This is a genomic window from Agrobacterium sp. 22-221-1, from assembly GCF_053522445.1.
In genome coordinates this window covers 1-56,349 of record NZ_JBNWCL010000002.1, presented here as the reverse complement: position 1 = coordinate 56,349, position 56,349 = coordinate 1, and the positions used below count along the sequence as shown (strand labels likewise).

Below are 56,349 nucleotides of genomic sequence, written 5' to 3'. Positions count from 1 at the left end.
AAGCTCCTGCGCCGCCCCGAGCGCCCCGAGCGCAATCGCGTCATTCATGCAGAAAATGCCGGTGAGTTCAGGGTTTTGGGCCAATAGCTGGCGAACCGCATCGCCCGCCTGTCCGAAGCCGCTATCCGCCGTCGAAAGCAGAAACTCCTCATAGGTCGTTCCCTCTTCCTCAAGGATCGTATGGCGAAAGCCGCGCATACGCTCCCTTATGGTGTGGCGATGATGCGGGCCGATATAGGCGACCTTGCGGTGACCGAGTTCCAGCAGCCGCCGCGCCGCCAGCGCGCCGCCGTAAAAATTGGAGGGCGAGACGCAATCCAACATCATCGAAGGATCGGCGCTGTTGACCAGAACCGGTTGCAGCACACCCTGCGTGATGCGGTGGATGATTTCATCCTCCGGGTCGAGGCCGATGGCGAGAAGGCCGTCCACCTCGCAGACCCGCTGGGTCAGCGCATCATCCACCTGTTTCTGGTGCAGCAGCCGGATGTCGAGTTCGAAACCGTCCGTCTGGGCAAGGCTGCGCAGCATGTCGAAAATATCGTGATAAAAAGCGCCGATATCGCCGGTCGCCCTTTCGGCGGACATGAGTGCGAGGATTTTCTTGCCCTCCAGCGGCACGCCGCCGGTCTGGTTCGCGACCGGTCGCAACGGATAACCAAGCTCCGCCGCCACCCCCAGAACCTTGGTCTGGATCGACGCGCTGATACCTTTCTCTCCCGCAAGAACGCGCGAGACGGTGCTGATGGAAACGCCGGCGCGCTGGGCGATATCCGACTGGCGCGGGCGGCTGATGTCGGGCGTATCGTTCATATCGTCTCCTGCGCTTGCAAAAAAATCTGATATGATGCAAATATTGCAAACAAAGAAAATTTGCAAGAATTTAAGTAGTCAGTGAAAAATTTGCAAAACGCGGGAGGAGCAGATGCAAACTATCGACAGACGTAGATTTTTGGTGACGGCGGCGCTGGCCGGTCTCGGTGTGGCGGCAGGAGGTTTTCGCGCGGCCGCGGCTGAGACCCGGCTTCGCTGCGTATGGTGGGGATCGGCCGACCGCAGCAAGCGCACCAACGACGTGATCGCCCTTTACCAGAAGGCTAACCCGCAAACGGAAATCAGCGGAGAAATGATCGCCGGTTCCGATTACTGGACCAAGCTTGCGACATCGATGGCGGGGCGCAACGTCGCCGACATCTTCCAGCTCGAACCTTCCACCATCGCCGATTATTCCGGCCGTGGCGCCTGCATGGAGCTGGACCAGTTCGTCGGCAAGTCGCTCGATCTTTCCACCTTCGGCAAAAGCGAGGTCGATCTCTGCCGCATCGATGGCAAGCTTTACGGCGTCGGCCTTGGGCTGAATTCCTTCTGCATGATGTATGACGCCGACACGCTGAAGGAAGCCGGCGTTTCCGTGCCGCAGGACCAGATCACCTGGAAGGCGCTCTCGGAACTGGCGCGCGATTTCAAGAAGAACGGCCCGGCAAAACGGAATTATTGGGCGGTGCCCTATGGCGCACGTTATCATTATGTTTTCGATGTCTGGTTGCGCCAGCGCGGCAAGCTGCTGTTTCAGGACGGCACCATCGGCTTCAACAAGGAAGATGCGAAGGAATGGTTCGCCTATTGGGAGGATCTGCGCGAGAACAAGCTCTGCGTTTCCGCCGATATCCAGACGCGTGACGACAATACCATCGAATCCAACGCCCTGACGCTCGGCAATTCGGCCATCGGTTTTGCCTATTCCAACCAGCTTGTCGGTTATCAGAAGCTCAATAAACAAACGCTGTCCATCGGCATGCTGCCGGGTGAGGGGCCGGGCAAGCCGACCGGGCATTATTACCGGCCGGGCCTCATCTGGTCCATTTCGTCCACCTCGACCAATGCGGAAGCGGCGGCGAAATTCATCAACTTCTTCGTCAACGATCTGGAAGCCGGCAAGGTGCTCGGCGTCGAGCGTGGCGTGCCGCCGGCCAAGGTCGTGCGGGAAGCATTGCTGCCGAGCCTCAACGAGACCGAGCGCAAGACGGTGGATTATATCGAAAGCCTGTCGGGCAAGCTCGATACCTATCCGGAACCCGCGCCGATCGGCGCCAATGAGTTCGACCGTGGCGTGATGCGCCCCATTGCCGATTCGCTCGCCTTCGGCCGCGCCAGCGTGGATGAAGCGGCGCAAAACCTCGTCGACACCGGCACGCGGACCCTGCGCAAGCGCGGCTGACGACGAAACGGGCACCGCCACGCGGTATCGAGACCGTGTGGCGGTGCTTTTTTGTGAAGTGCCAAGGGTGAATGGCGCTTCACGCCTTTCAAAAGCACCAGCATGACAAACAGCACTGGACAAGTGCATGGCATTTAAGCCAGAAATTCTGATCTGGATCGATAAATCTGAAGATTAGAATATGGCGCCCAATTTCCTCCTCGTTGATGCTGAAAAAGAATTCGATGTCCTGAAAGCGGCGGCATCGCTGATCCGCGTGCAGATATTGAAGCTGCTGCATGAGGCGAGCGGCCTCAACGTCAACGAAATTGCGCAGAGGCTGGAGCTCCCCCAGTCCACCGTTTCCGCCGGCGTGGCCGTTCTCGAGGAGGCGGGACTGCTGCGAACCGAAACGCGCAAGGCGCGCAAGGGCAACCAGAAAATATGCTTCGCCACCTGCGACGAACTCATTGTTTCGTTCCGAAAACCCGAGGCGCCGGTCGCATCAAATTACATCGCGGTCGCCATGCCGCTCGGTCTTTACACCCAAAGTTCTGTAACCGCGCCCTGTGGCATCTGCTCGCCGGAGGGCATCATCGGCCTGCTCGATGTGCCCGATACATTTATGGATCCGGACCGCATGAAGGCGGCGCTGCTGTGGTTGACCTCCGGCTTCGTGGAATATCAATTTCCCAATAATGCCAAGATTCAGGGGCGAGAAGTCGAGGAAATCGAGTTTTCGATGGAGGTCAGCTCCGAAGTACCCGGAACGCACAGCAACTGGCCGTCCGATATTACGCTATCCGTCAACGGCCGGGAAATCGGGGTCTGGACCTCACCCGGCGACTTCGGCGACAAGCGCGGTGCGTTTACGCCGGACTGGTGGAAGCTCTCCGGTTCCCAATATGGCATGCTCAAGACCTGGCGCATCACCGCGCAGGGAACCTATGTCGACGGAACCCGGATTTCGGATGTGACGCTGGCGGATATCGATCTGACCAGCCACCGCTCCATCCGCTTGCGCATCGAGGTCAAGGCCGATGCAAAACATCCGGGTGGGCTGAATATCTTTGGCCGCGGCTTCGGGAATTACGATCAGGACATCGTTCTGCGCCTGCGCACCGCAGGCTGATCCAGCCAATTTTCAAAAGTATGATTTTCGCGGTTGACAGGCGCGGATTCCCTCGGCAACTATATTATCAAATATGGTTTATATCATATTTTGAGATATAAATGCGCAGGGGAGGAGAGCCTTATGAGAGCGCGGGTTTCAGTCCACCGGGACTTCCGGATTGGGCGTATCGACGATCGTCTTTATTCCGCCTTCATCGAACATATGGGGCGTGCCATCTATGGCGGCATCTATGAGCCGGGCCATCCGCAGGCGGACGCGAACGGCTTCCGCAGGGACGTTCTGAAACTCGTGCAGGACCTGAAAATTCCGGCCATCCGTTATCCCGGCGGCAACTTCGTTTCGGCCTATCGCTGGGAAGACGGCATTGGGCCGCGCGACCAGCGCCCCATCCGTCTCGATCTCGCATGGCGCTCCAAGGAAACCAACCAGATCGGCATCAACGAATTCGCCGACTGGGCGCAGATGGCCGGCATCGAGATGATGCTTGCCGTCAATCTCGGTTCCCGTGGTCTGGATGATGCCCGTAATTTCCTCGAATATGTGAATTTTCCGGGCGGCACCACGCTCAGCGATCTGCGCCGCAGCCACGGCGCGGAAAAGCCCCACGGTGTGAAAATGTGGTGCCTCGGCAACGAGATGGACGGTCCCTGGCAGATCGGTCACAAGACGGCGGTGGAATATGGCCGTCTGGCCAATGAAACCGCCAAGGCCTTCAAGGGTTTCGATCCGACGATTGAAGCGATCGTCTGCGGCAGTTCCAATGACGGCATGCCGACCTATCCCGAATGGGAGCGCGAGGTGCTGGAGGAATGCTACGAGAACGTCGACCATATCTCGCTGCACAAATATTTCGGCAATAACAGCCGCGACACGCTGAATTATTTCGGCAAGATCGAGGAAACCGGGCGCTATATCCAGACGATTGCCGGGGTCATCGACTACGTGAAGGCTAAGAAGCGCGCCAAAAACGAGGTCTCCATCTGCTTCGACGAATGGAACGTCTGGTATCATATCCGCGAAGAAGACGGCAAACGCATCAAGAGCTGGGACTGGCCGGAAGCGCCCGCACTTCTGGAAGAGACTTATAATTTCGAGGATGCGCTTTTTGTCGCCGGTCTGCTCAACGAGTTCATCCGCCGTTCGGACCGCGTGCGCATTGCCTGCATCGCCCAGCTCGTCAATGTCATCGCCCCCATCCGGGCGGAAAAGAATGGACCGGCCTGGCGGCAGACGATCTATTATCCCTATCAGTTCGCTTCGCTTTATGGCCGTGGCGTCGCGCTGAACGTCGCCGTCGATTGCCCGACTTACGATTGCAACGCGGCCGACGACGTCAAATATCTCGATGTTGCCGGTGTTTATGACGAAGCGGAAGGCGTCGTGACGCTGTTCGTGCTCAATCGCCATCTGACAGAAGCGGCGGAGATCGATGTCAGCCTCACCGGCTATTCATCCGCCACTCTCAGCCTGCATCTTGCCATGGCGGGATATGATCTGCGCCTCGGCAACGGCCCGGATCAGCCGGATCGCGTCGTGCCGGTGCCCGGCAGCGGCGTCGCCGTGGAGGACGGGGCGCTGAAGGGTTCGGTGCCTGCGCTGTCCTATCATGTGCTGCGGCTGAAGGTTCAGTGAGGCGGCCATGGGTGTCCGTCTCAACAATGTCGCCAAGTCCTTCGGATCCTTCGCGGCGATCCGGGATGTTTCGATGGAAATTCCAGCCGGCAGCTTCGCGGTCTTCGTGGGGCCTTCCGGCTGCGGAAAATCCACCCTGTTGCGCATGATCGCCGGCCTTGAGGAAACCAGCGGCGGGCGCATCGCCATCGATGAGCGTGATGTCACCGCGGTCGAACCGGCGGATCGCGGCGTTGCGATGGTGTTCCAGAACTATGCGCTCTATCCGCATCTGACGGTGTTCGAGAACATGGCGTTCAGCCTGCGTCTTGCCCGCCGGCCGAAGGCGGAGGTGACGGAGAGGGTGGGCGAGGCCGCGCGCATCCTCCAGCTTGAGGAGCATCTGCACAAACGGCCATCGCAGCTTTCCGGCGGCCAGAGGCAACGCGTGGCCATCGGCCGCGCCATCGTGCGGCAGCCGAAGGTATTCCTGTTCGATGAGCCACTGTCCAATCTGGACGCCGAACTGCGCGTGCAGATGCGGCTGGAACTGACCCGGCTTCACCGCAAGCTGGGCGCGACGATGATCTATGTCACGCATGACCAGGTGGAGGCCATGACGCTTGCGGACAGGATTTTCGTGCTGAAGGGCGGCATCGTGCAGCAGGCGGGGGCGCCGCTTACCCTTTACGACGATCCGGACAATCGTTTCGTGGCCGGTTTTATCGGATCGCCCGCGATGAACTTCCTGCGGGCCGATATCGTCTCCCAGGCGGATGGCATCGTGACGCTCGCGCCCGAGGGCGGGGCAGGGCATCTCAGGGCCCGGCTTGCCCAGTCCGTTTCCCCGGGCCAGCGGGTCGAGATCGGAATTCGACCGGAGCATCTGACGATTACGGAACAGGGCGCGCTGCCGGTTGTCGTCGAGGTCGCGGAAGAGCTTGGCGATCTTTCCTACCTCTATACCCGCACCGCATCCGGGAAGGAAATCATCGTGCAGCGGCAGGGCACGCGGGAAAGGCTGGATGGCCGGTCGGTATCGCTTACCGCCTCGCCCGACCATGTCCTTGTCTTCGACGATGACGGCAGACGGTTGCGATAGGCGCGAGGAGGCGTCTTTCGAAACAGCAAACCATCCCTCAACGGGATGTTCTATCAAACGGGAGGAGTGAACGATGCGACTGATCAAGACATTGCTTGTTGGTGCGGCTCTGGGTCTCAGCGCCCTGCCGGTTCTCGCGAAGCAGGATATCATCTGGTGGGACTTTCTGTCGGGCGGTGACGGCGTGCGCATGAAGGCGTTGATCGATGCCTTCAACAAGGAACACCCCGACATCCAGATCAAGGGAACGACGCTCGAATGGGGCGTGCCCTTTTATACCAAGGTGCGCACGGCCTCCGCAGTGGGTGAGGGGCCGGATATCATGACCTATCACCTGTCACGCGCGCCGCTCGGCCTTGAAGAAAAAGTGCTGAGCGAAATCACCGAAAAGGATCTCGAGGATGCGGGGCTGAAGACCGGAGACTTCTTCAGCGCACCCGTGGATGCGGCCACCCAGAACGGCAAACTCTACGCCGTGCCGTTCGATATCCATGCGCTTGTCCTTTATTACAATGCCGATCTTCTGAAAGGCTCGCCCTATCTCGATGCCGAGGGCAAGCTAACCGGCATCGAGACGATCGAGGATTTCGAGAAGGCGCTGGCCTGGGCGAAGGACAATGGCGTCCAGACGCCGATCACCTATCAATCGGGTGGCGAAGGCGGAGTGTGGCGCGTCTTTTATACGCTGCTGTCGCAACAGGGCGGCGAACTCGTCACCGAGAAGGAGGTTCTCGCCGGCGACAATGCCGAAAAGGCGGCAAAGGCCATCGAGACCCTGTCCAGATGGCGGGAAAACGGCTGGGCCCCGGAACAGGCGGAATATGAAGCCTCGGTAGCGCTGTTTTCCGCCGGCAAATCCGCGTTCCAGCTGAACGGCGTCTGGGAAGTTCCGACCTACAAGGATCTGGAAAAGAACGGCAAGCTCGGCTTCAAATGGAGTGCGGTGGAAGTGCCACCCCTGATGGGCAAGCGCGCCACCTGGGCGGATTCCCATGCTTTCGCCATTCCGAATGAAGGTGACAAAACAGTCTCCGGCGAAAAACGCGCTGCGGTGATGAAGGTGATCGGCTGGATGGAGAAACACGCCATCAGCTGGGCCGATGCCGGGCATATTCCGGCTTACAAATCCATCACCGAAAGCAGCGAATACAAGGCGATGCAGCCGAATGCCACCTATGCCTCCCTGGCGGAAGCGGCGGTGTTCGATCCGAAGACCACCATAACCGGGGTCGCTTCGCCCGCCTATGACGCCGCTCTCAACGTCATCGCCCCTGCCATTCAGGGCTTCATGAGCAGCACCGACGCCGTGGAGCAGATCAAGGATGAGCTGCAGGGCAAGCTCAGGTAATCGGCAGCCTGCCCTCCGGTTTGAGGCCGGAGGGCAGAGTGCAATGCGCAAGCTCCCGGAGACATTCCATGGCTATGATTGAAAACCGGCGCAAGAAATCGCTGATCGCGCTGTCGATGGTGACGCCGTTCGTTCTGGTCTTCACCACCTTCTTTCTTTATCCGCTGATAGAGATGGTGCGCATCAGCTTCACTGACGCGCCGCTGATCGGTGAGGGAAACTGGGTCGGCCTGGAGAATTACGCGAAGCTGCTGGGCGACCGCCTGTTCGTCACCTCACTCAAGAACAACGGCTATTTCGTGCTTCTGACCGTCGTGCCCACGACCGTCATCGCCCTGATGATCGCGCTCGCCGTCAGCCGCCTCTCGGGCGTGAAGCAGACGATTGCGATGAGCCTGTTTTTCCTGCCCTATGTGCTGCCGGTTTCGGTCGTCACGGAAATCTGGGCGTGGATGCTCGATCTGCAGTTCGGCATTCTCCAGCCGGTCATATCGCTGCTGGCGGGCAAACCCGTCGCCGTTTTCAAGAACCCCTATTGGGTCATGCCGATGGTCGCCGTCGTCACCATCTGGTGGACGAACGGCTTCAATGTGCTGCTCTTCATCGCCGGATTGCGGAATATACCGGCCGAGCTTTATGAGGCTGCGGCTCTGGATGGCGCGACGACCTGGCAGCGCTTCCGCCGCGTCACCTGGCCGCTTCTGTGGCCGGTCACGGCGCTGGTGCTGACGCTGCAACTGATCCTGCAACTGAAGATATTCGATCAGATCTATCTCTTAAGCGGCGGCGGGCCGTTCAATTCAAGCTTCGTGCTGCTCCTCAAGGTCTACCGCGAGGCCTTCCAGATGAACAATGGCGGCTATGCGTCTGCCGTGGCGACGGTGCTTTTCCTGCTGATCGTCATCGTTTCCGTTTTCCAGTTCCAGCTGCTGCGCATCCGGAGGAATTCATGAGCCCGATGAGAAAACTCGAGAACCTCGTTCTGACGCTGCTGACTTTCTCGGCGGCCCTCGTCTGGATTTTTCCGCTCTACTGGAGCTTCGTCACCTCGCTTCGCGCCGATGAGAACGTTGCGGGCAACATGTCGCTTTTGCCGGACGAGTTCCGCCTCGGCGCTTATTTCAATGCGATATTCAATACCCGGCTGATGACTTGGTATGTGAACTCCATCGGCACGGCGGTCATCGTCACGATCTCGGTGCTGTTCATTTCCATGCTCTGCGCCTATGCGCTGTCGCAGATACGCTTTCCGGGCAGGCGGCTGCTTTATGGCATCGTGCTGGCGAGCTTCATGGTGCCGGCGCAAACGCTGGTCGTCACCCAGTTCATCCTGATGAAGAACCTCAACCTCATCAACACCTGGGCGGGTATCATCCTGCCGCAGTTGATCACGCCCATCGTCATCATCGTCTACAAGCAGTTTTTCGACAGCGTGCCGAAGGAGATGCGCGAAGCCGTGGTGCTGGATGGCGGCGGCGAATACACGATCCTGTTCCGGGTCTATCTGCCGCTCAACTGGGGCATCACGACCGCCATGGCGATCGTGACCTTCATTACGGTATGGAACGCCTTCTTCTGGCCCTTCCTCGTGGTCACCTCCGAAAACATGATGACGATCCCGGTCGGTATCACCCAGGTCAACGATGCTTTCGGTGTCGCCTATGCGCGGCTGATGGCTGTCGCCATGCTGGCGGCCCTGCCGGTCATCGTCGCCTATGTCATCTTCCAGCGGCGTGTGACGGAGGCGATCATGATTTCGTCGGGTGTTAAGGGGTGAGATGTTCCTCAGATGACGTGGGCATTGTGCAGGGCGGTCAGCACCTCGTTCTTGAGGTTTGCGAGCTGCGGAGACCGCCGGTCGCGCGGGCGCTGTACGTCCACCTCTATCCGCTGCTGGATACGGCCGTCATGGGCGCCCATCATGTAAATCCTGTCGCCGAGATAGAGCGCTTCGTCGATATCGTGGGTGACCAGCAGGAAGGAGATGCCGCGCTGTTCGACGAGCTTCAGCACCAGGTCCTGCAACTTCATCCGTGTGAAAGCATCGACCGCGCTGAAGGGTTCATCGAGGAGCAGAATGCGCGGCTCGGTATAGAGCGCCCTTGCGATTGCCACACGTTGCGCCATGCCGCCTGAAAGGGCCTTCGGCAGCGCCCCGCCATGGCCGCTCAAACCGACATCGTCGATCAGCCTTTCCACGCGCCCGACATCATATTTCCTCCCCGCCGCATAACCGATATTTTCGGCAACCGTCAGCCAGGGCATCAGGCGTGGTTCCTGAAAGACGAAGGCGATGGGCGGTGAGTTGGATGCCTGCTCCTCGTCCTGCTGAACCCTGACCGCGCCTGAAAAACGCCGGTCGAGGCCGGCGGCGATGCGCAGCAACGTGCTCTTGCCGCAGCCGCTGGGGCCGAGAAGAACCGCCGCCTCGCCATCCCCCAGCGTGAGCTGGATATCCTGAAGGACCACCGTGTCGCCGAAAGCCTTTTCGCGCACATCGACATTCAGCAAACTCATCGCAGGCGTCCTCCCTGCTGAAGCGGATAGGTGTCGCGCCAGCGCAGGCAGCGGTCTTCGACGATCTTGAAGAGGCTGTCGGAAATCTTGCCCAGCACCGCAAGGCAGATGATGGCGATCATGACGAGATCGGGCCGGGAAAGCTCCCGCCCGTCGGAGAGCATGTAGCCGATACCTTCCGAGGCGGCCAGAAGCTCGGCCGCAACGACGCTCAGCCAGGCGAGCGACAGCCCGTAACGCAGGCCCGTGAAGAGATGCGGCAGCGAGGCGGGAATGAAAATCCGCCACACCAGCACGGGCAGCGGCTGGCGATACATCTCGCCCACCTCCACCAGCTTGCGGTCGACATTTCGGATGCCGGAAAAGAGGTTGAGGTAGACCGGGAAAAATGCGCTTTTGGCGATCAGCACGATTTTCGAGGTTTCGCCGATGCCGAACCAGATCATCAGCAGCGGCACCCATGCAAGACTCGGAACCGCCCGCAGCGCCTGAAACGTCGGCTCGAGATAACGTTCGGCGGCAATCACCAGACCGACAAGCGAACCGACGACGATGGCGAGCAGGGAACCGATGACGAAGCCGACGAAGACGCGGGCGGTACTAGCCGCAACATTCGTCCACAGCGGACCTTCCGCAAGCCGCAGGAACGTATCGTAAAGTTCGGAAGGCGGCGGCAGCACATAGGGGCTGACCCAGCCGAGGCGAACGAAAAGCTCAAGCAGCAGCAGCGACCCGACGGGCACGATTGCGCCGCGCAGGTCGAAACGGCCAAGGAAATTCCCCACCCTTTGCACAAGCGGCAATCGGGAAGGGAATTGTCCTGCAGTCTGTTTCACGCGCTGGAATTCGCGCGGATGGGAATTCATGCGCCAAGCGCCTTTTTCGCCGGTGCCGGATCGCTCAGCGAGGACAGGACATTGTCGACATTGACGCCGGGGCGCAGGACGTCGTCACCCAGAAGCGGCGTGACGATGCGGATCGAGTTCAGCAGTTCCTCGCCCGGAACGGGATTATTCCAGTCGCGCTTCTCGATCGTCAGCCTGGTGATCTTGGGATCGTTGCCGGTGACCTGCGTGACGAAATCGATGAATTCGCTTTTGTTTTCACGAATCCATTTCTGCGTCTGCACCCAGACGCCGAGAAGTCTGTCGACCGCTTTCGGGTATTTGGCCAGAAACTCCTCGGAGACGCTGAAGACGCTGCCGTCGCGCCAACTGCGCTCGTCGAAAATCGCCCGGTCGCCGGCAAGCTCGGCCTGGGATGTGTGCGGATCGATGCCGACCCAGGCATCCACCTGACCCTGCTGAAGCGCGTTGAACCCTTCCGGATGCTGCAGGTTCACGACCTTGAGGTCGTCGATGGACAGCTTGTTCTGGTCAAGCGCGCGGACGAGGGTGAAATAGGGCGCAGTGCCCTTGGTGACCGCAATGGTCTTGCCCTTGAGATCGGCGACGGTTTTGATGGGCGAATCCGGGCGCACCTGAATGATGGACGAACCGCCCCAGCTCGCCACATAGATCACCTTCAGCGGCACGCCGTTGGCGCGCGCGAGAAAGGCGGAAAGGGCGGCCGAGCCGGCAAAATCCGTCGAACCGACCTTCAGGAATTCGAGCGAATTGTTGCTGCCGCGGGATTGTACCCAGGTGATCTTCGTGCCGACATCCTTGAAAGCCTCCTCAAGCCAGCCCTTGTTCTTTATCAGCAGCGTATGGGAGGAGTAAAATCCCCAGTCCAGCTTCAGCTCGGCAGGAAATTCCGGGGAACTCTGGGCCAGCGCCTTGCCCGTGGCAAGCGGCGCGGCAAGAGCGCCGGCAATGCCGAGTTTGAGGATCTGGCGGCGGGAATGTTCAGCCTTCATATTAATTCACCTAATTTATGTATTTTGTGTATTTAAAGGGTATGGGCGGGTGTTTTTGAGGTCAATCCGCCCTTCTGGAACCACATGCCAAACTTTGCGAGCCGCGTGGAAAATCTCCCTACCGGGAACGCAATCGGCGCGACGGCGCTTTATTCAGCTGAAAAAACGATTGGCCGGTCGTTGCAGGCCGAGATGGTCGCGCAATGTCGGCCCCTCATAGTCCTTGCGGAACAGCCCGCGCCTTTGCAGTTCCGGCACCACCTGCGTCGTGAAGTCATCGAGGCCGGCAGGCAGGAAAGGGAAGGTGACGTTGAAACCGTCCGAACCCTCCTCATGGAGCCATTGTTCCATCTCGTCGGCGATGGTCTTTGGCGTGCCGACGAAGGCAAGACCCGCATAACCGCCCAACCGCTGGGCAAGCTGGCGCACCGTCAGGCCCTCGCTTCGGGCAAGCTCGATCACCCTTTCACGGCTGGATTTGCTGGCGTTCGTTTCCGGAATATCAGGCAGGGGACCATCGGGATCGAAGCCGGAAACATCGTGGCCGAGCGCAATCGAGAGCGAGGCGATTGCGCTGTCATAATGGACGAGACTGTCGAGCCGGGCGCGTTTGGCCTTCGCCTCTTCCACGCTGTCGCCGACGAGAACGAAAGCGCCCGGCAGGATGACAATTCCGTCGCGTGAACGGCCAGCGGCGACGGTCCTGTCCTTGACGTCCTTATAAAAAGCCTTGCCCGCCGCAAGCGTGGGTGTTGCGGCAAAAACCACCTCTGCCGTCTCGGCGGCAAGCTGGCGTCCCGGCTCGGAAGCTCCGGCCTGCACGATGACGGGCCAACCCTGCACCGGGCGCGCGATGTTGAGCGGCCCGCGCACGGAAAATTCAGGTCCCTTGTGGTCCAGCACATGCATCTTTTCGGGATCGAAGAACAGCCCGCTGTCGACATCGCGGATAAAGGCGTCGTCGGAAAAGGAATCCCAGAGACCGGTGACGACATCGTAAAATTCCCGCGCGCGGCCATAGCGCTCGGCATGATCCGGCTGTTCTTCGCGGCCGAAGTTCCGGGCTGCGTCTGGATTTGACGTGGTGACGATGTTCCAGCCGGCGCGACCGTTGCTGAGGTGATCGAGCGAGGCGAAACGCCGGGCGACGTGATAAGGCTCGTCGAATGTGGTGGAGGCGGTGGCGACCAGCCCGATGCGGGAGGTGACGGCGGCGAGGGCCGAAAGCAAAGTAAAGGGCTCGAAGGAGGTGACGGTGTGGCTGCGGCGCAGCGCCTCGGTGGGCATGTTCAGCACCGCCAGATGATCGGCCATGAAGAATGCATCGAACTTCGCGGCCTCGAGCTGTTGTGCGAAGCGCGCCAGATGGGCGAAATTGAAATTCGCATCCGGGAAGGCGCCCGGATAACGCCATGCACCCGTGTGGAGACTGACGGGCCGCATGAAGGCGCCGAGATGCAGTTTGCGATCATTTGCCATTGGGCTTCACTTTCGTCGATGTTTTGGCTTGCGCGGCGCGTTGCGGAAGGCTTCAGCCGCAGGCAGGCCTTTGCTCGTCGCGACGATATCCCCGCCGGGGGATTGGCGCGGCAAAGACTATTCCGATTATGATTTCCGAACCGAAAGATTTTTGCTGAAATTCTGCATTTGGCGATGATCCCGTCACCTGCGCCGGTCTCGTTTGCATCCCGTCGCGCGCAAGAATCGGCGGGCCGAGCTTCACTCCTTGCCGCTTGCGCGAAAATTTGCCGAAAACTGCGAATGATTAGAAGATTTTTGCTTTCCGGATTTCCGCTTCTGTGTTTCTTATAATGCTTAAATAGAATTTTTAACGCTCATTAATTCAGAAATAACATGATGGAAGATCGCAAAACCGACGCAGTGTCTGTGAATGCGGGCGGCTTGCCGGCGCTGGAGGCGAGGCTTGCGCAGGAACTCGCCCTGCTTGAGCGACCGGCAAAGCCGTGGGTGCCGCGCACCTCTCGCAACGGTTCCGAGGTGCTTGACGTCGCCGTCATCGGCGCGGGGCTCTGCGGGCTGACCGCGCTTGCGGCTCTTTCATTTGCCGGGATCGACAATATCCGCGCTTTCGACAGGGCGCCGAGCGGGCGGGAAGGCCCGTGGGTGACCAGTGCGCGCATGGAGACATTGCGCACCCGCAAGGAGCTGGCCGGGCCGGCGCTCGGTGTGCCGTCCCTGACATTCCGCGCATGGTTCGAGGCGCAGTTCGGCGCACGCGCCTATGAGGAGATGGTGCTCATACCGCGTGAAGCCTGGATGGCTTACATGGTCTGGTATCGCAATGTGCTGGCGCTGCCGGTGAGCAACGATACCGAACTTACCGGTCTCGTTCTGCGCGAGGATGGCCTGCTCGCGCTCGATTTTCTGGGGCCGGAAGGTCCAGCAAAAGTTCTGGCGCGTCGGGTGATCCTGGCGACGGGGCTCGATGGCCTCGGTGCACCGCGCCTGCCGGATGTGGCGAAAACGGTTCCCGCCCGCTTCGTGCGCCATAGCGGCGACGTATTCGATGTGGCCGCATGGCGCGGCAAACGTGTCGCGGTGGTCGGCGCCGGTGCTTCGGCGATGGACAATGCAGCCGCAGCACTGGAGGCGGGGGCGGCCCGCGTCGATCTTTTCATTCGCAGGACCGATATCCCCCGGGTCGAAAAATTCGGCGGTATCGCCAGCCTCGGCATGACCCACGGTTATGTCGGCCTGCCCGATGCCGACCGCTGGGCCTTTATGGTCGAGGCGGAGCGCACACAGATCCCACCGCCGCGCCACAGCGTCCTCCGGGTCTCGCGCCATGACAATGCGTTCTTCCATCTGGGCAGTCCCGTTCTCAGCCTGACGGAAGCGGGCGACGCGGTGGAAATCGAGACCCCGAAGGGGCGCTATTCGGCCGATCTCATCATTTTCGCCACCGGCTTCGACGTCGATTTCGCCCGGCGGCCGGAATTTACCGCTTTGAGCGACCGCGTTCTGCTCTGGCGTGACGCCTATCAGCCGCCGGCCGATGAGGAGAATGACGCGCTGGGGTCCTATCCTTATCTCGGGCCGGCTTTCGAGTTTCTGCCGAAACCGGGTCTGCCGGCCGCCGAGGCGGAGGCGATTTCCCGTATCCATTGCTTCGCTTATCCGGCCGTGCCGTCCCATGGGAAAATCACCAGCGGCATTCCGGCCGTCAGCCCGGGGGCTGAGCGTCTGGCGCAGGGCATCGCCAGGTCTCTCTTCGTCGAAGACCGCGCCCGTCATTTCGAGACTTTCATGAACCACGACGCCGCTGAAATCACCGGCGAGGAATGGCGCGATGCGGACGCGCAGGACAGGATCAAGGAGCATGCCAATGGCTGAAGCGGCGCTGAAACTGGAGATATTTTACGGCATTTCTTCGCCATGGGCCTATTTCGGCGCGCCGCGGGCCGTGGAAGTCGCCCGCACACATGGCGCCGCAATCGTGCTGCGTCCCATCCGCATCATCGAGGCCAATGGCGGCATTCCGCTGCGCAGCCGCCCGGATGCCCGGCAAAGCTATCATGCCGTAGAGCTGGACCGGTGGCGGCGTTATCTCGATATGCCGCTCAACCTGACGCCGAAGTTTTACCCCTGCGCCACCATCGAAAGGGCCGCACAGCTCGTCATCGCCGCGCAGAAGGCCGGGCTCGATGCGATCAGCCTGTCCTTCGCCATCCAGCGCGCCTTGTGGAGCGAAGAACGTGACATTGCCGATCTCGAGACGCTCCGCGCCATCGCACAGGCCGTCCTCGGCTCGGAAGGTGCAGCACTCGTTCGCGATCCGCAGCCGGAAGACATCGTGGCGGAATGGCAGGGAAATCTGGCAGAGGCCGAACGTCTCGGGATTTTCGGCACGCCGACCTATGTGGTGAATGGCGAACTCTTCTGGGGGCAGGACCGTCTGGAATTCGTCAGCCGCGCCCTTGGGGCGCTCAAGCAGCAGCTTTCACAATCCGCAGTGAGGACGTCCGCATGACCGATGCCGCAAAACTCCATAATGACGCCATCGTCATCGACGGTCTGCAAACCTGCCAGTGGAGCAGGTCGATATTCGAGGACATGCGCGCCGGCGGCCTCACCGCCGTCAATGTCTCCAGCGTGATCTGGGAAAATTTCCGCGAGGGCATCGGTTATGTCAGCGAATGGAAGCGTTTCCTGCGGGAAAACGACGACCTTATCCGCCCGGTGCGGACGGTCGCCGATATTCATGCGGCCAAGGCCGAGAACAGAACCGGCATCATCATCGGCTGGCAGAACACCTCGCCGCTCGAGGACAAGCTGGACTACGTCGAAATCTTCAAGGATCTCGGCGTCGGCATCATGCAGCTGACCTACAATACCCAGAACTATTCCGGCGCCGGATATCTGGAGGAAAACGACAGCGGCCTGACCGGCTTCGGCCGCGAGGTGCTGGCGGAGATGAACCGCGTCGGCGTGCTTTGCGATTTGAGCCATGTCGGCGACAGAACGACGGCCGATGTCATCGCCCGCTCGCAAGCGCCGGTCTGCATCTCGCACGTGCTGCCGCGGGCGCTGCGCGATGTGAAGCGCAACAAGCCGGATGAACTCTTCAAGGCCTGCGCGGAAAAGGGCGGCATCGTCGGCATCAGCCTTTTTGCGCCGGGACTTGCTGCCGGAAACGACGCCACGGTGGAGGATTATCTCGACGCCATGGCCTATGTCATCGATCTCGTCGGCGAGGATCATGTCGGCATCGGTACGGATTTTTCGCAGGAGCGGCCGCGTCCCGGCCCCTGGCAGCTCTGGGCCAACCGCGACAAGGGTACGGCCCGCACGCTGACGGAATTCGCGACGGTCAAGATTTCCAAGCCGAAGGGCATCGAGCGCATTGGCGAGGTGCCCAATATCACCGCCCGCATGCTGGCGCGCGGCTGGAGCGAAACGCTCGTTCTCAAACTTCTCGGCCAGAACTGGCTGCGTGTGCTGGATGCCGCCTGGCGGCCCACAAACTGACAATATCGAAAACAAACGGAGGCAACTGAAATGAAAAATGCTCATCAGCGCCGCAAGGCCGCTCTCGTCGTCGGCATCGTTGCCGCCGGAATCGCATCGCTCTCGGGCACCGTCTTCGCACAGGATGCGACGAAGGGCACCGTCAACATCGTCGGTTTCTCCGGCGTCTTTGCGGATAACTACCAGAAATTCATCATCGACGCCTTCAAGGCCAAACATCCGGGCATCGAGGTGAATTATCAGCAGAGCAAGAATTCGGCCGAAACGCTGGCGCTCCTCACCCTTCAGCGCGCCGAGCCGAAGGTCGATGTCGCCCTGATCGACGTTTCGGTGGCGATCAAGGCGAACAAGGAGGAGCTGTTCACCAAGCTTGATGCCGCAAAGGTGCCGAACCTTGCCGAACAGCCGGAATGGGCGCGCATCGATGGCGACCGCGCCGTCGCCTTCTCGCAGGACAATCTCGCCATCCTCTACAATACCGACGCGGTGAAGGAGCCGCCGACAAGCTGGGCCGATCTCGCCGATCCGAAATACAAGGGAAAGATCGCCGCCAAGCTTTCCGATACGCGCGGCGTCATTCTCCTGCCGATCCTCACCAAGCTGAAGGGCGGCGACTACAAGACCTCCATCGATCCGGCCATCGATTTCCTGAAGGAGGTCGCGCCGAGCGTCTCGACCTTCGAACCTGCGCCGGATTGTTATGCGGTGGTGCAGAGCGGCGAAGTCGATCTCTCCATCTGCTGGAACGGCCGCGCACAATATCTGCACGACACGCAGGGCGGCAAGATCGGGATCGCCCTGCCGAAGGAAGGCTCCATCGGCCAGACGAACACGATCGGTCTGGTCGAAGGCTCCGCCAACAGGCAAGCCGCCGAACTCTTCGTCAATTATGCGCTGAGCGCCGAGGCGCAGGCGACCTTCGCCGAAAAGAGCTTCTACGGTCCGGTCAACGGCAAGGTTGCGCTCAGCGAACCCGTTGCCGCTCGCATCTATGGCAGCAAGGAAGCCCAGGCCGCGCAGTCTTCCCTCGACTGGAACTTCGTGGCGGACAAATATTCGGCGTGGATACAGCGGATCAACCGCGAGGTCATCGCGGCGAATTGAGACAGGAAGCAGAGGACGCCATGGCCGATCATCATGTCGAGATCGACAATCTCGTGAAGACCTATCCGGGCGCCCTCAAGCCCTCCGTGGATCACGTCAGCCTTTCCCTGCCACGCGGGGAAATGCTGGCGCTGCTGGGGCCTTCCGGCTGCGGCAAGACGACGATCCTGCGCATGATCGCCGGCCTCATTCCGGTAACCTCGGGCGAAATCCGGCTGGACGGTCGCGATATTTCCGCAACCCCGGTCCACAGGCGCAATATGGGCATGGTCTTTCAGGCCTATGCCCTGTTTCCGCATATGAATGTTTCCGAAAACATCGCTTTCGGGCTGGAAATGCGCGGCGTTCCAAAATCCGAGCGCAAGGAGCGGGTGGCGAAGGCGCTCGATCTGGTCAAGCTTTCCGGCTTCGGCGAAAGACGCGTCTCCCAGCTTTCCGGCGGCCAGCAGCAGCGGGCGGCGATTGCCCGCTCTCTCGTCATCGAACCCGCTCTGCTGCTGTTCGATGAGCCGCTTTCCAATCTCGATGCCAAGCTGCGCGACGAGATGCGCGATGAAATCCGCGATATCCAGAACCGCACCGGCGTCACCAGTATTTTCGTCACCCACGATCAGGATGAGGCCCTGTCCATGGCCGACCGGCTCGCGGTCATGTCCGAAGGCAGGCTGGAGCAGATCGGCACGCCGCGCGAGATTTTCGACCGGCCGAAAACCGATTTCGTCGCTTCCTTCATCGGCGCCGGATCGTTCCTTACGGGCACCGTGGTTGCGCCGGGCCGGGCTGAGATTCCCGGTCTCGGCTTCCTGCATTTCTCGGGCGCTGTCCCGGTCGGCCAGAAAGCGCGGTTTCTGGTCCGCCCGCATCGCTTTCTCCTTGGCGATGGCATCAATGCTTTCTCCGGTATTGTCGAGCACGTCACCTATCGCGGGCAGATGCTGACGCTCGGCGTGCGCGCCGGCGATCATCGCCTGCAGGCCGATCTGCCCACCCATGCCGCCGCTCTGCCGGCAAAGGGCGAGCGCGTGACGCTGTCGGTTGCGCCGGAGGATGTGACGCTGATCGGGGAGGCGGCCTGATGGCTGCGGCAAGCCATGCTTCCGGCGGCGGCACGTCGCATCGCGGCGTTTTGCTTCTTTTGCTTCTGCCGGGCCTCGTCGCACTGCTGACGACGTTTCTGTTGCCGCTCATCTGGCTGGTGCGCGCCTCCTTCGCCTCCTCATCCATGGCCGCCCTTCGCGGCGGCGACTGGACACTCGAATCCTACAGAACCGTGCTGTTCGACCCGTTTTACTGGAAGATCGCCTGGAACACGCTTTATCTCGGGGTGAATGTCGCCATTTTCGCGGTCGTTCTTTCCTGTCCAATCGCGCTTTTCCTCGCCCGCACCCAAAGCCGCTGGCGCGGCGTGCTGACAGCGCTTGCCGTCGCGCCGCTTCTCACCTCCTCGGTGGTGCGTACCTATGGCTGGATGGTCATTCTGGGGGATCGGGGCGTCATCAACACGGCGCTGCAATCCTCCGGGCTTACGGATGGTGTCATACGGCTCACCAATAATTATTTCGGCGCAACCGTCGCGCTGATCGAAATCCTGATGCCCTATGCGATCCTGGCGATGCTGAGCGGTTTCGGCCGGCTGAACACGCAGCTGGAGGAAGCCGCCGCCATGCTCGGCGCGAACCGCCTGCGCGTCTTCACCCGCATCGTGCTGCCGCTGTCTCTGCCCGGCGTTCTCACCGCGGCACTTCTCGTTTTCGTGCTGGCGATTTCCTCCTTCGTCACACCGCGCCTGATGGGCGGCGGCCGCGTCTTCGTCATCGGCACGGAGGTTTATAACGAAGCGACGGTGACGCTGAACTGGCCGCTGGCGGCTGCACTTTCGGTGCTGCTGCTCGTGCTGTTCGGCAGCGTGATCGTGATTTACCAGCGCGCCATGCGCGCGCTTGAGACGTGAGGCCGGCCATGGACGCGAAATTCGGACGCTTCGCCCACGCGCTTCTGCTGACACTGCTTTACCTGTTCCTTCTGGCGCCGATCATCGTCGTCCTGATCATTTCCTTCGATACGCGGCAATATCTGGCTTTTCCCCCGGAAAGCCTGTCCTTCGGCTCCTATGCCAAGGTGTTCGCCAATGTGAAATTCATCAGCGCCTTCTGGCGCAGCCTCGGTATCGGTCTTCTTGTCGGTTTCGTCTCGATCTTCGCGGGGCTGCTTCTGTCGCTGGCGCTCTCACGGCACGAATTTCGCGGCAAGGGCGCGATCAACTTCCTCATCCTCGCACCCTTCCTCGTGCCGCATATCGTACTCGCCGTCGGCGTGATGCTGGTGCTCGGGCCGCTTGGCCTGCTGGATAGTTATACCGGCATTTTCCTCGCGCATCTCGGCATCACCACGCCCTATACGGTGCGCACCATCACCATGAGCCTGATGGCGGTGGATCGCCGTGTCGAGGAGGCGGCGCGTGTTCATGGCGCATCGCCCGCCATGGTGCTGTGGCGCATTACGTTGCCGCTGGTCCGCCCCGGCCTCATCGCCGGTGCCGTCATCGCCTTCCTGATTTCTTTCGATGAGGCGACGATCTCGCTCTTCATCGTCTCGGTCAAATCCTCGACGCTGCCGACGGAAATCTATCATTATCTGGAATATTCCACCGATCCGCAGATTGCTGCTCTTTCCGTCATCCTCATCCTGATTTCGGTCATCGTCGTGGTGGCGGTCGAGCGGTTGATCGGGCTGCGCAAGGTGCTGTGACATGACGATGGTGAAAGTGGCAGCCGGTACATTGCAGGGCAGTCTGGAAAACGGAATTCATGCCTTTCTCGGTGTGCCCTATGCCGCGCCCGTCACGCCCGAACGCCGCTTTGAAGCGCCGCAGCCCGTGTCGCCATGGCAGGGCGCGCGGAATGCCACCCGGCTTGGCCCCGTCTGCCCGCAAATTCCCACTTACGGCCCGGTGGGCACCGCCGCGACCTCGAAACTGGCCTTCGGCGAGGATTTCCTCACCGTCAATATCCGCACGCCCGATCCGGCGGGCAGGGCGCCGGTGCTGTTCTGGATCCATGGCGGCGGTTACGCGGTCGGTTCCGCCAATGAACCGGTGCTGCAGAGCGGCGCTTTCGCGGCAAGCGGCATCGTCGAGGTCACGGTCAATTATCGCCTTGGCGCGCTCGGTTTCCTCCATCTTGAAGGCAGGCCGGACAATCGCGGTCTGCTCGATCTTGTCGCCGCGCTGGAATGGGTGCGCGACAATATTGCCGCCTTCGGTGGCGACCCGGACCGGGTGACGCTGGCCGGGCGGTCGGCGGGCGGCTTTGCTGTCGCGGCGCTGATGGCCATGCCGGGCGCGCAGGGGCTTTTCCACCGGGCCATGCCGCAGAGCGGCGCAAGCACGGGCATCGCCTCGATGGAGGATGCCGCCAAACTGACGCGCCGGTTTCTGGCGGCCGCAAATGCCGATGAGGCTTCGCTTGCAGCCCAGCCCATGCACCGGCTGCTCGAAATTCAGCGCGATCTCTGCAACCAGTCCTATGAGCAGCATGATTTTGCCCGCGACGGCGCAGCCTCGATGCTTGGCGTGCCCTTCGTTCCGGTTATCGATGGGGTAAGCCTGACGGAACATCCGGAAACTGCCGCAAGCGAAGGCCGCACTGCCCTCGTGCCGATGATGATCGGCTGCACGACGGGAGAATATGTGACCCATGCGACGGCGCAGCCGAAAATGGATTTCGCGCTTTGCGCCGAATTGCTGCATGAGCGGGTTCTGCCGCGTGGTCTCACCGGCTCCCTTATTGTCGAGCGTTATCGCAGGGCACTGCCGAGCCACAGCCCGCGCGGCATCTGGCGCGCGGTTGCCGGCGATCTTGTCTTCCAGCTTCCGGCAATCCGTTTCGCCGGGCTGCATGCCCGTTTCAATCCGGTCTATAAATATCTCTACGGCCCGCTGGAGGCCGATGAGCTGGGTGCGCCGCACGGGGCGGAGCTCGGCTCGGTCTGGTATCGCGATGGTTCGAATGGCCGCGAACTGCCCGAGCGCCAGCGGGTGGCGGATGCGGGCTTTGCAAGAGCGATCCACGATTTGTGGGCCTCCTTCATAAAGGACGAACGGCCCCGTGCCCCGAATGGTGAGTGGCCGCAATATCGTGCCGAAAAACCAATGGTTCTGCGGGCGGGTCCGGCCGGGTTTGGCGCTACTCCCGATCCTTTCGACGGGCGCGAGGCGCTCTGGCTGCCGGCTGGCCATGAGGATCGCGGGCCGGTATAGCGCTTGGTGACGATGAGGCAGAAACACAGGTCTTGAATACAGGTCTTGAATACAGGTCTTGGGGCGGAGTGGAAAATGGCGTCTGACTATCTCGATACGCGGCAGCTCGAGGCTTTCGTGGCCGTGGTGTCTATCGGCAGCATCACCGGCGCAGCCAGGGCGCTGGGCAAGTCTCAACCCGTCGTGACACGCCTCATTCAGGACCTTGAGGGCGAAATCGGCTTCGCGCTGCTGCACCGCAACGGCCCTCGCATCACGCCCACCGAAAAAGGGGTGGCCTTTTTCGCGCAGGCGGAACTGTTCCTCGGCGGTCTCAGAACGATCAGCGAAAGCGCAAGGCGCATTCACGCTGCGCGCCGCACGGCCATCGAGGTCGCCTCCATTCCGGCGATTGCCGCAAGCCTCCTGCCACGGGCGCTGGCCGCCCTGCCGGCCGACCGGTTTCCCGATCATGTGCATCTCCAGAGCATTTCTTCGGAAAATGTCGTGCAGGCGGTGATGGCGGGCACGGCGGATCTCGGCGCCGTCAGCCTTCCGCTCGACAATCCCGGCGTCGATATTCACTGGCTGGGGGAGGTGCCGTGCGTGGCCGTGGTGGCGGAAGATCATCCGCTCGCCGGGAAAACGGTCATCTCCGCCGAAGACCTTGCCGGAAACCGGCTCATCGCTTCCGCAAACCCCTTCCGCCTGCGCATGCGGATCAACGATGTGCTTTCCAGCCTCGGCGTCGACCCTTCCTCCGTTATCGACAGCAATGCGACCTATGTTTCGCTTTCGCTGGCGCGCATGGGTCTCGGTGTCGCAATCGTCGAATCGATCACCCTCTGGGGCCTGCCGGTGGAGGGTGTTCGTGTCATACCGCTCTCGTTCCACATCCCGTTCCAGTGGGGCCTCGTGACGGCGGCCGGCCGGCCGGTCATCTTCGAGGTGGAGCAGCTCGTGGCCACGGCAAGACGGCTGGTGGCGGATATTCCCCAGGCGATTGTTTACGATAAAATATCGCAAATTCAAAATTTTGATTGAATTTCCTAATGTAATTTGTGCGTTTGTTCCAGCCGCCAGCCGCCAGCCGCCAGCCGCCAGCCGCCAGCCGCCAGCCGCCAGCCGCCAGCCGCCTGCCGCCAGCCGCCAGCCGCCAGCCGCCAGCCGCCTATAGTATAATGCTCCCAAATCCGGCCGGACTCGGCCCGGCCCAATCCGATCCCGTGCGGCGGACTATATACGAGACTCCAGCGGACGCGCCTTGCGCGGCCGCTGGAGCATTTTTGAGTAAAAAGCGAAATCGCTTTCACGTCCGGACAATGTGTTAAAACAGAAGGCCAGGGCACTCCTCCGCGAACCCTCGTTCACGGGAAATGTTCTAGACCGCCAGCAGTTTCTCGTTGCCGATGCGGGTGGTTTCGACGGCGCCCTCGGTTTCGATCCGTTTTCCGGTGGCCGGATCGAAGAAATGAAGGTGGGCGGCGGGGAGATCGAGGTGGATGCGCTGGCCGGGTTTTACAGAAAGGTCCTCACCGATGGCGGCAGAGAAGGTCTCGCCGGCGATATCGGCATGGACGATGCGGCCCGAGCCCAGTTCTTCGACGAAATCCACGACTGCTGGCACGCCCGCGCCATCCGTGCTGACCACGCACTGTTCCGGGCGAATGCCGACGGTTACGTCGCGGCCGCGCAGTTCCAGCGCGGTTTCGGGGAAGAGCTTTACGGGCGTGCCATGCAGCATCACGGCGGGGGATTCCACCTCCACCCTCGTGCTGAACAGATTCATGGCAGGCGAGCCGATGAAGGAGGCCACGAAGGTGCTGGCCGGGCGGTGATAGATATCCAGCGGATGGCCCACCTGCTCGACATTACCCTTGTTCATCACCACCAGCCGGTCGGCCAGCGTCATCGCCTCCACCTGATCGTGGGTGACGAAGATGGAAGTGGCGGAGAGGCGCTGGTGCAGTTTGCGGATTTCGGCGCGCATGGTCACACGCAGCTTGGCGTCGAGGTTGGAGAGCGGCTCGTCGAACAGAAACACCGCAGGTTCGCGGATGATGGCGCGGGCCATGGCGACGCGCTGGCGCTGGCCGCCGGAAAGAGCCGCGGGCTTGCGCTCCAGATAATCGGAAAGGCCGACGATCTTTGCGGTCTCCTCGATGCGGCGCTGGCGCTCGGCCTTCGGAACGCCGGCGACCTTCAGCGCATAGCCGATATTGCCGGCCACCGACATATGCGGGTAAAGCGCGTAGTTCTGGAACACCATGGCGCAGCCGCGCTCGCGCGGCTCCAGCGTGTTGACCACCCGCCCGCCAATGGCGATCTCGCCGGAGGTGATGTCCTCCAGACCGGCGATCATGCGCAGAAGCGTGGATTTGCCGCAGCCCGATGGACCGAGGATGACGACGAATTCGCCGGAGTCGAAGGTGAGGTCCACGCCGTGCAGGGTGGGCGTCTTGCCATAGGATTTGCGGACCTGACGGATATCGATCTGAGCCATGATGGGAAACCTTGTTGTTGAAAGCCGCGCTGTTACTTGTCGGACGAGACGAGGCCGCGGACGAACCAGCGTTGCAGGAAGGCCACGACGAGAAGCGGCGGCAGGATGATGATGAGGGAACCGGCCAGCGTGACGTTCCAGTCCGGCGTGCCGTCATCGGCGGGCAGAAGCGCGCGCAGCGACATCATCACCGTCTTGTAGGACGGGTCGGTGACCATCAGCAGCGGCCACAGATACTGGTTCCAGGCATAAACGAACATGATGGTGGTGAGCGCCAGCATGTTGGTGCGCGACAGCGGCAGCAGCATGTCCACGAAGAAACGCGCGGCACCCGAGCCGTCCATGCGCGCGGCCTCCGCCAGCTCGTCCGGGATCGTCATGAAGAACTGCCGGTAGAGAAAGGTGCCGGTGGCGGTGGCGATCAGCGGCAGGGTGAGGCCGGCATAGGAGTTCAGCAGGTTCCATTCCAAGGTGACCTCGATGCCGAACAGGCCGAGGATGGAGCGGAACGGCTGGAAGAGATCGGCGGCGACAGAATAGGTCGGCACCACGCGCACTTCGAGCGGCAGCATCAGGGTGATGAACACCGTCCAGAAGAACAGGTGCCTGAGCGGCGAGCGGAAGAACACGATGGCGAAGGCGGTGAAGGCCGAAAGGGCCACCTTGCCGATGGTCACCAGCGTCGCCATGATCATGCTGTTGAGGAGGGCGTTGCCGAGATTGGCGCGTTGCCAGGCCGCTTCGGCATTGGCGAAGAATTCGCCCTGCGGCATGAAGTTGAAAGGGACGCTGTTGACCTGCTGGACCGACTGGCTGGCGCCGGAAATGACGACGATGAAGGGGCCGATGAGCAGGAAGAAGCCGGCCACCATGATCGCATAGGTCAGGGCGTCGGCATAGGGTGTGCGCTGGATCATCGCCGCCTCACTTGTAATGGACTTGCCGCTCGACGAAGCGGAACTGGATGAAGGTGAAGACCATGATGAGGCCGATGAGGACGAGGCTCTGCGCCGAGGCGCCGGAATAGTTCAGCCCCTCGAAGGCCTCGCTGACGATGCGGTACACCATCACTTCGGTGGCGTGGTTCGGGCCGCCCTCGGTGGTGGAGGCGACGATGCCGAACGTATCGGCGCCGACGAAACCCTCGGTCATCATGATGACGGTGAGGAAGAACAGGGTCGGGGCCAGCAGCGGCACCTGAATGTCGATGGCGCGGCGAATGGGCCCGGAACCGTCCATGGCGGCGGCCTCCGTCAGCGAACGCGGCACGGATTGCAGGCCGGCGAACAGGAAGATGAAGGTGTAGCCCGCCCATTTCCAGATGAAGATGACGATGACGAGGATGAGCGCGTGCTCGCCGTATTTGGCCGGGTTCCAGATATCGGGCCACCAGGAATTCAGCGATGCGGCGATGCCGCGTTCCGGCGACAGGATGAAGCGGAAGGCCATGCCGGCGGCGGGACCGGCAATCGCATAGGGTAGGATATAAAGCACCCGGAAAAAGCCGGAGCCGGGAAGCTGGCGATCGACCGCAAGGGCGAGCACGAGGCCGATGAGGATCGCGAAAAACGGACCGGCGACCGCAAAGATCAGGCTGGTGAGGATCGACTGCCAATAAAGCGGATCGCCGAAGGTTTCGATGAAATTGGCTAAACCGACGAATTCCGCCTGGCCGCCGAAGGGCGGCTCCAGGGTGAATGCCCAGTTCAGCACCGCCGCGACCGGCCAATAGAAGAACAGAAGGATAAGCAGAAACTGCGGCAGGGCGAAGAGCACAGGCAGCCATGTGCTTTTGAAGACGGTACGCTTTTCCATTGGAGTCCGGCAGGGTTCGAGATTTCGGCGGGCCTGCCCGAACGACTGTCCGGACAGGCCTTTGACGGCGATGAAAGAACGCTTAGTTCAGCTTGGCGCCTTCATAGGTCTTTTCGAAGCGGCGAAGGCCGGTGTTGGCGCGCTCGACGGCCTTGTCGAGTTCGGCCTGCACGTCGGCGTTCTGCATGAAGATGGCTTCGAGCGAGGTCGAGAGTTCCTTGCGGATCTGCGTGAAATTGCCGAGGCGGATGCCGCGGGTATATTCGGAAGGCGGCGTAAACGTCAGGCTTTCGATGGCCTTTTCACGGCCCTTGAAGGGAGCTTTGTCGTAAAAGCCCTTGGCCTTCATGGCGTCATAGCCGGTCTTGGTGACCGGGATGTAGCCGGTGACGGTGGACCACCACTCAACCATGTCAGGCTGGGCGATGAAGTTCAGGAACGCGGCAGCGCCCTTGTATTCGGCTTCCGGACGACCGGCCATGACCCACAGCGAAGCGCCGCCGACGAGCGAGTTCTGGCGTGCGGTGCCCTTCCAGACCGGCAGCATGGCGACGTCCCACTTGACGCCTTCCGGCATGCCCTTGCCGACCGAGCCGTGGCTGGCGATCGAGCCGGTGAAAATCTGGCAGGTCTGCGAGGTGAAGGCGGGCAGGAGATCCATGCCGAGCTGCTTGGTCTTGACGACGAACAGCTTCTCGTCCTGCATCTTCTTGAAGAATTTAACGTGATCGACGAATTTCGTCTTGTTGACCGTGAGTTCGGCGTCGAGGCCCTGATAGCCGTTGCCCTTGGTGGCGATGGGCTGGTTATGGATGGCCGAGAACTGCTCCATGAACATCCAGGTGTCGAAGTTGAACGCCATCGGGCATTCGAAACCGGCGGCCTTGAGCTTCCTTGCGGCTTCCTCGACCTGTTCCCAGGTGTCCGGCTTGAAGGTGATGCCGGCCTTCTCGAACGCGCTGACATTGTAATACATGACGGCGGTGGAGGAATTGTAGGGGAACGAGTTCAGCTCGCCGGCGGCCGTGGCGTAATAATTGGCGATGCCGGGGAAATAATTGTTCCAGTCGATCTTGTAGCCATTGTCGGCCATCAGCTTCTTGGCGGGAACGAAAGCCTTGGACAGCATCATGTCCAGCGTGCCGGCGTCATAAATCTGGGTGATGGCGGGCTGCTTCTTGGCGCGATAGGCGGCAATGGTGTTCTGCAGGGTGGATTCGTAGTCGTTCTGCGAGGTGCAGACGATTTCGAATTCGGCCTGGGATTCGTTGAACTTCTTGCAGGTGTCCTGCACGCGGTCGCCGAGATCGCCGGAAAGGCCATGCCATAATTCGAACTTGGTCTTTTCTGCCTGGGCGGCCGTGGCGCCGAAGGCGGCGGCGATGGCGACGCCGGCCACGAAGGAAGTCAGAGCGGAAGATTTCATGAGTTGAGCCCCGTTGCTGGAATGATGGCCTGCTCGGCAAGGACTTCACGTCCCCGGCACGAAGCCACGGAGGCTCTGCTAACAGCCGTCTTTGACGGATGGCTTACAGTTTGTTGACCGTTTTATGATGACTGGCCGCGCAGCCCATTCCGCGCGGCGAAAAAAGTGCGACAAATACGGAAAATCGGAATTTAACCTTATTTATCAGCCCCTTCCTGTTTTTGGCGCACCTCGCTACCTGCTGCTGAACAGCTTTCGCCAATCAACCGCGACGTGCAGCCTCGATGGCGGCGACATCGATTTTCTTCATGTCCATCATCGCGTCGAAGGCGCGTTTGGCCTCCGCGCCGCCGGCGGCCATGGCGTCCATCAGCACGCGTGGCGTGATCTGCCAGGAAACGCCCCATTTGTCCTTGCACCAGCCGCAGGCGCTTTCCTGCCCGCCGTTGCCGACGATGGCGTTCCAGTAACGGTCGGTTTCTTCCTGATCTTCGGTCGATATCTGGAACGAGAAAGCCTCGCTCTGCTTGAAGACCGGCCCGCCATTGAGACCGATGCAGGAAACGCCTGCCACGGTGAACTGCACCGTCAGCACATCTCCCTTCTTGCCGGAGGGATAGTCGCTCGGCGCATGGTGAACGCCGGTTACCGCGCTATCCGGAAAGGTTTCGGCATAAAATCTGGCCGCGGCCTCGGCATCCTTGTCGTACCAGATACAGATCGTGTTCTTTTCCATTTGTGTGTTCCTCCCAAATTGAAATCGTCGTGGTGCCGGCGCGGAAATTCGCCGGCCATTGCCGGTTCCCCATTCGGTATAGAATGCGACCATGCGCCGAACGTTCCCAAAAAAACGGCGGCGAGAAAAACCGGCAGGCAACACATTGCCACGGTATCTGCAACTTCAGATGACGAACATCAACTTTATCCTTAAATATTATTTAATAATGTAATCATAATATTCACGAATGATTTTGAATAGGAATCATCCCTTTCCATCGGAGAAACGCGCGTGAGTATTCTTGATCGTGGTGCCAATGCTTTTGCGGTTCTCGCCGCGCTTTCCAAATCCCAGGCCATAATCGAATTCGATCTTTCGGGAAAAATTCTCAACGCCAACGAGAATTTCTGTCGGGCACTCGGTTATGAGCTTTCGGAAATCGTCGGCAGGCACCACAGCATGTTCGTGGAACCTGCGGTCGTGTCCTCGCAGGATTACAAGGCCTTCTGGTCCAAGCTTTCGGCCGGCCAGTTCGATCAGCGGCAATATAAGCGCATCGGCAAGGGCGGTCGGGAAGTCTGGATCGAGGCGTCGTACAATCCGGTGTTTCGTCGCGGCAAGCCGGTGAAGGTGGTCAAGATCGCCACCGATATTACCGACCGCAAGCTGAAGGCGGCGGAAGATGCGGGCAAGATCGACGCCCTGTCACGGGCGCAGGCCATCATCGAATTCTCCCCGAACGGCGAGGTTTTGACGGCAAACGAGAATTTTCTGGCCGCTCTCGGTTATTCGCTGGCGGAAGTGCAGGGCAGGCACCATTCCATGTTCTGCGAACCGGCCTATACGCAGTCGCCGCAATATAAGCAGTTCTGGGAAAGGCTGGCCGGCGGCGATCTCGTGGCGGACGAGTTCATGCGGCTTGGCAAGGGCGGCCGCAAGGTCTTCATTCAGGCGTCCTATAACCCGATCTTCGATCTCAACGGCAAGGTGTTCAAGGTCGTCAAATTCGCGACCGACGTGACCGGCCGCGTCGAAAACGTCGAAAAGCTGGCGCAGTGCCTCACCGATCTGGCCGAGGGCGATCTTGCCCAGAGCATCGACAAACCCTTCATCCCTTCGCTTGAAAGATTGCGCACGGATTTCAACGCGGCTTCGGAAAAGCTGAAAAGGGCCATGACGCTGGTGTCTGAAAATGCCGGCGCCATTTCTTCCGGCTCCAACGAGATCAGGTCTGCTGCCGACGATCTCGCCAGACGCACGGAGCAGCAGGCCGCCTCCATCGAGGAAACGGCAGCCGCGCTCGAAGAAATCACCACCGCCGTCAACGATTCGAGCCGCCGCGCCGAAGAGGCCGGCAAGATCGTCGCCCGTGCCCGTGACCATGCGGAACACTCGGGCCAGGTGGTGCGCGATGCGATCGGCGCCATGGACCAGATCGAAAAATCATCGCGCGAGATTTCCAATATTATCGGCGTGATCGACGAAATCGCCTTCCAGACCAATCTTCTGGCATTGAATGCAGGCGTGGAAGCCGCCCGCGCGGGTGAGGCGGGCAAGGGTTTTGCTGTGGTTGCGCAGGAGGTTCGCGAACTCGCGCAGCGTTCCGCAACGGCCGCCAAGGAAATCAAGAGCCTGATCAATGCCTCCGGCGCGCAGGTGGAAAACGGCGTCGGCCTCGTCACCAGGGCGGGTTCGGCCCTGCAGGAAATCGCCGAGCAGGTGCGGGATATCAACACCAATGTCGTGGCGATTGTCGATGCCGCGCGCGAACAGTCCACGGCGCTTGCGGAAATCAATCAGGCGGTCAACACCGTCGATCAGGGCACCCAGCAGAATGCCGCCATGGTCGAGGAGCAGACCGCCGCAAGCCACAGCCTTGCGCGGGAAGCGGCTGCCCTGTTCGAGCTTCTCGGGCAATTCCGGTTCGAGGACGCTCCGCGCTCCTCCGCCTCCGCGCGCAGCGGCTTCGAGCAGCAATCCGCGCCGGTGAGCTCGCATCGCAGCGCATCCCGCCCGCCTGCGGCGCGCGGTTCCGCTGCGGTTGCCGTCAAGCATGAGGAGTGGCAGGACTTCTAGAGTGAGGTCTCAGCAAGTCGAGCCAATCACGCCGACGTCATCCTCGGGCCTGTCCCGAGGATCTGCAACGTATTGATTTTATTCGACGTGATTAGATCCTCGGCACAGGGCCGAGGATGACGCCGAGAGAATATTGGCCCTTCACGGCTGACTTTAAAAGGCGCTGCGGGCCGTCCGGAAATTAAACCGGACAGCAGTGGCACAGGGCCGAGGATGACGTCGAGAGAATGTTGGCCCTCCATTACTGACCTGAAAGGGGCTGCCGCCGTCCTCGCCCCATCCGATCATGCCAGTCCATTCGATGTTCGATACGTGATGACAAGCCGGAAAGCTGGGCATATCTTCCGGATTGGCCGATAATCGGCACATCGCGTCTGGAGTTTTCGGGGACTTTCGCTTGGCAGGGATATCGACAAGCCGCATGGCTCTTGCCCTGTGTCTGCTGACCGCAGCCTTCGGCGCGGCGCAAGCCGAAGAGCCCGCCGGGGAAAAAGCCGCCTGCGCCTATACCCATGATGTCGCGCCGGATTTGTGCATCAATGCCGGCAGTTACAATAACGATCTTTGCCATGCCATCGAGGTGCTCGCCGCCCGCTATGCCGTTCCGCCGGATTATTTCGCCCGGCTGATCTGGCGGGAAAGCCTGTTCCGGCCGAATGCGGTCAGCCCGAAGGGGGCGGAGGGCATTGCCCAGTTCATGCCGGGAACGGCCCGGTTGCGCGGTCTCGAAGACAGTTTCAACATCATCGCCGCGCTTGAGGCGTCTTCCCGATATCTCTCCGAATTGAACGTGCAGTTCGGCAATTTCGGCCTTGCCGCCGCAGCTTACAATGCGGGGGAGGCGGGCTTGCGGAACTTCATCGCCAACGGTCGCCTGCCCACCGAAACCCGCGATTATGTGTTCGCGATCACCGGTTATCCGGTGGAGACATGGAAGGACAATCCGCCGGAAAAGGCGGCGCCGGCGCTGGATGACAACCGTTCCTTTCTCGATGCCTGCGTGCGTCTCGCCGACACCCGCACCATGAACGATCCCGTTCTCATTGCATCGGCCGATTGGGCGCCCTGGGGCGTGCAGCTTGCGGCGCATTATAATCCGGCCGTGGCGAACCGGCTTTTCACCCGGGCGATCCTGCAGCTTTCGGAACCGTTGAATGCCGAGCGGGCTTTGATCGTGCGGCAGCGGGGCGGCAATTTCGGTTCGCGGCCGCGTTATGCCGCCCGCATCGGCCGGGAAACCAGAGTCGAAGCCAATGCGCTTTGTGGCGATATCCGGCGGGCGGGCGTTCCCTGCACCGTGTTCCGCAACAGGTAAAAAAGGCGCGCGCCGGACCGGTAAATCGTCTTCCCGTGACAGGGCTGATCATAAGAAGTTGATCGGCTTTGCGGCCGTTCCATCTTTCCGTGCAAAATGATCGTGCCTAGATTTGCCCCGGACGCTGGCCGACAACCGGGGCCGGTGACGTTTTGTAGGGAATGATCTGGAAATGAGATGGCTTGAAAGAGGATGTCTGGCGGCCGTGCTGGTCGTCGTTGCGGCGTGCACCAGCGCCGGCGAGACGGAGATTTCCCGCACTGTCGCAGGTTTCGTGGGGCAACCGCGCGAGGCCGCAATCGCCCGACTTGGCCGCCCGAACAAGGTCATCATCGAAAACGGCGAAACCGAATCCTACTGGCTGAAAGTCGATAGGGAGACCTATGCCGGCCTCAGCAACAGGCGCGAAGTCAAGACCGTCGACGGGCAGGCGCAGGTCTCGGAAACCGAGGGCATGAAGATCAAGGAGCATCGCCGCGACTGCATCATCAAGATAACCGCGGATGCCGCCTCCATCGTCAGGACGAGCGAGATCATCGGCAATCCGGCGAATTGCGAAAACCTTCTCGACAGGCAGGCCTCCTGAGGAACCGCTTTCGCGGCCGCTCCGATTGCCGAAGCCTCAAAGCTCCATCTTGATGGTCAGCATATATTCGGTGCCCTTCGCCCGGTCACGCGTGCGGGAGACTTCAAGCGTGACCTTGTCCAGCTTGTGCCCAAGGGTTTCCTTGATGGTTCCTCCCGGCGTATCCTCGCGCCGGAACGAGGTGTCGCCGTAACCGACGCCGATTTTGCGGGTAATGGCGCTTTCCGTGTAGGTTCTTCCGAACATGGCGGAAGCCTGACCGCTGCGCACCGTCGTTTCGAAGCCGCGGGATTCGATGTCGCGATAGGCCGAGGCGGCAATTGAATTATCCGAACTGCTATAGCTGCCGCCGGCGCTTATTCTGGCGAGCCGATGGCCGTCATGTTCAAGGGAAAAATTACCGTCGGCCGAAGGTCCGAAACGACCGCCGTTCATGGCGTCCTTATAGGTGAAGCGGAAGCGGCCGCTGCGTGCGTCCACCTGATAATTATAGGAGGCGTCGCCGCTGCGGATCTGGATGCCCGGCGCCGGCTCGCTGCCGAGAATCGGCGATACCTTGTCCGCGAACTGGAACAGGGGTTTGGTGACCTCTTCGAATTCCGACTTCGACAATGCCAGCGGCTTGCCATCCGGGTCGAACTTCCCGACCGCGAGGCACGGGCGCTGGTTGATGATGCTCTTCAGGGCAAAGACCGTGCAATTGTCGCTTGTCGTGCCGGCAATCGCGGCGTGGACGGAATTGCGCAGGGTGTAACTGCCGCAGCAGGAGAAGGCCTCGTTGTCGAGGCTCGCATCGCGCGTATAGCCCGTAAAGACAATGCCGCTCGCCCCGTTGGTGAGGCCTGCATTGGCGAAATGCGGCCCGCTTTGCAGCGGAAACAGTTTCAGCCGGCTCTGGTCAGCGAGCGTTTTCGGGTTGGAAGGCGATGGAAGCGGCATTCTTCTTCTCTCCTGAAACACGGGAACGGTGCGCTTTTTTTACCATCGTAAATTGAAGCCGCAACCCTTAACTGTACCCCGTGAGATATGCCGTTTCTGTGGATGAGAGCGACCGCTGTTGTTACTGTGAGCCTGTGCGCATATGTTGGAATACTCAATCTTGATTTCCGGGCAAGGCGGACAGGCGCATAATGACCTCCCAGTTGGATTTTTTTGCACCCGCGGCAGCGCGGCTTCCGCAGGCTGAAAGAGGGCGAAAAGCGAGTGGTCGCGAAACGGCCCAAAAGACCGGTACGGACGATGAGGCCCTTGCCGCACATCTTGAATCCACCGGTAATTATCGTGTCCTGCGCCGGCTGCAGCCGCGCGTGGTCGTCGATCGGCCAAGGCCGGAATTCGCCCGTCAGGGGGTGATCCTCGATACGGAAACGACGGGCCTCGACCATCGCACCGACGAGATCATCGAAATCGGCGTCATCGCTTTCACATTCGACGATAACGGCACAATCGGCGATATCACCGGCATCTATGGCGGGTTGCGACAGCCGGGTATCGCCATTCCCGAAGAAATCACCCGTCTGACCGGGATCACCGACGAGATGGTCGCGGGGCAGGCGATAGACATGGATCGGCTGACCTCACTTATTGCCCATGCCGATCTGATCATCGCCCACAATGCCGGTTTCGACCGCCCCTTTTGCGAGGCCTTCTCGCCGATCTTCAGGGACAAGGCATGGGCCTGCTCCGTTTCGGAAATAGACTGGCGCGCGCGTGGTTTCGAGGGCAACAAGCTCGGTTATCTGATCGGGCAATCCGGCTATTTCCACGATGGCCATCGCGCGGTGGACGATTGTTTCGCGCTGCTGGAGGTGCTGGAGCAGACGCGCCCCGGCCAGAGCAGCACGCCCTTTGCCGAACTTGATGAGGCGAGCCGGCGCTCAAGGGTGCGCCTCTACGCGGAAAACAGCCCGTTCGACATGAAGGATCATCTGAAAAAGCGGGGCTATCGCTGGTCGGACGGTTCCGATGGCCGGCCGAAATCCTGGTGGGTCGAACTGCCGGAGGAAAAGCTCGAAGAGGAACTGCATTTCCTGCGGACCGAAATCTACCGCTGGGACGCCGATCCCACGGTCAAATATCTCACCGCTTTCGACCGGTTCAAGGCCGGGTGACGCGCGGGACATTCCGGGTCCGCAGATTGCATACAATTTCTGCAATGAATCGAAAACAATCGATGTAAAATTGGGCAGGTCCTTGCAAGGGTCTCCAAAGCGCAGAAAAATATCGTTTTACATCAATGGCTAAGCCGATTGGCACGGCTCCTGCATGACAAAGACGTCGCAGGAGAGTGTTTATGAGCAAAGCCGCAGCAATCGACATCGCGTCCGTATCCAAGATTTACGGCAATACCACCGCCGTGCATGCGATAAGCCTCAAGATTCCGGCCGGGAGTTATTGCTGCCTGCTCGGCCCGTCGGGCTGCGGCAAGACCTCGACATTGCGGATGATTGCCGGCCACGAAAGCATCTCCAGCGGCGATGTCCGGCTAGGCAATACAGTCGTCACCGATCTGCCGCCCGCCCGGCGCGGCACGGCGATGATGTTCCAGTCCTATGCGCTGTTTCCGCATCTCGATCTCGTCGACAATGTCGCCTTCAGCCTCAAGATGAAGGGCGTGGACAAGGAAACCCGCCGGGCGAAGGCGCTCGAAATGCTGCGGCTGATGCAGCTCGAACCCTATGCCAGCCGCCGTCCGGCCCAGCTTTCCGGCGGGCAGCAGCAGCGCGTGGCGCTGGCGCGTGCGCTGATTACCGATCCCGAGGCGCTGTTGCTGGACGAGCCGCTTTCGGCGCTCGACCCGTTCCTCAAGATTCGCATGCGCGCCGAGCTGAAGAAGCTTCAGACCTCGCTCGGCATTACCTTCGTTCACGTCACCCACAGCCAGGAAGAGGCCATGGCGCTGGCCGATATCATCGTCGTCATGAATGACGGTCGCATCGAACAGGCGGCCACGCCGCGCGAGGTGTTCGAGCGTCCCGCCACCGCTTTCGTTGCCCGCTTCATGGGCGACCACAATGTCATTTCCGGGCGTTACCGGGAAAAAACGGACGATCTCGTCACGCTCGAAGTGGCGGGCGGCGGCACTTTCACGGCAAGCGGCGTCGCCCCGGATGACGGCGCGGTCGATATCGCCGTGCGCACCGACCGCGTGCGCGTCGGTGAAGCAGACCAGCCGGGCCTCGGTTTCACCGGCATCGTCTCGAATGTCGAATATCGCGGCGCAAGCGTGAAGATCGCCGTAACCGGCGCGGGCATCGAGGATTTCAACGTCATCCTCAGCGATGCCGCCTTCTTCGAAAATCCGGTCAGGACCGGCGACGCCATACCGCTTTCATGGAATGCGGCCGATGCCATCGTGCTCGGCCGGGTAGAGAAGTGACCCCAAAAATAACCAGAGGAGAACTTTGAAATGACCGATACCACCAACAGCAAAAAGGGCCTGTCCCGCCGCGGCCTCCTGAAGGCGGGCGCAGCCGCCACGGGTGCGGCGATCGGCTCCGGCCTCATCACCGGCTTCCCGACCATCTGGGCGCAGAACCCGATCACCATCCGCCAGTTCGGCACCGGTGTGTCGAACCTCAACGCCATTGCCGAAAAGTGCAAGGCCGATCTCGGCATCACGCTCGAAATGACGGCGACGGATTCGGATGCCGCCGCCCAGCGCGCCGTCACCCAGCCGAATTCCTACGACATCGCCGATATCGAATACTGGATTCTGAAGAAGGTCTATCCGGCCGGCGTCATCCAGCCGATGGAAATCAAGAAGCTGAAATATTACGACAAGATCGTGCCGCTGTTCAAAAACGGCAAGCTGAAACCGGACAGCGTCGTCGCGCAGGGCACGGCCCCGCACACCGTCGGTTTCGTCGAAAAGCCCGGCGACAAGAAGTTCGCCAAGGGCGAGACCGATTATTTCACCATGGTCCCGACCATCTACAATGCCGATACGCTCGGCATCCGCCCCGATCTCGTCGGCCGCGATATCTCCAGCTGGGCCGATATCATGGACCCGAAGTTCAAGGGCAAGACCTCCATTCTCAACATCCCCTCCATCGGCATCATGGATGCGGCGATGATCATGGAAGCCATGGGCAACATCAAATATGCCGACAAGGGCAACATGACCAAGGAGGAGATCGACAAGACCATCGACTTCCTCATCAAGGCGAAGAAGGACGGCCAGTTCCGCGCCTTCTGGAAGAGCTTCGACGAAAGCGTCAACCTCATGGCGTCGGGCGAAGTCATCATCCAGTCCATGTGGTCGCCCGCCGTCGCGGCGGTCCGTTCCAAGGGCATCGCCTGCAAATACCAGCCGCTGAAGGAAGGTTATCGCTCCTGGGGCGGCGGTCTCGGTCTTGCCAAGCACCTTTCGGGCGCGAAACTCGATGCGGCCTATGAATATATCAACTGGTACACCTCGGGCTGGGTCGGCGCTTATCTCAACCGTCAGGGCTATTATTCCGCCGCCATGGAAACGGCCAAGGAACACATGACCGCCGACGAGTGGGGTTACTGGGTCGAAGGCAAGCCGGCGCAGGGCGATATCATCGCGCCCGACGGCAAGGTCATGGAAAAGGCCGGCGCGGTGCGCGATGGCGGCTCCTTCGAGGAACGCATGGGCAAGGTCGCGTGCTGGAACTCCGTCATGGATGAAGACCGCTACATGGTCCGCCGCTGGAACGAATTCATCGCGGCCTGATGTAAAAAACGGGATCGGTGGCGGCTTGTCGTCACCGGTCCTGAAAGCGGCAGTCGCCCAAACCTCTCCCCCGTCATCCTCGGGCTTGACCCGAGGATCTAACGAACCACCACATCAGACGTGGTTAGATCCTCGGGTCAAGCCCGAGGATGACGTCGAGAGTGCGGAGGACTTGTCAACATGCTTGCTGGCGGCATCGCCGCCGGTGCTTCAGCAAATCCAGCGAAAGGCTTCATGATGGTGACGGTCAGACTCATCGGCGTCAGCGACAAAAAGGACAGGCCGCCCCGCAGCTTCGCGCTGCCGCAAAAGCTCGTGTCCTATGTTCAGGCCGCGCCGCTTTTGCTGATCCTCGGCTTTTTCCTGGCTCTGCCGATCCTCATGATCGCCGTCGTCAGCTTCTGGGATTACGATTTCGCCCAGATGTATCCCGATTTCGTGACGTTCAACTATCTGGAAACGCTCGGCTCCTGGGTCACCTGGCAGACCTATCTCAACACCCTGAAATATGCCGCCATGGTCTGGGCCATCACGCTGTTCTGCGGTTTCTGGGTCGCCTATTTCCTCGCCTTCCACATCCGCACCACCACCATGCAGATGGTGCTCTTCCTCGTCTGCACCGTGCCCTTCCTGACGTCGAACATCATCCGCATGATCTCCTGGATTCCGGTGCTTGGGCGAAACGGCCTCGTCAACAGCGCCCTGGTCGGAACCGGTATCATTCCCGAACCGATCGAATGGCTGCTTTATTCGGATTTCGCCGTGGTGCTCGCCATGGTGCATCTTTATACGCTGTTCATGGTCACGCCGATCTTCAACACGCTGATGCGCATCGATAAATCGCTGATCGAGGCGGCGCGTGATGCGGGTGCGACGGGCTGGCAGACGCTCGGCAACGTCATCATTCCGCTTGCCAAGCCCGGCATGGCGATTGGCAGCATCTTCGTCGTCACGCTGGTCATGGCCGATTTCTCCACCGTTCAGGTCATGTCCGGCGGCCAGAGCGCCTCGGTGGCGCTGATGATGAAGAACCAGATGTCGCTGCTGCAATATCCGGCCGCCGCTGCGAACGCCGTCATCCTGCTCATCCTCGTTCTTCTGATGGTCGCGGGCATTCTGCGCATCGTCGATATCCGCAAGGAGCTTTGATCCCATGCATCAGGAAAAACGCGGCCGCGAATTCTATATCCTTGCCTTCTTTTTCACCCTCTTCGTGCTGTTTCTTTACGGCCCGCTGTCGGCCATCCTCATCCTCGCCTTTCAGGGGCCGAATGGCGGCCTGACTTTCCCGCTGAACGGCGTCTCGCTGCACTGGTTCGGCAATCTCTTCGAACAGCAGGCCGTCGGCGATTTCGGCGGCTCCTTCCGCCGTTCCTTCGCTCTTGGCCTGATGGTCATGGCCGTTACCGTGCTTGTCTCGCTACTGGCGGGCCTTGCCTTCCGGCGCAAATTCATCGGTGCGACGCCGTTGTTCTATCTGTCGGTCGCAAGCCTTGTGGTGCCTTCGATCATCATTTCGCTCGGCATCGGCGTTCTGTTCCAGCAGCTCGGGCTGGAGCCGTCATGGTATACGTCCGCCTTCGGCGCGCATCTCACCTGGACGCTGCCCTTCGGCGTGCTCATCATGCTGGCCGTCTTCAACCGCTTTTCGCCGTCCTATGAGGAAGCGGCCCGCGATCTCGGCGCGTCTTCCTGGCAGACCTTCGCCCATGTGGTGCTGCCGATGATCGCGCCGAGCCTGATCGGCGTCGGTCTCTTCGGCTTCACGCTTTCTTATGACGAGTTCGCCCGCACATTGATGACGTCAGGCACCTACAACACGCTGCCGCTGGAAATCTACGGCATGACCACCAATGTCACGACGCCGGTGCTTTATGCGCTCGGTGCTGTTACAACCCTGTTTTCCTTCCTGGTGATCGCGGTCACGCTCGGCCTGATCGTCACGCTCAATCGCCGCCATTCGCGCGGATAAAGAAACGTAAAATGCGCATTCTCGTCATCAATCCCAACACCACGCAATCCATGACCGCGACCATCGCCGACGCCGCGACGCGGATAGCCGGCCGCGATACGGACATAATGGCCGTTACCTCGTCCATGGGCCCCGTTTCCATCGAAGGTTATTACGACGAGGTTTTCGCCGTGCCCGGCCTGCTGCTGGAGCTGGCAAAGGCGCCGGCGCTTGGAGCTGACGCGGCAATCATCGCCTGTTTCGACGATACCGGGCTCGATGCGGCCCGCGCCCTGGCCGATATTCCGGTTATCGGCATCTGCGAGGCGGCGGTTTCCGCCACCGCCTTCATCGCGCAGAAATTCACCATCGTCACGACGATGGAACGCTCGCGGCTGCCGCTGGAACATCTCGTCCATCGTTATGGCATGTCCGCCCGCTGCAATGTGCGCGCCGCCGATATTCCGGTTCTGTCGCTGGAAGATCCCGCCTCGAACGCCCGCGAAAGGCTGCGCGCGGAAATCTCGCTGGCCCTGAAAGAGGACAGGGCGGAGGCGATCGTGCTCGGCTGTGCCGGCATGGCGGATCTTGCCGCCGAACTGCGCGATGAGTTCGGCGTGCCGGTTGTCGATGGCGTCGCGGCGGCCGTCAAGCAGGCGGAATCGCTGGTGTCCATGGGGTTGTCCACCGCCAAGCGCGGCGCTTATGCCACGCCGCTTGCCAAGCCCTATCGCGGCTTGCTGGAGCCATTCCGGCCGGACAGGCTCTCCGGAGCATCCGCAGACGGCGGAGACGTTCTCGCCGCCTCCGCCCATAAAACGACGAAGGCGAGCTGATAGGCCAGATCCCGCTGGACATTCTGCAATGCCAGGTCGCTCAGAACTATTCTGGGTCCGTTTCTTTGCAAGATGTTCAACCGCTCGGCCCTGGCGAGTATGGCCGTGACATGGGCGCGGCTGACCCCATAGGCGCGCGCCGTCGCCTTGCGGGAGAACACGCAACCCGTCGCATCGCACGTATCTGTTTTCGCGGCGGACAGCAGGTCCAACAGGATCAGGAAACCCGGCGCATGCCCAAGGAACATCCGCATTTCCTCTGAGAGAAAAGGCAAATCCTGCGCGTGCCGCAGAAACCAGCTCACACCGTCGATAAGAACGCCCGTTCCGATGGCTTCCTCCGCAGGCTTCTCCATTGCCGGGAGGGTTTGCCACGGCGAGGCCGCGACGCGATAGGTGCTGGCAAGCGTCTCGATTGCCGAAATAATCCAGCCGTTTAGCGACCATGGCCGCTCGCGGTTATCGTCGCCGGGCGGGTGACGCTGCGCGGTATCTTCCAGTTCCAGCCAGTCGATCAATGCGCGGGTCCTGCGGCTGGATGCCCAGCCGGGTGGAACGACGACTGCCTGAACCGCCGCCAGCGTAAATAGCCCGCCATGGACCGATGCGATGCCCACTGCGCACATGACGGTGGCGAATGCGCCGAAGTCTCCGAGCGCGCGAACGAGGCGCTGCTCCTGTTTGAAGGCGGTCGATATGTGGGTGCAAAGATAGGCGACAGCATCACCAAAGGCATCGTCGTTCAGGATTCGGTTCGCAAGTAAGCCCAGCCTCTCTCGAAGCATGTCCGGCCGAGGCCGGGCGAAGTCCCTTTTCGGGTGCGTCTTTGAAGCTGGGGCGCCTGCTTTTCCGGATACCTTTCTCCCGTGGTTTTTTGCTCATCGCTACTTTATGGCGAATTCGAAAACGTGAGTTCTGTTCGCTGACGACGGCCGCGCAGGGCAGTCGTGACAGCCGAAAGGTTCCGCTCCGAAAGATGCGTGCATTTTGTTGCACTCCCCCGAGGCCCTGTTGAGCGGTATTAAAAAATACTCTCATAAATTGAATGTTAAAGGGCACGTAAAAATGTGTTCCCTTTTGAGACGGTTTGCGGGAGTAACGCTGACAATAGCGTTATATGCTGTTTTTATTGCATAATTTAATGAAGTGTCGGATGTGGAATCTTTCGTCCATTTGCCTTGAATGCAATCTTTGATGGTTGCTTTTTAGGCCTTGACGACGTTGCAGACGATGCGTCCGAAACCACCCGATATCCGAATGTTACTGCCATGTCTCTGGCACGGTCGGCAGCGATGCCGGGCGGCGCATGGAGCCCGTCATGCCTTTTATTCATCCCCAATTCTCCAGAGGAGGTTGAAATGATGCAACTTAAACATGTTGTTTTTGCTGGCCTTGCGGCCTTCGCAATGCAATTCGATATCCCGTCCATGGGCCAGCCCGCCATTGCGAACGCAGCCACCCTCACCGCCGAGCAGACGGCGGCTTTCCAGTCGAAACTGGAACAGGCGGAAGCGAGCCGCGAACTGCTCGGCCGCCGATCCGTGTGCCTGATGGAACATCTGACGGCGCAACAGCAACTCAGCGCCGACCGCGAGAAGGCGCTGGGGCAGGCCATGTACCTGCAGATCGAGCTGGAGCGGCAGGTGGTGCAGTCCGAAACCAGCGTGAAGGGCTACGAGGAGCTGGTTCAGTCCGAGAGCGAGAACGTCAGGGCGCGTCAGGCCACCTTCGAAAAAGCCCGGAGGGAAATGGACGAGCAGGCCAAGCGAGTAAAAATATGCAGCGGCGTCCTCTTCTTCCTGCCGGGAATTTGCCAGATCGGTGACGCCGCGGTCAAAGCGCTGGGCTGGATGAATGATGCGGAGCGGGAATACCGCACCGCGCAGCCGCGTCTGGACAATGCCCGGGCGGCTCTTGAAGGCGTTCGCAACCAGCTCGAAAACAATCGCCGCCAGCTTGCGGCGGCACAGCAGAGCCACGCGGAAAACCAGAAGGCGGTGAAAACTCTGGAGGAGCAGATCACCAGGCTCAAAGCGGCGATCTCCACCATCAACGTCAAGGTTCAGGACTTCAACATTCAGGTCGGCAACTTCACCAGCGCTCTGAAGGAAGCGAGCGAGGTCAATCCTGACGATGCGAAAATACGTCAGGTTACGCGGCTGTCCGCCGAGATCGACGGCCTGACCAAAGACGTGCCGCAGTTCATTTCCTCCACCGAGGCCGGACTGCCGGACGACGCGAAGAAACAATGCGGATCGTGAACGATCAACCCCATGACTCTCCGTAACCACCCATCAACAGGAGCATGAAAATGAACAATGTCGTCAATCTCGAAAGCCGTGAAACCAAACTGAACAGCGCGATCGACGCCGATGTCGAGGCAATCGTGTCGAAGCCGGAATTCAGCCTTCCCAAGGCGGATACGGCGCTTGTCCGATATTATGTCGACAAGATCCAGGGAACCTACGATGTCGAGCGCGCCAAGCGCGACACGGACAATGCGATCGACCTGCTCTACATCGCCTATAACACCACACCACAGGAGGAAGGCAAAATTCGCGGCCGCATCACCGCCATCATGGACAACTTGATAAGGGCGCAACAGGACAGTGAAATCACCATGAGACATGCGATGGGGCTTGCCAATCGCGTCCGCGTTTCAGTCGACGACCTCTTCCCGGACTGGCTGGACGTCCGCGAGGGAAATGATCAGGGCGAGATCAAGGCTTTCGTCTCCAACGACCTGATAAAGCTCGCGAAAGATATCCGCGACAAGGCGTTGAAAGTGCGGGACGATCTGCTTGAGGTCGCCGCCACCTATGATGGCATCATCAAGGCGACCGCGCAGATCACCGATGCGAGCGAAATGGTACTGAGCAAGCGTCTCGACGACAAGGCGACGATGGAACGGGAAATCCGGGAGGCCGACGCGCGGCGTCAACAGCTGGAATCGCTTGTGAACGATCTGAAGGTGCAGGTTGCGGAGTTCGAAAAGAAGGCTCGTGAATATGAAAAGCGGGCCAATACAGCGGAACAACGTGCTTTCATCATGTCGATTGTCCGGGTCGGCGCACAGATGATTTCAAGCGCTATTCCAGCAATCGCCATGGTTGCGGGCGGCCCGGCCTCCATGCTGGCCTCGTCGGTCGGCGGCGCGCTTTCGGGACAGTCCAAGGGTGGCCAGGATGCCGACGGGCAGGGGCAGGGCGGCAGCTCCCGCACACCGACAACCGGTGGCGGCAAGACGGATGCGGCCGCCACGCAAAGCAAGCTTTCCGAGCAAAAGGCCGAACTGCGCAAGAGCGAGGAAAAACGCGATAGCTTGAAGACGGATATCAAATCGTTGGAAGACAGCAGATCGGCGCTGGCGAAGGACGCCGACGGCGCCGATCCGAAATCGAGCAAGGCCGTGGAACTTGCCGAGCTCGACAAACGCCTGACCGCGCGTGCTGCCGAACTGAAAGCGCAGGAGGAAAAGATCGCAGGTCAGCAGACCCTGATTTCCAGCCTCCAGGCTTCGCTCGACGCGCTCGACAAGGGGCTCGGCAAGCTCACCGACGAGCAGCAGCAACAGGCGGCAAGCCTGCGCGACATGCAGATGAAGATGATCGACAAGGCGGAAGCCTATGAGAACGAACGCCGCACCCAGGCCGCCGAACTCATCAAGATCAACGCTCTGCTCAAGGGAAAGCAGGATGAGAGCGATAAGATCAAGCTTGCGGTCCAATCCCTCAACGTCAGCATTACGGCACTGAAACGCATGAAGGAAATCATTGAGGAAATCGCCTTTTTCTTCAAAAGCTTCGCCGATTTCATGCAGGCCGTGGCCGACGATGCCGCGCATCAGATCAAGGCAATCGACAATGTGGCCGAGCTGGAGGTCATTCGCAAGAACCGCCTCGCCCAGCTCGTTCGCTCCGTCAACGAGTTTTTCGTCAGGCAGACCGGCCAATGGTATGCGGTCGCGACCGTCAGCGAAAGGTTCAACCGCAGCTTTGCGGATGGATGGTCGAAACTCAACAAGCTGCAGGGGAAATATCTCACTGGCGCGGAACTGACGAACTATTTGGCGGAAGCCTCGGAAAAGGTCTCGGCCATTGTCGCCGAACGGGAGGCCGCGGCGGACGCAAAAATCGCGTCGTTGCAGGCCTATCGGCAGGATCTGAGCAAGACCGCCTGATCCCCTGAGAACCTGCCGGTCCTGTCCCGGCCCGGCAGGAAGCGTATCCATGGTCCCGGCCGAACACGTCCCCTCGGGCATGGGATCATGGGCAATGTCCTGCCGGCGCATGTGCCGGCAGGACGGCCGCCGAAACCTCGACATTCACCAAACAACGACAGGCATCCGGCCGCTATCGAAGCGCCCCATGCCACGTCATTTTCAGAAAGGAGAAGACCATGCCGACAGTCAACAAACCTCCCGTTTTGGTGCCTCAGGACACCCCCGCCTGGTGCTTTGCCGCCGTTGAGCAGATGGTGCGGGCCTATTACCGGCTTCCCGCCGCCACCCAATACGAGATTGCAAGGCGCAACACCGAAGCGCTTGCCACCGTCGACCCGCAGGTTCAGGAGCGCTGGGAGCTGGCGCAGGTTCTGGATCAATCCGCCAGCATCGACGAACAGGGCGGCGGCAATGCGAACAGCAATGTCGTCAAGCTGGTTTCCAGCCAGTGGAACGCTTTCGATCACACCACGACGGGCGGCCACTTTGTCAATGGCCTGACAGCCGATATCGTCAGACACGAGATCGATAACAACCGCGTCTTCGTGATCGGGACGGAGTACCACTATTACCTCGTCTACGGCTACACCGTGAACGGCAAGGATATCGAGCTACATATCCTCGATCCATGGCCGGTCGGGCGGGGCGGTGCCAGAACCCGCATCGGCCTGCAGGAATTTCTGGCAATGCCGGCCCGCGTCGCCATCACCTTCGGCTAGGTTGGCAAGCCGGCCGCGTTCCCATCGATTGCCAGAGATATCCGGCAGCCAATCAACCCACAGATCCCACCATGCGATCCCGCACGTCAACGTCCGGGAACAGGTGGTCCATGTCCAAAAAGGAGATACACATGCCACTTCTCGGCAATTTCGTCGTCAAGCATATCCGACCCTTCGGCGAAGCGGGCTATGATGCTTTCGGCAATGCGCAGACCATCGAATTCCTCTCGAGCCTCGGGCTCAGCACGGGGGATATCGCCAATATCTTCGCCGCATGGCGCCTGGCGGCCCTGGCCGATCCCGTCGGCGAGAGCAATCTTCTCGTTGCGGCAGCGAATGCGCTGGCGCAGGCGCGATGGGAAAACCTCTATGAAACGCAGATGAGCACGGTGCTTTTCCTCGACGATGTCCAGCTCGAATCCCTCAGCCATCTCGAGCCCGGGGTGAACCGCAACTTTTCGTGGCGATCCCCGACCCCCATCGCCGCCGCGGTGACTATTCATAACGGCAGCAACAGGCATCACATCATCTGGGAGGCAACGGGTTTTTCCGGCGGCACCGATGAAAATGGCTGGATTTCGCACTTCGCCGACCTGTTGCCGACCGAGAGATAGGTCCTTCGCCGGATAATCGCCAAATGGCGCCGGAACGTTATCGCAACCTTCCGGCGTCGATGCCGCCAGCCCCTTCATATCCCTGTCATAATGGTGTCTGATACCGAAACCGTTCTGAGGCTGATATGTGTTGACGACGAGCCGTTGCACGCAGGGAGTTCTTTGGTGAAATCGTCAACGCAAAGCATAGAGACCGAAGTGCACGGCCAGAGACACGGCACGCCCGGTGAGGTTTTTGCGGCCTTCCTGAAGCTCGGCGTCACCTCCTTCGGCGGCCCCATCGCCCATCTTGGTTATTTTCGCGATGAACTTGTCGTGCGGCGCAAATGGATCGATGAGGCCGGTTATGCCGATCTCGTGGCGCTCTGCCAGTTTCTTCCCGGCCCGGCCTCCAGTCAGGTGGGGTTTGCGCTCGGGCTGCTGCGGGCAGGCCCGCTCGGTGCGCTGGCGGCCTGGACGGCCTTTACCCTGCCATCCGCCATTCTCCTCTTTTTCTTCGCCATGGTCGCCGCCTCCATCGAAGGGCCGGTCGGCACCGGCCTGCTGCATGGGCTGAAAATCGTCGCCGTCGCCGTCGTGGCACAGGCGGTCTGGGGCATGGCAAAAAGCCTTGCGCCGGATCGTGAGCGGGCCAGCATCGCGCTTGCCGGCATCGTCTGCGTCGTGTTTGTCGCCGGCGCCTTCGGGCAGATCCTGGCGCTTGCCGTCGGCGCTCTCGCCGGGCTTGTCTTCTGTCGCGCCGATGCCGCGCGGCAGGCTACCCATCTCGCCTTCCGGGTGCCGAAAAGCGCCGGATACATTGCGCTCGCCACCTTTGCCCTGCTTCTTGGCCTCCTGCCGCTCCTCGCAGCGGTCGCGGCGTCACAGGGACTCTCCTTGTTCGATGCCTTTTATCGCGCCGGCGCGCTCGTCTTCGGCGGCGGCCATGTGGTGTTGCCGCTGCTGCAATCGGAAGTCGTCGCCACGGGCTGGGTCACGGAAGATGCCTTCATCGCCGGTTATGGCGCAACCCAGGCTGTGCCCGGCCCGCTCTTCACCTTCGCCGCCTATCTCGGTGCGGTGGTGGGGCCGCAGCCTAACGGCGTTGCAGGCGCGGCGATCGCCCTTGTTGCGATCTTCCTGCCCGGCATGCTGCTACTGGTCGGCGCGCTGCCTTTCTGGGAAGGGTTCCGCAAACACCTTCTGGCACAGGCCGCCATGCGCGGCGCAAATGCCGCCGTTGTCGGCATTCTGGGCGCCGCACTTTATGATCCGGTCTGGACAAGCGCCATCTTCACCCCGAAGGATTTCACCCTGGCGCTCACTGGCTTCGTCCTGTTGACGATCTGGAAAACCCCGCCATGGGCCGTGGTGGTCCTCTGCGCGGCCGGCGGCGTTCTGCTCGCCCTGGCATAAGCCTTATTCCGCAGCGCCGATGCTGTCGAACATCCAGTCGGAAAAGGCCTGCATGGCGGGTGTGGGAGGTTTCGATTGCAGCCGGGTCAGCCAATAGCTCCCGAGCGAAATGGTGACCGGAAAAGGCTGGATGATCGCGCCGGAGGCCAGATGCCGCGAAAACATCGATGGTGGCGCCAGCGCCACGCCCAGCCCCTGCAGGGCCGCCTCCATCATGCCCAGAGACGTATCGAAAACAATACCAGCATTCACCTGCGCCGCGGGCATCACGCCGGCCGCGGCAAACCAGTTGCTCCATTCATCGGCCCTGTAGCTGCGCAGCAGCGTCGCTTCCATCAGATCGGCGGGTGTTTTCAGCGTCTCCGCCAGCTTCGGCGTGCAGAGCGGGGAGAGAGGCGCCTCGAATAACCGAAAGGCATCCGTGCCATGCCAGGAGCCCTGGCCGAAACGAATGGCGAAATCCAGCCCTTCAGCCGCCATATCCACCCGGTTATTATTGGTGGAAACCCTGACATCGATGAAGGGATGCTGCTTCTGAAACGCCTTCAGCCGGGGCAGCAGCCAGCCCACGGCAAAGGTTCCCACGACACCCAGAAACAGCAATTCGCGCACCTGCCCGGCCTCGATCCGGTCGAGCGTCGTCGCCATCTGGTCGAAGGAACTCGTCACCGTCGGCAGCAGGGCCTCGCCTTCGGCGGTAATCTTCAGGCCGCGCGGAAGCCGCTGAAAAAGCGAAACGCCAAGCCGCTTTTCCAGCCCTTTCACCTGCTGGCTCACAGCCGCCTGCGTCACACACAATTCGATGGCCGCACGGGTGAAGCTCAGGTGCCGCGCCGATGCCTCAAAAGCCCGTAAGCCGTTCAGGGGAAGAAATTGCCGAACCATTCAAGACCTAGATTTTCTTGTGTCTCTTCCGAGATATCATGATTTGTTCGTGCAATGTAGGCCGGTTAAACGTCTTTCGCTGGGAACGGCCCACGGGCTGAAAATCCACCCTAGGTTTTGGAGAACGCGAAAGATGAAACTTAATCGCAGACATATCGCACTGGCCACTTTGCTTTCGACCGGCCTGTTTTCGCAGGCGCTTGCCGCCGATGATGCGAAGCTGAAAGCGATAACGGATGCCGCGATCAAACCGGTCATGGAGAAAAACGGCATTCCGGGCCTTGCCGTTGGTATCAGCGTCGATGGCGAAAGCCACATCTTCACCTATGGCGTCATGTCCAAAAGCTCGGGCCAGCCGGTGACGGCGCAGACGCTTTTCGAACTCGGCTCCATCTCCAAGACTTTCACGGTTACCCTCAGCACCTATGCCGAAATGAATGGCCAGCTTTCGCTCTCCGGCAAAGTCGAAGATTATCTTCCCTCCATGAAGGGCAAGCCCTTCGGTGATGTCACGCTGATGCAACTCGGCACCCACACCGCCGGCGGCTTTCCTCTGCAGGTGCCGGATAACGTCAAGACGGAGCAGCAGTTGATGGCCTATCTCAAGGCCTGGAAACCCTCATACAAGCCCGGAACACACAGAACCTATGCCAATCCCAGCATCGGAATGCTCGGATACATCACCGCAAAGGCCATGGGCCAAAGCTTCGATGACGCCATGAAAGATACACTCTTTCCCGCTCTGACCTTGAAGAACACCTTCACCGTGGTGCCCGACGCGAAGATGGCCGATTACGCGCAGGGCTATAAACGAACCGGCGAGCCCGCCCGCGTGACACCGGCTGTTCTCTCCTCGGAAGCCTACGGCGTCAGATCGACAGCGGAGGATATGATCCGTTTCATCAATGCGAATATGGGACTGGAAAAGCTGGGCGGAAAAATCCAGCAGGCGCTCGCCAACACCCATACGGGATATTTCGGCGTCGGCGCCATGACGCAGGACATGGTCTGGGAGCAATATGCTCATCCCGCGCAGCTGAAGACATTGCGAGAGCTGAATTCCGGCGCCCTGCTCAAGACTGTCCCGGTCTCTGAAATTTCACCACCCATGAAACCGCGCCAGGACGTCTTCATCAACAAAACCGGCTCCACCAATGGTTTCGGCGCTTATGTGGCGTTTATACCAAAGCAGAAATTGGGCATCGTCATTCTGGCCAATAAAAACTATCCCAATGAGGAGCGGGTTTCCGCGGCATATGAGATTTTGACGGCCCTAAAAATACTCGAATAGTGATCTTTCGAAACGTATTTACTTTTGTTCTGTCGGCTACAGCGCGGGGTTTATATCTTGCGCCCGATGCCGTCACTAACAACTCAAAGTTCGAGCTCTCGATCGAACGGATGCGAAGCGCGCTCGTCGTAGTCGCACCGCGACAATTCCTCTTGCAGTGCTTCCAGTGCCACGGAGGAATATCCGGGACGCCATATTAGATGCGTACAGGTCTGCGCGAATTTTGGCGGCAAGGGCAGCGCCTGCACTTGGCCCACAGCATGGACCGCCCGAAGCACCGAACGCGGCATTATCCCGATACCCGATCCGGCTGCGACGCAGGCGGTGATCGCGTGATAGGAGGTGAGTTCGAGAATTCTTTCAGGTATGATCTTCGACATTGAAAGCCAATCCTCCAGTATGCGCCGATAGGAACAACCAGTGGCGAAGGCGATCACGGTGCGTTGCGCCAGTTGCCGAGCCTCTGCAAGCGAAGTTACGTCCTTGGAGCCAATCAGCATCAATTCTTCGGTGAAGGCGGGCCGGGCTTCCAGATCGTCCGCCAAAAAGGGATCGGAAACGAAGGCTGCTTCCACATCAAAGCTGCGAACCCGCTCGATCATCGAGGTCGTGTCGCCTGTGACCAGTTCAAGCTGAACCTCTGGGTAGCGTTCATGATAGGAAGACAGTAGCGGCGGCAGACGCGCAGCGGCCGTGCTTTCTAGGGTTCCAATTCTTAGCCTTCCGCTTGGAGACCTGGAGCGCAATGCTGCTTCAGCTTCGGTCGAAAGGCGCAACAACCGCTCTGCATAGGTAAGAAGTAGGTGCCCCTCAGCCGTCAGAACGAGTTTGCCGCCCTCACGATGAAACAGTGATACCTGCAATCGCTCCTCAAGGTTTTTGACCCGCGTAGTAATGTTGGACTGCACTCTGTTCAGCCGTGCGGCGGCTTTTGTGATACCCCCGCAATCAACCACGGCCTTGAATATCTCCAGGGAATCTATGTCAATGTTTCTCAATTTAAGAACTCCTTATCTCTATTATTCATTTTTCATGATGTTGAAGGCAAGCTAGAATGTTGCGATTTTGATTGAATTCCGCGGTTGTCACCCGATGACGGCCCTAACCCCTTTTGTTGCGAGGAAATCCCGCCTTGGCTTCCGATCCCCTGCTACTCATCCAGGCGGGCTCACCTCCCGAAGAGATCCGTAACCCGCATGGTGACCTTCCCATATGGTTCCGGCGCGCTTTCGGATCGCTTGCCGAGACGGTGCGTGTCATTCGTGTGTTCGAAGGGGAGGCGTTGCCGCGGCCACAGTCCGTTCAAGGTGCGATCATCACGGGATCATGGGATATGGTGACGGACCGCCTGCCATGGAGCGAAGCGACGGCGCAATGGATACGTGAAGCCATGGCGGTCGAACTGCCGCTGTTTGGTGTCTGCTATGGTCATCAACTCATAGCTCATGCTCTTGGCGGGCATGTGGACTATCATCCTGACGGACGCGAGATCGGCACGCAGTCGATCCACCTGCTGGCAGGTGCAGAAGATGATCCGCTGCTTAAGGCTATGCCTGCCCGGTTCCCGGCGCATCTGACCCACATGCAGACCATCATCACCCTCCCGGCCGGAGCGCAGCCACTCGCTGCTTCCGATCATGATCCGCATCAGATCGTTCGCTATGGGCGCAATGCGATCTCGACGCAGTTTCACCCCGAATTCACGCCGGACATCTGCGCCGCCGTCATTCGTTTGCGCGCTCATACATTGCGCGAGGAGGGCCGAGACCCGAATACCTTACTTGCCGCAGTTGAGGATGCGCCGGAGCCGCTGGCGCTGCTTCGTCGGTTTATCGCGTTGGCATTGGAGCAGCAGCAGCCCACTGCATTGACCTAACCGCATGTCATGAAAGCGAGGACACAATATGCCGTACGTTAATATTAAGGTCACCGGTGGTGCGGAGGCCCCGACAGCCGAGCAGAAAAGCGAACTCATTCGCGAAGTCACGCAACTTTTGGCGCGAGTTTTGAACAAGAACCCGGCGACAACCGTTGTCATTATTGATGAGGTTTCCATGGATAATTGGGGGGTCGGCGGCGAAACTACGACAGTCCGTCGGCAAAAGGCCAAATCGCAGGGCGCTGCCTAAGCCAAAATCCGTCAAGGGGCGTCACATGAAGAAATTGGGTCTCATCGGCGGTATCGGGCCAGAATCCACCCTGCTATATTACCGTAAGCTGGTCTATGCGGCTCACGAGCGCGTCGGAGAGCACTTCTTTCCCAATTTGACGATCGAGAGCCTGAATGTTTTTGACGTGTTCCGCTTCTGTCAGGGAAAGGACTACGACGGGCTGGCTACCTATCTCATGACAGGCATTAACAACCTGATTGCCGCCGGGGCCGAGATTGTGGCTCTGACCGGCAATACGCCGCACATCGTTTTCGACGCTTTGCAGGCACAATCCAGCGTTCCGCTCATTAGTATTGTCGAGGCGACCCGCGACGAGGCGGTAAGCCAAAATTTCCGTCGTCTAGGGTTGCTCGGCACGCGCTTCACCATGGAGGCGGATTTTTTCAAGGAGCCGTTCCGGGCAGCCGGTCTTGACGTGGTCGTGCCAACTGCGCCGGAGATCGATTATATATCGGGCAAGATCGCAGATGAGCTGGAACGGGGCCTCGTCAAGGATGAAACCCGAGAGGGTTTCCTTGCCATCGTTCGGCGCATGAAGGATGAACATGGCATGGACGCGCTGATATTGGGGTGCACCGAACTGCCGCTTCTGTTTAAGGATGCTAGGGTACCGGTGAAGACACTGGACACGATGGATGTGCACATCGACGCGCTGCTTTTTGCGGCACTGTAGATTTGCAAGCATTTCAGGATGGGTGCTGAGATAGGCTAAGACACGGTAAAAGCCGATCTAGGCCCGCGTTAAAAAGCTAAATCCATGATGCTTATATCAGCGTGCGTTGAAATCGCCTCGTGAAAGTAATACCATCTTTGATGTTGGTACTACAGGAGCGCCAAATGACGACGACAGTAACCGCCAAAGGGCAGGTCACCATTCCGAAGGCAGTGCGGGAACTTCTTGGTATTGCTCCGGGAAGCTCTGTCGATTTTGTTCGCGCTCCAGATGGCCGGATTGTTCTCGTCAGGGCCGACAAAAAGCAGCCGCCAACGCGCTTTTCCAAACTCCGGGGCCATGCCGGGGAAGGCCTGGATACAGACGCCATCATGGCGCTTACGCGTGGTGAGAAGTGACGCTCGTTGATACAAATGTCCTGCTTGATCTGGTAACGAATGATCCGACATGGGCCGATTGGTCAATTGAACAACTCGAAATTGCAAGCGTCTCCGGTCCATTGTTCATTAACGATGTTGTTTATGCGGAGCTTGCCGTTCGGTATGAGCGCATTGAAGCTTTGGATGTCTTCGTTCACGAGGCGGGATTAAAACTGGTTCCCTTTCCCCGCGCTGCATTGTTTTTAGCGGGAAAGGTCTTTGGCCAATATCGTCGTGCTGGCGGCCCTCGTACAGGCGTTTTGCCTGATTTTTTTATCGGTGCTCACGCAGCGGTTCAAAATTTTCCGCTTTTGACACGAGATGTAGGTCGATATCGATCCTATTTTCCAACCGTGACATTGATCTCTCCTGAACGGTAAAGGAGCAGGCTTTTCTTATGCTGTTTTTCCGTTCTGTCTCAGACGGATAATGAAATGCGCTGTTGCGGGAGGGAGCCATCCTGCGTCAAGGCTTGCGCGCTCAAGCGAGCATCCAAATTTGTTAGAGCGGGTGGTGTGGGCGAACGGCGTGAGGGCTGTCGGATCGTGTCTGCACCGTCAAAGCTAAACGCAGAATACGAAGACGTCTCATACCCACGATTATCTCATTTTACTAAAAATAGTTGTATTTGTTAAACTGAGTGCGGATTGCTTGTCGCAAGCCTCATCTGGCAGATTTTGGCCGCAGATGTAGGAGATTTGCCATGACCACGATTGGATCGACAGCATACTACAACTCCACTAGTTATTACGGTGGGCATGAAAAGACGGATGCCAACGCTACGATTGGATCGACTGAAGATTATACCTCCGGCCTTCGTTACAACGGAACGGAAAAAGCAACCGCCAAGGGTCGTGAGACTCACGCTTCCTCTGCGGTATGGCAGGATAAAAGCAGCCAACGTCGGTCCCTACCGCAATAGTCTTACAACTTGACAGAATATGATGACCGCCAATCCGCCGAGAGCTGCCGTCACTGCGAGGGACGAACCTATACCGATCCCTGACATCGCCAGCGCTAGCATGAACGGCGCCAGAGCAGACAGAATCAGGCGGGCCGCCATCGTCTTTCCTTGGAGGTGGCCATAGCCCTCGCTTCCAAATAGGTATAGTGGCAGCGACCCTGTGACGATGCTGAGCAGGCCATTGCCCATACCGAAGACTACCGCAAACAGCATAGCGCCCGGCACCGAAGGGGCCGTCAACAAGAGGATGATTACACCGCTAGGGATCATCCCGGCAGCGACTAAGGCCAGATGGGGTGCTTTGACGTTCTTTCCAAACACCATGTTGATCAGGCGACTCGCAACCTGTGATGGCCCAAATAGTGTTCCGACGACTGCCGCTGTCGCTCCAAGCCCCAGTCCCGACAGTATTGGCACCATGTGGACCAGCACCGCAGAGCTGGCCAGCGACATGAGGGAGAAGCCTGAGACCATCAGCAGGAACCCAGCCCTGCGACTTGCCATTGGCAAATGCCCTTCGACCTGAGCAGAGGTTTCTCGTCCAACCGTTTGATATCTTGAGGCATCGTGCGCGAGCCAAGCGTGGATCGGCAGGCATACCAGCAGGTTGAGACCAGCGAACACCAAATAGACCTGCTGCCACGACATATATGTGTGCAGGGCCGTTGTGATTGGCCAGAACAAAGTAGATGCGAACCCGGCTATAAGCGTCAGGTATGTAATGCTACGCGATGCGGCTTGAGGCTGAAGTTGAACGAGAAGCGCAAACGCTGCGCCGTATTGGACGAGATTTGCCGCAACTTCCACGGCGATCAAGGCCACGACGAAAAACGTTCTAGCCGGTGCGTAAGCACATGCCACCAAAGCCGCAGCGGCTACCACCGAGCCAATAGTCATTACCCGCCCGGCGCCGAGCCGGTCGAATAGCTTTCCGAGCCAAGGCGCTGTCAGCCCACCGATCAACAATGCGGCCGACAATGCGCCGAATATCCACTCGGGCGATAGCGCAAAGTGGATTGCCATGTCGGGGGCAAGGATGCTGAAGCTGTAGTAGAGGGTGCCGTAGCCGATGTTTTGGGTTATCCCTAATAATAAGACCGCAACTATCGGCACTCGCTCAGACATAATGGCCTTCGAGCGCTTGAGTGATCAGACAATGCGTGAAACTTCCCATTAGATATTGTCCGTCGAGTGAGTGCAGCAGGTGGCAGCGGTTGCCGGAGCCAAAATTTGGGGGTGTCCGCTGCAACAGTCTTCCATTAGGAAGCGCACCAATCCACTCAAGGCGTCGTAGTTTGCTGTGTATATGATTGAGCGAGCTTCTCGCCGTTGATCGATGAGCCCCGCGCGGTCCAGCTCCTTGAGGTGAAACGAGATATTTGAAGGCGAGACCTCTAGGCGTTCTGCTATCGAACCCGCTGACATTCCATCAGGACCGGCCACCACCAGCATCCTGACGATTTGCAATCGTGTCTCCTGAGACAAAGCACCGAATGATGCCAGGGCTTGACGTTCTTCCATATTTCAATAATCCTTTAAATATTGAAGCAAGGAGTAACGTAGATGAGTGCGATTGACAAGGCCCTATCTTCCGACATCAATCTTGGGTTTCTATTCGACACGCTGGCGAAGACGCCTAACTTACCGCTCATCTTCCTCTATGATGGGGGTACAGTGAAGCCGGGATACCACGTTACTGAAGTTAAGGCCGGGCAGTTCTCTGCGCTGGACTGCGGTGCGAATCCTGAGGCATGGGCTGAGATATTCGTGCAGCTTTGGGATATTGAAGAAGGTGAGCGTACGCATATGCTCTCCAGTAAGTTCGTGACTATCATTCGCAAGGTTTCCGAGCATGTGCAACTCGACGGTTCGGCTCGACTTACGTTTGAAGTCAGCGATGGCGTGCGCCCATTGCAACTCTATTGCGCAGCTTCTCCGACCGTATGGGAGGGGGCGGTCTATATTTCTCTTGAACCCCGGCCTGCCAGTTGCAAACCGCGTGATCGTTGGCTTACAGAACGGTCGATTTCCACGTCATCGTCGTGCTGCGCGTCGACAGCTGGGGTGTGCTGCGGTTAAAATTCATAATCGCTTTATTCCGTCTGGTTTTTTGGAGGGCCTTATTTTCTTTTTTATCCCCACCCTATTTGCCTGAGCTATACTGCCCCTGTTCCGCGATAAAGCGGAACCGGCGCCGGCTGTGAGAGAAAGACGTCACTCTCATATCTCGGGGGCTGACAGAGAATTACCCTCTGGCAATGACCGGAGGAGAGATGGAATCTGGTTTGTGGTGGGCCTTCTATTTCTCTGAAGATCATTGGCTGAAAGACTGCCTTTGCCAGGCATAAACCGCTGATGCGGGGCACTGATAAGTGTCTTTATTTCCACAGGCGGCAATTTTCAGTGCCCCGTTGCAATGCCCATCGAGCTGAAAGGCAGATGGGAAAGAGAGATGAAGATCATAACACGGACGTAACTGCGTCGCGTGATAGGAAAGGTGTGTTCAAATGGGTCTCTATGAGATGTACGTTCTTGCAGCTCGTGCAGATACAGCCCTGATGAGGCGAAGGGTGGCGAAGATTATGAATCGTCGGCGCAAGAAGCAATATTTACACAACCAGAAGAAGAATTCGGATTTGGAAACCGAGATGACGAGGGGAGTACACCTTCGACCTGGGAGGATTCCATAAACATATATTTATATATATGCAGAAACATATAAAATATATGTTGCGTTGAATTGTATAGGAATATTTGAGGGCGGATGAAAATCCGCGGCCAGAATCTTGCTTTTACGGCCTGCAATTTGCGGATTGCGGGGCGGTAACACGCGTAAATATATGATTTTTATGTTGAAATTACTGATATGGCCGGAGAATGATTATGCGTGGAAACTATACGAGCGAGATGGAATTGATTAGAGCGGAGATCAGATTCGAGTGGCGATCGATCATAATAACAATATCATGATAT

At 59.6% G+C, this 56,349-nt stretch carries 54 protein-coding genes (1 of these 54 only partly in view); 38 read left to right on the top strand and 16 right to left on the bottom strand.

The annotated features are described in order from the left end of the window. A protein-coding gene (locus ACQZ5N_RS03795; protein ID WP_142844520.1) for a LacI family DNA-binding transcriptional regulator crosses the window boundary here: on the bottom strand, window positions 1-813 show its 5' portion. Its footprint begins 252 nt before the window's first position; the window shows 813 of its 1,065 coding nt (coding positions 1-813); its start codon is at window positions 811-813; the stop codon falls past the left edge of the window. A gap of 112 nt (window positions 814-925) precedes the next feature. On the opposite strand from ACQZ5N_RS03795, the gene ACQZ5N_RS03790 reads away from it, so the two are divergent. From ACQZ5N_RS03790 to ACQZ5N_RS03760, 7 genes are all read left to right on the top strand, one after another. Continuing rightward, window positions 926-2,218 (top strand): ABC transporter substrate-binding protein, encoded by a 1,293-nt coding sequence (locus tag ACQZ5N_RS03790; protein ID WP_448732144.1) that lies wholly within the window; start codon window positions 926-928, stop codon window positions 2,216-2,218. Window positions 2,219-2,399: 181 nt separating this feature from the next. Continuing rightward, window positions 2,400-3,329 carry an ArsR/SmtB family transcription factor gene (locus tag ACQZ5N_RS03785; RefSeq protein WP_003520170.1) on the top strand — a complete coding sequence of 310 codons (930 nt, stop codon included), beginning with the start codon at window positions 2,400-2,402 and terminating at the stop codon, window positions 3,327-3,329. Window positions 3,330-3,452: 123 nt separating this feature from the next. Beyond that, entirely contained in the window at window positions 3,453-4,964 is a 1,512-nt protein-coding gene (gene arfA / locus ACQZ5N_RS03780) for an arabinosylfuranosidase ArfA (RefSeq protein WP_448732143.1), read from the top strand. Between the two features lie 7 nt (window positions 4,965-4,971). Then, window positions 4,972-6,045: an ABC transporter ATP-binding protein gene (locus ACQZ5N_RS03775; protein WP_448732142.1), complete on the top strand. Its 1,074-nt coding sequence runs from the start codon at window positions 4,972-4,974 to the stop codon at window positions 6,043-6,045. 73 nt (window positions 6,046-6,118) lie between these two features. Beyond that, window positions 6,119-7,393: an extracellular solute-binding protein gene (locus ACQZ5N_RS03770; RefSeq protein ID WP_448732141.1), complete on the top strand. Its 1,275-nt coding sequence runs from the start codon at window positions 6,119-6,121 to the stop codon at window positions 7,391-7,393. Window positions 7,394-7,461: 68 nt separating this feature from the next. Then, window positions 7,462-8,346, top strand: coding sequence for a carbohydrate ABC transporter permease (locus tag ACQZ5N_RS03765; RefSeq protein ID WP_020811696.1), 885 nt, complete (start codon window positions 7,462-7,464; stop codon window positions 8,344-8,346). Beyond that, window positions 8,343-9,170 carry a carbohydrate ABC transporter permease gene (locus ACQZ5N_RS03760; RefSeq protein ID WP_174057625.1) on the top strand — a complete coding sequence of 276 codons (828 nt, stop codon included), beginning with the start codon at window positions 8,343-8,345 and terminating at the stop codon, window positions 9,168-9,170. Before ACQZ5N_RS03765 ends, ACQZ5N_RS03760 begins: the two co-directional genes overlap by 4 nt. Window positions 9,171-9,178: 8 nt before the next feature. Here the strand turns inward: ACQZ5N_RS03760 and ACQZ5N_RS03755 are convergent, their stop codons facing one another. The 4 genes from ACQZ5N_RS03755 to ACQZ5N_RS03740 all read right to left on the bottom strand — a co-directional run bounded on the left by ACQZ5N_RS03755 (window position 9,179) and on the right by ACQZ5N_RS03740 (window position 13,247). After that, a complete protein-coding gene (locus tag ACQZ5N_RS03755; protein WP_448732140.1) occupies window positions 9,179-9,910 on the bottom strand; it encodes an ABC transporter ATP-binding protein in 732 nt (243 codons plus the stop codon). Continuing rightward, window positions 9,907-10,776, bottom strand: coding sequence for an ABC transporter permease (locus ACQZ5N_RS03750; protein WP_020811699.1), 870 nt, complete (start codon window positions 10,774-10,776; stop codon window positions 9,907-9,909). Before ACQZ5N_RS03750 ends, ACQZ5N_RS03755 begins: the two co-directional genes overlap by 4 nt. Further along, window positions 10,773-11,768 (bottom strand): aliphatic sulfonate ABC transporter substrate-binding protein, encoded by a 996-nt coding sequence (locus ACQZ5N_RS03745; protein ID WP_196379873.1) that lies wholly within the window; start codon window positions 11,766-11,768, stop codon window positions 10,773-10,775. The genes ACQZ5N_RS03750 and ACQZ5N_RS03745 overlap by 4 nt, the downstream gene beginning before the upstream one ends. Window positions 11,769-11,921: 153 nt before the next feature. Continuing rightward, window positions 11,922-13,247: an LLM class flavin-dependent oxidoreductase gene (locus ACQZ5N_RS03740; protein WP_269829764.1), complete on the bottom strand. Its 1,326-nt coding sequence runs from the start codon at window positions 13,245-13,247 to the stop codon at window positions 11,922-11,924. A 375-nt stretch (window positions 13,248-13,622) separates the two neighbouring features. On the opposite strand from ACQZ5N_RS03740, the gene ACQZ5N_RS03735 reads away from it, so the two are divergent. The 9 genes from ACQZ5N_RS03735 to ACQZ5N_RS03695 all read left to right on the top strand — a co-directional run bounded on the left by ACQZ5N_RS03735 (window position 13,623) and on the right by ACQZ5N_RS03695 (window position 23,142). Continuing rightward, window positions 13,623-15,122, top strand: a complete 1,500-nt coding sequence (locus tag ACQZ5N_RS03735; protein WP_448732139.1) for an FAD-dependent oxidoreductase — start codon at window positions 13,623-13,625, stop codon at window positions 15,120-15,122. After that, on the top strand, window positions 15,115-15,759 hold the full coding sequence (locus tag ACQZ5N_RS03730) for a DsbA family protein (protein WP_448732138.1): 645 nt from the start codon (window positions 15,115-15,117) through the stop codon (window positions 15,757-15,759). The genes ACQZ5N_RS03735 and ACQZ5N_RS03730 overlap by 8 nt, the downstream gene beginning before the upstream one ends. Then, window positions 15,756-16,757 (top strand): dipeptidase, encoded by a 1,002-nt coding sequence (locus ACQZ5N_RS03725; protein WP_448732137.1) that lies wholly within the window; start codon window positions 15,756-15,758, stop codon window positions 16,755-16,757. Before ACQZ5N_RS03730 ends, ACQZ5N_RS03725 begins: the two co-directional genes overlap by 4 nt. Before the next feature lie 30 nt (window positions 16,758-16,787). Next, window positions 16,788-17,861, top strand: a complete 1,074-nt coding sequence (locus tag ACQZ5N_RS03720) for an ABC transporter substrate-binding protein (protein WP_448732136.1) — start codon at window positions 16,788-16,790, stop codon at window positions 17,859-17,861. Window positions 17,862-17,881: 20 nt separating this feature from the next. Beyond that, on the top strand, window positions 17,882-18,937 hold the full coding sequence (locus ACQZ5N_RS03715; protein WP_448732135.1) for an ABC transporter ATP-binding protein: 1,056 nt from the start codon (window positions 17,882-17,884) through the stop codon (window positions 18,935-18,937). Further along, entirely contained in the window at window positions 18,937-19,812 is an 876-nt protein-coding gene (locus ACQZ5N_RS03710) for an ABC transporter permease (RefSeq protein WP_448732134.1), read from the top strand. Before ACQZ5N_RS03715 ends, ACQZ5N_RS03710 begins: the two co-directional genes overlap by 1 nt. An 8-nt stretch (window positions 19,813-19,820) precedes the next feature. Continuing rightward, entirely contained in the window at window positions 19,821-20,609 is a 789-nt protein-coding gene (locus ACQZ5N_RS03705) for an ABC transporter permease (RefSeq protein WP_448732133.1), read from the top strand. A 1-nt stretch (window position 20,610) separates the two neighbouring features. Beyond that, complete coding sequence (locus ACQZ5N_RS03700; protein WP_448732132.1) at window positions 20,611-22,119, top strand: carboxylesterase/lipase family protein; 1,509 nt, start codon at window positions 20,611-20,613, stop codon at window positions 22,117-22,119. A gap of 75 nt (window positions 22,120-22,194) precedes the next feature. Then, entirely contained in the window at window positions 22,195-23,142 is a 948-nt protein-coding gene (locus ACQZ5N_RS03695; protein ID WP_448732131.1) for a LysR family transcriptional regulator, read from the top strand. 337 nt (window positions 23,143-23,479) lie between these two features. Here ACQZ5N_RS03695 and ACQZ5N_RS03690 read toward each other — a convergent pair whose 3' ends face one another. The 5 genes from ACQZ5N_RS03690 to ACQZ5N_RS03670 all read right to left on the bottom strand — a co-directional run bounded on the left by ACQZ5N_RS03690 (window position 23,480) and on the right by ACQZ5N_RS03670 (window position 28,578). Then, window positions 23,480-24,601 carry a sn-glycerol-3-phosphate import ATP-binding protein UgpC gene (locus tag ACQZ5N_RS03690; RefSeq protein WP_080854754.1) on the bottom strand — a complete coding sequence of 374 codons (1,122 nt, stop codon included), beginning with the start codon at window positions 24,599-24,601 and terminating at the stop codon, window positions 23,480-23,482. A gap of 32 nt (window positions 24,602-24,633) precedes the next feature. Beyond that, entirely contained in the window at window positions 24,634-25,518 is an 885-nt protein-coding gene (locus ACQZ5N_RS03685) for an ABC transporter permease subunit (RefSeq protein WP_448732130.1), read from the bottom strand. A 7-nt stretch (window positions 25,519-25,525) separates the two neighbouring features. After that, entirely contained in the window at window positions 25,526-26,416 is an 891-nt protein-coding gene (locus ACQZ5N_RS03680; protein ID WP_020811712.1) for a carbohydrate ABC transporter permease, read from the bottom strand. 82 nt (window positions 26,417-26,498) lie between these two features. Then, the gene (locus tag ACQZ5N_RS03675; RefSeq protein ID WP_059758726.1) at window positions 26,499-27,842 is read right to left on the bottom strand and encodes an extracellular solute-binding protein; all 1,344 of its coding nucleotides are present in this window, start codon (window positions 27,840-27,842) and stop codon (window positions 26,499-26,501) included. Between the two features lie 262 nt (window positions 27,843-28,104). Continuing rightward, entirely contained in the window at window positions 28,105-28,578 is a 474-nt protein-coding gene (locus ACQZ5N_RS03670) for a VOC family protein (protein WP_059758729.1), read from the bottom strand. Between the two features lie 273 nt (window positions 28,579-28,851). On the opposite strand from ACQZ5N_RS03670, the gene ACQZ5N_RS03665 reads away from it, so the two are divergent. The 3 genes from ACQZ5N_RS03665 (at window position 28,852) to ACQZ5N_RS03655 (ending at window position 32,537) form a co-directional block, all read left to right on the top strand. Beyond that, window positions 28,852-30,636, top strand: coding sequence for a methyl-accepting chemotaxis protein (locus ACQZ5N_RS03665; RefSeq protein WP_448732129.1), 1,785 nt, complete (start codon window positions 28,852-28,854; stop codon window positions 30,634-30,636). 421 nt (window positions 30,637-31,057) lie between these two features. Further along, window positions 31,058-31,951, top strand: coding sequence for a transglycosylase SLT domain-containing protein (locus ACQZ5N_RS03660; protein WP_448732128.1), 894 nt, complete (start codon window positions 31,058-31,060; stop codon window positions 31,949-31,951). Between the two features lie 172 nt (window positions 31,952-32,123). After that, entirely contained in the window at window positions 32,124-32,537 is a 414-nt protein-coding gene (locus tag ACQZ5N_RS03655) for a hypothetical protein (RefSeq protein WP_174057609.1), read from the top strand. 36 nt (window positions 32,538-32,573) lie between these two features. On the opposite strand, the gene ACQZ5N_RS03650 is transcribed toward ACQZ5N_RS03655, so the two are convergent. Then, window positions 32,574-33,476, bottom strand: a complete 903-nt coding sequence (locus ACQZ5N_RS03650; RefSeq protein WP_196379887.1) for a hypothetical protein — start codon at window positions 33,474-33,476, stop codon at window positions 32,574-32,576. Between the two features lie 191 nt (window positions 33,477-33,667). Between ACQZ5N_RS03650 and ACQZ5N_RS03645 the strand changes: the two genes are divergently transcribed. From ACQZ5N_RS03645 to ACQZ5N_RS03620, 6 genes are all read left to right on the top strand, one after another. Beyond that, the gene (locus tag ACQZ5N_RS03645) at window positions 33,668-34,648 is read left to right on the top strand and encodes a 3'-5' exonuclease (RefSeq protein WP_448732127.1); all 981 of its coding nucleotides are present in this window, start codon (window positions 33,668-33,670) and stop codon (window positions 34,646-34,648) included. 182 nt (window positions 34,649-34,830) lie between these two features. Then, window positions 34,831-35,916 carry an ABC transporter ATP-binding protein gene (locus ACQZ5N_RS03640; RefSeq protein ID WP_443408570.1) on the top strand — a complete coding sequence of 362 codons (1,086 nt, stop codon included), beginning with the start codon at window positions 34,831-34,833 and terminating at the stop codon, window positions 35,914-35,916. 30 nt (window positions 35,917-35,946) lie between these two features. Further along, complete coding sequence (locus ACQZ5N_RS03635) at window positions 35,947-37,236, top strand: ABC transporter substrate-binding protein (RefSeq protein WP_137004526.1); 1,290 nt, start codon at window positions 35,947-35,949, stop codon at window positions 37,234-37,236. Window positions 37,237-37,473: 237 nt separating this feature from the next. Further along, on the top strand, window positions 37,474-38,385 hold the full coding sequence (locus ACQZ5N_RS03630; RefSeq protein WP_004432889.1) for an ABC transporter permease: 912 nt from the start codon (window positions 37,474-37,476) through the stop codon (window positions 38,383-38,385). A 4-nt stretch (window positions 38,386-38,389) separates the two neighbouring features. After that, entirely contained in the window at window positions 38,390-39,208 is an 819-nt protein-coding gene (locus ACQZ5N_RS03625; protein WP_448732126.1) for an ABC transporter permease, read from the top strand. A gap of 11 nt (window positions 39,209-39,219) precedes the next feature. After that, a complete protein-coding gene (locus tag ACQZ5N_RS03620; RefSeq protein WP_448732125.1) occupies window positions 39,220-40,023 on the top strand; it encodes an aspartate/glutamate racemase family protein in 804 nt (267 codons plus the stop codon). Here the strand turns inward: ACQZ5N_RS03620 and ACQZ5N_RS03615 are convergent. Continuing rightward, window positions 39,915-40,541: a hypothetical protein gene (locus ACQZ5N_RS03615; protein WP_448732124.1), complete on the bottom strand. Its 627-nt coding sequence runs from the start codon at window positions 40,539-40,541 to the stop codon at window positions 39,915-39,917. The two genes, ACQZ5N_RS03620 and ACQZ5N_RS03615, sit on opposite strands and share 109 nt — an antisense overlap. A 78-nt stretch (window positions 40,542-40,619) precedes the next feature. Between ACQZ5N_RS03615 and ACQZ5N_RS03610 the strand changes: the two genes are divergently transcribed. The 6 genes from ACQZ5N_RS03610 to chrA all read left to right on the top strand — a co-directional run bounded on the left by ACQZ5N_RS03610 (window position 40,620) and on the right by chrA (window position 46,973). Continuing rightward, window positions 40,620-40,787, top strand: coding sequence for a hypothetical protein (locus ACQZ5N_RS03610; protein ID WP_448732123.1), 168 nt, complete (start codon window positions 40,620-40,622; stop codon window positions 40,785-40,787). Between the two features lie 594 nt (window positions 40,788-41,381). Next, entirely contained in the window at window positions 41,382-42,284 is a 903-nt protein-coding gene (locus tag ACQZ5N_RS03605) for a hypothetical protein (protein ID WP_448732122.1), read from the top strand. Between the two features lie 50 nt (window positions 42,285-42,334). Further along, complete coding sequence (locus tag ACQZ5N_RS03600) at window positions 42,335-44,203, top strand: tyrosyl-tRNA deacylase (protein WP_448732121.1); 1,869 nt, start codon at window positions 42,335-42,337, stop codon at window positions 44,201-44,203. 218 nt (window positions 44,204-44,421) lie between these two features. Beyond that, a complete protein-coding gene (locus ACQZ5N_RS03595; protein ID WP_448732120.1) occupies window positions 44,422-44,964 on the top strand; it encodes a hypothetical protein in 543 nt (180 codons plus the stop codon). Between the two features lie 131 nt (window positions 44,965-45,095). Further along, window positions 45,096-45,578, top strand: a complete 483-nt coding sequence (locus ACQZ5N_RS03590) for a hypothetical protein (protein ID WP_448732119.1) — start codon at window positions 45,096-45,098, stop codon at window positions 45,576-45,578. 165 nt (window positions 45,579-45,743) lie between these two features. Further along, on the top strand, window positions 45,744-46,973 hold the full coding sequence (gene chrA / locus ACQZ5N_RS03585; RefSeq protein WP_448732118.1) for a chromate efflux transporter: 1,230 nt from the start codon (window positions 45,744-45,746) through the stop codon (window positions 46,971-46,973). A 3-nt stretch (window positions 46,974-46,976) separates the two neighbouring features. Here the strand turns inward: chrA and ACQZ5N_RS03580 are convergent, their stop codons facing one another. Next, window positions 46,977-47,858, bottom strand: a complete 882-nt coding sequence (locus tag ACQZ5N_RS03580) for a LysR substrate-binding domain-containing protein (RefSeq protein ID WP_448732117.1) — start codon at window positions 47,856-47,858, stop codon at window positions 46,977-46,979. Between the two features lie 133 nt (window positions 47,859-47,991). On the opposite strand from ACQZ5N_RS03580, the gene ampC reads away from it, so the two are divergent. Next, a complete protein-coding gene (ampC, locus tag ACQZ5N_RS03575) occupies window positions 47,992-49,149 on the top strand; it encodes a class C beta-lactamase (protein ID WP_448732116.1) in 1,158 nt (385 codons plus the stop codon). A gap of 83 nt (window positions 49,150-49,232) precedes the next feature. Here ampC and ACQZ5N_RS03570 read toward each other — a convergent pair whose 3' ends face one another. Beyond that, window positions 49,233-50,147: a LysR family transcriptional regulator gene (locus ACQZ5N_RS03570; protein ID WP_448732115.1), complete on the bottom strand. Its 915-nt coding sequence runs from the start codon at window positions 50,145-50,147 to the stop codon at window positions 49,233-49,235. A gap of 134 nt (window positions 50,148-50,281) precedes the next feature. On the opposite strand from ACQZ5N_RS03570, the gene ACQZ5N_RS03565 reads away from it, so the two are divergent. From ACQZ5N_RS03565 to ACQZ5N_RS03545, 5 genes are all read left to right on the top strand, one after another. Continuing rightward, a complete protein-coding gene (locus ACQZ5N_RS03565; RefSeq protein ID WP_448732114.1) occupies window positions 50,282-51,025 on the top strand; it encodes a glutamine amidotransferase in 744 nt (247 codons plus the stop codon). A 28-nt stretch (window positions 51,026-51,053) separates the two neighbouring features. After that, window positions 51,054-51,278 (top strand): tautomerase family protein, encoded by a 225-nt coding sequence (locus ACQZ5N_RS03560; protein ID WP_425646533.1) that lies wholly within the window; start codon window positions 51,054-51,056, stop codon window positions 51,276-51,278. Between the two features lie 25 nt (window positions 51,279-51,303). Then, window positions 51,304-51,993: an aspartate/glutamate racemase family protein gene (locus ACQZ5N_RS03555; protein ID WP_448732113.1), complete on the top strand. Its 690-nt coding sequence runs from the start codon at window positions 51,304-51,306 to the stop codon at window positions 51,991-51,993. 164 nt (window positions 51,994-52,157) lie between these two features. Then, window positions 52,158-52,391, top strand: coding sequence for an AbrB/MazE/SpoVT family DNA-binding domain-containing protein (locus ACQZ5N_RS03550; protein ID WP_448732112.1), 234 nt, complete (start codon window positions 52,158-52,160; stop codon window positions 52,389-52,391). Further along, window positions 52,388-52,792: a type II toxin-antitoxin system VapC family toxin gene (locus ACQZ5N_RS03545; protein WP_448732111.1), complete on the top strand. Its 405-nt coding sequence runs from the start codon at window positions 52,388-52,390 to the stop codon at window positions 52,790-52,792. Before ACQZ5N_RS03550 ends, ACQZ5N_RS03545 begins: the two co-directional genes overlap by 4 nt. A gap of 530 nt (window positions 52,793-53,322) precedes the next feature. On the opposite strand, the gene arsK is transcribed toward ACQZ5N_RS03545, so the two are convergent. Continuing rightward, window positions 53,323-54,501 carry an arsenite efflux MFS transporter ArsK gene (gene arsK, locus ACQZ5N_RS03540; RefSeq protein ID WP_448732110.1) on the bottom strand — a complete coding sequence of 393 codons (1,179 nt, stop codon included), beginning with the start codon at window positions 54,499-54,501 and terminating at the stop codon, window positions 53,323-53,325. 48 nt (window positions 54,502-54,549) lie between these two features. Next, the gene (locus tag ACQZ5N_RS03535; protein ID WP_448732109.1) at window positions 54,550-54,897 is read right to left on the bottom strand and encodes an ArsR/SmtB family transcription factor; all 348 of its coding nucleotides are present in this window, start codon (window positions 54,895-54,897) and stop codon (window positions 54,550-54,552) included. Between the two features lie 42 nt (window positions 54,898-54,939). Between ACQZ5N_RS03535 and ACQZ5N_RS03530 the strand changes: the two genes are divergently transcribed. Further along, a complete protein-coding gene (locus ACQZ5N_RS03530) occupies window positions 54,940-55,455 on the top strand; it encodes a DUF6428 family protein (RefSeq protein ID WP_448732108.1) in 516 nt (171 codons plus the stop codon). Window positions 55,456-56,349 lie beyond the last annotated feature (894 nt).

Coding starts and splice junctions, on each gene's coding strand:
- ampC (WP_448732116.1), top strand. CDS start 47,992: ATGAAACTTAATCGCAGACATATCGCACTGGCCACTTTGCTTTCGACC.
- ACQZ5N_RS03790 (WP_448732144.1), top strand. CDS start 926: ATGCAAACTATCGACAGACGTAGATTTTTGGTGACGGCGGCGCTGGCC.
- ACQZ5N_RS03715 (WP_448732135.1), top strand. CDS start 17,882: ATGGCCGATCATCATGTCGAGATCGACAATCTCGTGAAGACCTATCCG.
- ACQZ5N_RS03660 (WP_448732128.1), top strand. CDS start 31,058: ATGGCTCTTGCCCTGTGTCTGCTGACCGCAGCCTTCGGCGCGGCGCAA.
- ACQZ5N_RS03620 (WP_448732125.1), top strand. CDS start 39,220: ATGCGCATTCTCGTCATCAATCCCAACACCACGCAATCCATGACCGCG.
- ACQZ5N_RS03535 (WP_448732109.1), bottom strand. CDS start 54,897: ATGGAAGAACGTCAAGCCCTGGCATCATTCGGTGCTTTGTCTCAGGAG.
- ACQZ5N_RS03775 (WP_448732142.1), top strand. CDS start 4,972: ATGGGTGTCCGTCTCAACAATGTCGCCAAGTCCTTCGGATCCTTCGCG.
- ACQZ5N_RS03710 (WP_448732134.1), top strand. CDS start 18,937: ATGGCTGCGGCAAGCCATGCTTCCGGCGGCGGCACGTCGCATCGCGGC.
- ACQZ5N_RS03740 (WP_269829764.1), bottom strand. CDS start 13,247: ATGGCAAATGATCGCAAACTGCATCTCGGCGCCTTCATGCGGCCCGTC.
- ACQZ5N_RS03630 (WP_004432889.1), top strand. CDS start 37,474: ATGGTGACGGTCAGACTCATCGGCGTCAGCGACAAAAAGGACAGGCCG.
- ACQZ5N_RS03720 (WP_448732136.1), top strand. CDS start 16,788: ATGAAAAATGCTCATCAGCGCCGCAAGGCCGCTCTCGTCGTCGGCATC.
- ACQZ5N_RS03730 (WP_448732138.1), top strand. CDS start 15,115: ATGGCTGAAGCGGCGCTGAAACTGGAGATATTTTACGGCATTTCTTCG.
- ACQZ5N_RS03625 (WP_448732126.1), top strand. CDS start 38,390: ATGCATCAGGAAAAACGCGGCCGCGAATTCTATATCCTTGCCTTCTTT.
- ACQZ5N_RS03785 (WP_003520170.1), top strand. CDS start 2,400: ATGGCGCCCAATTTCCTCCTCGTTGATGCTGAAAAAGAATTCGATGTC.
- ACQZ5N_RS03745 (WP_196379873.1), bottom strand. CDS start 11,768: ATGAAGGCTGAACATTCCCGCCGCCAGATCCTCAAACTCGGCATTGCC.
- ACQZ5N_RS03760 (WP_174057625.1), top strand. CDS start 8,343: ATGAGCCCGATGAGAAAACTCGAGAACCTCGTTCTGACGCTGCTGACT.
- ACQZ5N_RS03555 (WP_448732113.1), top strand. CDS start 51,304: ATGAAGAAATTGGGTCTCATCGGCGGTATCGGGCCAGAATCCACCCTG.
- ACQZ5N_RS03580 (WP_448732117.1), bottom strand. CDS start 47,858: ATGGTTCGGCAATTTCTTCCCCTGAACGGCTTACGGGCTTTTGAGGCA.
- ACQZ5N_RS03655 (WP_174057609.1), top strand. CDS start 32,124: ATGAGATGGCTTGAAAGAGGATGTCTGGCGGCCGTGCTGGTCGTCGTT.
- ACQZ5N_RS03685 (WP_448732130.1), bottom strand. CDS start 25,518: ATGATCCAGCGCACACCCTATGCCGACGCCCTGACCTATGCGATCATG.
- ACQZ5N_RS03675 (WP_059758726.1), bottom strand. CDS start 27,842: ATGAAATCTTCCGCTCTGACTTCCTTCGTGGCCGGCGTCGCCATCGCC.
- ACQZ5N_RS03695 (WP_448732131.1), top strand. CDS start 22,195: ATGGCGTCTGACTATCTCGATACGCGGCAGCTCGAGGCTTTCGTGGCC.
- ACQZ5N_RS03705 (WP_448732133.1), top strand. CDS start 19,821: ATGGACGCGAAATTCGGACGCTTCGCCCACGCGCTTCTGCTGACACTG.
- ACQZ5N_RS03650 (WP_196379887.1), bottom strand. CDS start 33,476: ATGCCGCTTCCATCGCCTTCCAACCCGAAAACGCTCGCTGACCAGAGC.
- ACQZ5N_RS03765 (WP_020811696.1), top strand. CDS start 7,462: ATGGCTATGATTGAAAACCGGCGCAAGAAATCGCTGATCGCGCTGTCG.
- ACQZ5N_RS03530 (WP_448732108.1), top strand. CDS start 54,940: ATGAGTGCGATTGACAAGGCCCTATCTTCCGACATCAATCTTGGGTTT.
- arfA (WP_448732143.1), top strand. CDS start 3,453: ATGAGAGCGCGGGTTTCAGTCCACCGGGACTTCCGGATTGGGCGTATC.
- ACQZ5N_RS03725 (WP_448732137.1), top strand. CDS start 15,756: ATGACCGATGCCGCAAAACTCCATAATGACGCCATCGTCATCGACGGT.
- ACQZ5N_RS03590 (WP_448732119.1), top strand. CDS start 45,096: ATGCCACTTCTCGGCAATTTCGTCGTCAAGCATATCCGACCCTTCGGC.
- ACQZ5N_RS03550 (WP_448732112.1), top strand. CDS start 52,158: ATGACGACGACAGTAACCGCCAAAGGGCAGGTCACCATTCCGAAGGCA.
- ACQZ5N_RS03600 (WP_448732121.1), top strand. CDS start 42,335: ATGAACAATGTCGTCAATCTCGAAAGCCGTGAAACCAAACTGAACAGC.
- ACQZ5N_RS03680 (WP_020811712.1), bottom strand. CDS start 26,416: ATGGAAAAGCGTACCGTCTTCAAAAGCACATGGCTGCCTGTGCTCTTC.
- ACQZ5N_RS03700 (WP_448732132.1), top strand. CDS start 20,611: ATGACGATGGTGAAAGTGGCAGCCGGTACATTGCAGGGCAGTCTGGAA.
- ACQZ5N_RS03635 (WP_137004526.1), top strand. CDS start 35,947: ATGACCGATACCACCAACAGCAAAAAGGGCCTGTCCCGCCGCGGCCTC.
- arsK (WP_448732110.1), bottom strand. CDS start 54,501: ATGTCTGAGCGAGTGCCGATAGTTGCGGTCTTATTATTAGGGATAACC.
- ACQZ5N_RS03690 (WP_080854754.1), bottom strand. CDS start 24,601: ATGGCTCAGATCGATATCCGTCAGGTCCGCAAATCCTATGGCAAGACG.
- ACQZ5N_RS03645 (WP_448732127.1), top strand. CDS start 33,668: ATGACCTCCCAGTTGGATTTTTTTGCACCCGCGGCAGCGCGGCTTCCG.
- ACQZ5N_RS03770 (WP_448732141.1), top strand. CDS start 6,119: ATGCGACTGATCAAGACATTGCTTGTTGGTGCGGCTCTGGGTCTCAGC.
- ACQZ5N_RS03560 (WP_425646533.1), top strand. CDS start 51,054: ATGCCGTACGTTAATATTAAGGTCACCGGTGGTGCGGAGGCCCCGACA.
- ACQZ5N_RS03670 (WP_059758729.1), bottom strand. CDS start 28,578: ATGGAAAAGAACACGATCTGTATCTGGTACGACAAGGATGCCGAGGCC.
- ACQZ5N_RS03605 (WP_448732122.1), top strand. CDS start 41,382: ATGATGCAACTTAAACATGTTGTTTTTGCTGGCCTTGCGGCCTTCGCA.
- ACQZ5N_RS03755 (WP_448732140.1), bottom strand. CDS start 9,910: ATGAGTTTGCTGAATGTCGATGTGCGCGAAAAGGCTTTCGGCGACACG.
- ACQZ5N_RS03750 (WP_020811699.1), bottom strand. CDS start 10,776: ATGAATTCCCATCCGCGCGAATTCCAGCGCGTGAAACAGACTGCAGGA.
- ACQZ5N_RS03640 (WP_443408570.1), top strand. CDS start 34,831: ATGAGCAAAGCCGCAGCAATCGACATCGCGTCCGTATCCAAGATTTAC.
- ACQZ5N_RS03735 (WP_448732139.1), top strand. CDS start 13,623: ATGATGGAAGATCGCAAAACCGACGCAGTGTCTGTGAATGCGGGCGGC.
- ACQZ5N_RS03595 (WP_448732120.1), top strand. CDS start 44,422: ATGCCGACAGTCAACAAACCTCCCGTTTTGGTGCCTCAGGACACCCCC.
- ACQZ5N_RS03610 (WP_448732123.1), top strand. CDS start 40,620: ATGGACCGATGCGATGCCCACTGCGCACATGACGGTGGCGAATGCGCC.